The organism is Cryobacterium gelidum, assembly GCF_004403985.1.
In the GTDB taxonomy this organism is placed as follows: Bacteria; Actinomycetota; Actinomycetes; order Actinomycetales; family Microbacteriaceae; genus Cryobacterium; species Cryobacterium gelidum.
In genome coordinates, this window is the sequence record NZ_SOHL01000025.1 from 56,648 (window position 1) to 114,046 (window position 57,399).

52 protein-coding genes (2 of these 52 only partly in view) are annotated in these 57,399 nt (G+C 63.7%); 19 read left to right on the top strand and 33 right to left on the bottom strand.

From position 1 onward, the window contains the following. Both E3T50_RS12775 and E3T50_RS12780 read right to left on the bottom strand, forming a co-directional pair. On the bottom strand, positions 1–135 hold the 5' portion of the coding sequence (locus tag E3T50_RS12775; RefSeq protein WP_134552384.1) for a D-alanyl-D-alanine carboxypeptidase family protein. Its footprint begins 1,107 nt before the window's first position; only the first 135 of its 1,242 coding nucleotides appear in the window; the start codon lies at positions 133–135; its stop codon lies off the left edge, out of view. 44 nt (positions 136–179) lie between these two features. Then, the gene (locus E3T50_RS12780) at positions 180–989 is read right to left on the bottom strand and encodes a TrmH family RNA methyltransferase (RefSeq protein WP_134552386.1); all 810 of its coding nucleotides are present in this window, start codon (positions 987–989) and stop codon (positions 180–182) included. Between the two features lie 128 nt (positions 990–1,117). On the opposite strand from E3T50_RS12780, the gene E3T50_RS12785 reads away from it, so the two are divergent. Next, positions 1,118–2,041 carry a Sir2 family NAD-dependent protein deacetylase gene (locus tag E3T50_RS12785; RefSeq protein ID WP_134552388.1) on the top strand — a complete coding sequence of 308 codons (924 nt, stop codon included), beginning with the start codon at positions 1,118–1,120 and terminating at the stop codon, positions 2,039–2,041. A gap of 48 nt (positions 2,042–2,089) precedes the next feature. After that, positions 2,090–2,701, top strand: a complete 612-nt coding sequence (locus E3T50_RS12790; protein WP_134552390.1) for a histidine phosphatase family protein — start codon at positions 2,090–2,092, stop codon at positions 2,699–2,701. 70 nt (positions 2,702–2,771) lie between these two features. On the opposite strand, the gene E3T50_RS12795 is transcribed toward E3T50_RS12790, so the two are convergent. Continuing rightward, positions 2,772–3,842, bottom strand: coding sequence for a glycosyltransferase family 4 protein (locus E3T50_RS12795; RefSeq protein WP_134552392.1), 1,071 nt, complete (start codon positions 3,840–3,842; stop codon positions 2,772–2,774). After that, positions 3,839–4,774, bottom strand: coding sequence for an alpha/beta fold hydrolase (locus E3T50_RS12800; protein WP_134552394.1), 936 nt, complete (start codon positions 4,772–4,774; stop codon positions 3,839–3,841). The genes E3T50_RS12795 and E3T50_RS12800 overlap by 4 nt, the downstream gene beginning before the upstream one ends. A gap of 116 nt (positions 4,775–4,890) precedes the next feature. On the opposite strand from E3T50_RS12800, the gene treS reads away from it, so the two are divergent. The 3 genes from treS to E3T50_RS12815 all read left to right on the top strand — a co-directional run bounded on the left by treS (position 4,891) and on the right by E3T50_RS12815 (position 8,355). Continuing rightward, positions 4,891–6,588 (top strand): maltose alpha-D-glucosyltransferase, encoded by a 1,698-nt coding sequence (treS, locus tag E3T50_RS12805; RefSeq protein ID WP_134459310.1) that lies wholly within the window; start codon positions 4,891–4,893, stop codon positions 6,586–6,588. 176 nt (positions 6,589–6,764) lie between these two features. Further along, complete coding sequence (locus E3T50_RS12810) at positions 6,765–7,412, top strand: GAF and ANTAR domain-containing protein (protein ID WP_241990910.1); 648 nt, start codon at positions 6,765–6,767, stop codon at positions 7,410–7,412. Between the two features lie 256 nt (positions 7,413–7,668). Continuing rightward, positions 7,669–8,355 carry an exonuclease domain-containing protein gene (locus tag E3T50_RS12815; protein WP_134552398.1) on the top strand — a complete coding sequence of 229 codons (687 nt, stop codon included), beginning with the start codon at positions 7,669–7,671 and terminating at the stop codon, positions 8,353–8,355. Positions 8,356–8,423: 68 nt separating this feature from the next. Here E3T50_RS12815 and E3T50_RS12820 read toward each other — a convergent pair whose 3' ends face one another. The 3 genes from E3T50_RS12820 to glgA form a co-directional block, all read right to left on the bottom strand. Further along, complete coding sequence (locus tag E3T50_RS12820) at positions 8,424–8,675, bottom strand: type B 50S ribosomal protein L31 (RefSeq protein WP_134552400.1); 252 nt, start codon at positions 8,673–8,675, stop codon at positions 8,424–8,426. A gap of 149 nt (positions 8,676–8,824) precedes the next feature. After that, positions 8,825–9,607 carry an ABC transporter ATP-binding protein gene (locus E3T50_RS12825; RefSeq protein ID WP_134552402.1) on the bottom strand — a complete coding sequence of 261 codons (783 nt, stop codon included), beginning with the start codon at positions 9,605–9,607 and terminating at the stop codon, positions 8,825–8,827. Positions 9,608–9,716: 109 nt separating this feature from the next. Continuing rightward, complete coding sequence (gene glgA, locus E3T50_RS12830; protein WP_134552404.1) at positions 9,717–10,898, bottom strand: glycogen synthase; 1,182 nt, start codon at positions 10,896–10,898, stop codon at positions 9,717–9,719. A gap of 80 nt (positions 10,899–10,978) precedes the next feature. Between glgA and E3T50_RS12835 the strand changes: the two genes are divergently transcribed. Both E3T50_RS12835 and serB read left to right on the top strand, forming a co-directional pair. Next, a complete protein-coding gene (locus tag E3T50_RS12835; RefSeq protein ID WP_134459300.1) occupies positions 10,979–12,223 on the top strand; it encodes a glucose-1-phosphate adenylyltransferase in 1,245 nt (414 codons plus the stop codon). Next, positions 12,220–12,873, top strand: a complete 654-nt coding sequence (serB, locus tag E3T50_RS12840; protein WP_241990911.1) for a phosphoserine phosphatase SerB — start codon at positions 12,220–12,222, stop codon at positions 12,871–12,873. The genes E3T50_RS12835 and serB overlap by 4 nt, the downstream gene beginning before the upstream one ends. 35 nt (positions 12,874–12,908) lie before the next feature. Here serB and fabG read toward each other — a convergent pair whose 3' ends face one another. Then, positions 12,909–13,619 carry a 3-oxoacyl-ACP reductase FabG gene (gene fabG / locus E3T50_RS12845; protein ID WP_134552406.1) on the bottom strand — a complete coding sequence of 237 codons (711 nt, stop codon included), beginning with the start codon at positions 13,617–13,619 and terminating at the stop codon, positions 12,909–12,911. A 154-nt stretch (positions 13,620–13,773) separates the two neighbouring features. Here fabG and E3T50_RS12850 point away from each other — a divergent pair, with 154 nt between their 5' ends. From E3T50_RS12850 to E3T50_RS12860, 3 genes are read left to right on the top strand one after another with little or no spacing between them, the layout of a single operon-like run. Then, complete coding sequence (locus E3T50_RS12850; RefSeq protein WP_134552408.1) at positions 13,774–14,049, top strand: DUF3099 domain-containing protein; 276 nt, start codon at positions 13,774–13,776, stop codon at positions 14,047–14,049. A gap of 46 nt (positions 14,050–14,095) precedes the next feature. Further along, positions 14,096–14,314 (top strand): hypothetical protein, encoded by a 219-nt coding sequence (locus E3T50_RS12855; protein WP_241990912.1) that lies wholly within the window; start codon positions 14,096–14,098, stop codon positions 14,312–14,314. After that, complete coding sequence (locus tag E3T50_RS12860; protein ID WP_134459292.1) at positions 14,311–15,159, top strand: SURF1 family cytochrome oxidase biogenesis protein; 849 nt, start codon at positions 14,311–14,313, stop codon at positions 15,157–15,159. The genes E3T50_RS12855 and E3T50_RS12860 overlap by 4 nt, the downstream gene beginning before the upstream one ends. 47 nt (positions 15,160–15,206) lie before the next feature. On the opposite strand, the gene E3T50_RS12865 is transcribed toward E3T50_RS12860, so the two are convergent. From E3T50_RS12865 to sufB, 8 genes are all read right to left on the bottom strand, one after another. Further along, positions 15,207–16,454 carry a glycosyltransferase gene (locus E3T50_RS12865; RefSeq protein ID WP_241990913.1) on the bottom strand — a complete coding sequence of 416 codons (1,248 nt, stop codon included), beginning with the start codon at positions 16,452–16,454 and terminating at the stop codon, positions 15,207–15,209. 56 nt (positions 16,455–16,510) lie between these two features. Further along, entirely contained in the window at positions 16,511–18,109 is a 1,599-nt protein-coding gene (locus tag E3T50_RS12870) for an ABC-F family ATP-binding cassette domain-containing protein (protein WP_134459288.1), read from the bottom strand. A 117-nt stretch (positions 18,110–18,226) separates the two neighbouring features. Continuing rightward, the gene (locus tag E3T50_RS12875) at positions 18,227–18,874 is read right to left on the bottom strand and encodes a TetR/AcrR family transcriptional regulator (RefSeq protein ID WP_134552414.1); all 648 of its coding nucleotides are present in this window, start codon (positions 18,872–18,874) and stop codon (positions 18,227–18,229) included. Positions 18,875–18,995: 121 nt separating this feature from the next. Beyond that, entirely contained in the window at positions 18,996–19,325 is a 330-nt protein-coding gene (locus tag E3T50_RS12880) for a metal-sulfur cluster assembly factor (protein WP_134459284.1), read from the bottom strand. A gap of 4 nt (positions 19,326–19,329) precedes the next feature. Continuing rightward, the gene (sufC, locus tag E3T50_RS12885; protein WP_134459282.1) at positions 19,330–20,094 is read right to left on the bottom strand and encodes a Fe-S cluster assembly ATPase SufC; all 765 of its coding nucleotides are present in this window, start codon (positions 20,092–20,094) and stop codon (positions 19,330–19,332) included. Positions 20,095–20,160: 66 nt separating this feature from the next. Next, positions 20,161–20,487, bottom strand: coding sequence for a non-heme iron oxygenase ferredoxin subunit (locus tag E3T50_RS12890; RefSeq protein WP_104200731.1), 327 nt, complete (start codon positions 20,485–20,487; stop codon positions 20,161–20,163). A gap of 2 nt (positions 20,488–20,489) precedes the next feature. Continuing rightward, positions 20,490–21,737: a Fe-S cluster assembly protein SufD gene (gene sufD / locus E3T50_RS12895; protein WP_134552416.1), complete on the bottom strand. Its 1,248-nt coding sequence runs from the start codon at positions 21,735–21,737 to the stop codon at positions 20,490–20,492. After that, positions 21,738–23,156: a Fe-S cluster assembly protein SufB gene (sufB, locus tag E3T50_RS12900; RefSeq protein WP_134552418.1), complete on the bottom strand. Its 1,419-nt coding sequence runs from the start codon at positions 23,154–23,156 to the stop codon at positions 21,738–21,740. A 296-nt stretch (positions 23,157–23,452) separates the two neighbouring features. Here sufB and E3T50_RS12905 point away from each other — a divergent pair, with 296 nt between their 5' ends. Together E3T50_RS12905 and E3T50_RS12910 are read left to right on the top strand one after the other, a co-directional pair. After that, complete coding sequence (locus E3T50_RS12905; protein ID WP_241990914.1) at positions 23,453–24,433, top strand: COX15/CtaA family protein; 981 nt, start codon at positions 23,453–23,455, stop codon at positions 24,431–24,433. Between the two features lie 301 nt (positions 24,434–24,734). Continuing rightward, the gene (locus E3T50_RS12910) at positions 24,735–25,322 is read left to right on the top strand and encodes a hypothetical protein (protein WP_134552420.1); all 588 of its coding nucleotides are present in this window, start codon (positions 24,735–24,737) and stop codon (positions 25,320–25,322) included. A 68-nt stretch (positions 25,323–25,390) separates the two neighbouring features. Here the strand turns inward: E3T50_RS12910 and E3T50_RS12915 are convergent, their stop codons facing one another. Then, the gene (locus tag E3T50_RS12915; protein ID WP_134552422.1) at positions 25,391–26,311 is read right to left on the bottom strand and encodes a heme o synthase; all 921 of its coding nucleotides are present in this window, start codon (positions 26,309–26,311) and stop codon (positions 25,391–25,393) included. Between the two features lie 327 nt (positions 26,312–26,638). Here E3T50_RS12915 and tkt point away from each other — a divergent pair, with 327 nt between their 5' ends. From tkt to pgl, 6 genes are all read left to right on the top strand, one after another. Continuing rightward, positions 26,639–28,732, top strand: coding sequence for a transketolase (tkt, locus tag E3T50_RS12920; RefSeq protein ID WP_134552424.1), 2,094 nt, complete (start codon positions 26,639–26,641; stop codon positions 28,730–28,732). Positions 28,733–28,845: 113 nt separating this feature from the next. After that, complete coding sequence (gene tal, locus E3T50_RS12925; protein ID WP_134552425.1) at positions 28,846–29,973, top strand: transaldolase; 1,128 nt, start codon at positions 28,846–28,848, stop codon at positions 29,971–29,973. After that, positions 29,973–31,574 carry a glucose-6-phosphate isomerase gene (locus tag E3T50_RS12930; protein WP_134552427.1) on the top strand — a complete coding sequence of 534 codons (1,602 nt, stop codon included), beginning with the start codon at positions 29,973–29,975 and terminating at the stop codon, positions 31,572–31,574. Before tal ends, E3T50_RS12930 begins: the two co-directional genes overlap by 1 nt. A 123-nt stretch (positions 31,575–31,697) precedes the next feature. Continuing rightward, complete coding sequence (zwf, locus tag E3T50_RS12935) at positions 31,698–33,239, top strand: glucose-6-phosphate dehydrogenase (protein WP_134552429.1); 1,542 nt, start codon at positions 31,698–31,700, stop codon at positions 33,237–33,239. Continuing rightward, positions 33,236–34,198, top strand: coding sequence for a glucose-6-phosphate dehydrogenase assembly protein OpcA (locus E3T50_RS12940; RefSeq protein WP_134552431.1), 963 nt, complete (start codon positions 33,236–33,238; stop codon positions 34,196–34,198). The genes zwf and E3T50_RS12940 overlap by 4 nt, the downstream gene beginning before the upstream one ends. 2 nt (positions 34,199–34,200) lie before the next feature. Further along, positions 34,201–34,986: a 6-phosphogluconolactonase gene (gene pgl, locus E3T50_RS12945; RefSeq protein WP_134552483.1), complete on the top strand. Its 786-nt coding sequence runs from the start codon at positions 34,201–34,203 to the stop codon at positions 34,984–34,986. A gap of 76 nt (positions 34,987–35,062) precedes the next feature. On the opposite strand, the gene E3T50_RS12950 is transcribed toward pgl, so the two are convergent. The 10 genes from E3T50_RS12950 to uvrA form a co-directional block, all read right to left on the bottom strand. After that, positions 35,063–35,431, bottom strand: coding sequence for an RNA polymerase-binding protein RbpA (locus tag E3T50_RS12950; RefSeq protein ID WP_092107849.1), 369 nt, complete (start codon positions 35,429–35,431; stop codon positions 35,063–35,065). Positions 35,432–35,577: 146 nt separating this feature from the next. After that, positions 35,578–35,829, bottom strand: coding sequence for a preprotein translocase subunit SecG (gene secG / locus E3T50_RS12955; protein ID WP_092107845.1), 252 nt, complete (start codon positions 35,827–35,829; stop codon positions 35,578–35,580). Positions 35,830–35,960: 131 nt separating this feature from the next. After that, complete coding sequence (gene tpiA / locus E3T50_RS12960) at positions 35,961–36,761, bottom strand: triose-phosphate isomerase (protein WP_174844758.1); 801 nt, start codon at positions 36,759–36,761, stop codon at positions 35,961–35,963. Next, entirely contained in the window at positions 36,752–37,966 is a 1,215-nt protein-coding gene (locus tag E3T50_RS12965) for a phosphoglycerate kinase (RefSeq protein ID WP_134552433.1), read from the bottom strand. Before E3T50_RS12965 ends, tpiA begins: the two co-directional genes overlap by 10 nt. A gap of 10 nt (positions 37,967–37,976) precedes the next feature. Further along, positions 37,977–38,984, bottom strand: a complete 1,008-nt coding sequence (gap, locus tag E3T50_RS12970) for a type I glyceraldehyde-3-phosphate dehydrogenase (protein WP_134459258.1) — start codon at positions 38,982–38,984, stop codon at positions 37,977–37,979. Positions 38,985–39,080: 96 nt separating this feature from the next. Then, positions 39,081–39,707: a superoxide dismutase gene (locus E3T50_RS12975; protein ID WP_134552435.1), complete on the bottom strand. Its 627-nt coding sequence runs from the start codon at positions 39,705–39,707 to the stop codon at positions 39,081–39,083. A gap of 124 nt (positions 39,708–39,831) precedes the next feature. After that, the gene (gene whiA / locus E3T50_RS12980; protein WP_134459254.1) at positions 39,832–40,821 is read right to left on the bottom strand and encodes a DNA-binding protein WhiA; all 990 of its coding nucleotides are present in this window, start codon (positions 40,819–40,821) and stop codon (positions 39,832–39,834) included. Between the two features lie 84 nt (positions 40,822–40,905). After that, entirely contained in the window at positions 40,906–41,781 is an 876-nt protein-coding gene (rapZ, locus tag E3T50_RS12985) for an RNase adapter RapZ (RefSeq protein WP_134459252.1), read from the bottom strand. Positions 41,782–41,853: 72 nt separating this feature from the next. Continuing rightward, on the bottom strand, positions 41,854–43,758 hold the full coding sequence (gene uvrC / locus E3T50_RS12990) for an excinuclease ABC subunit UvrC (RefSeq protein WP_134552436.1): 1,905 nt from the start codon (positions 43,756–43,758) through the stop codon (positions 41,854–41,856). Positions 43,759–43,772: 14 nt separating this feature from the next. Continuing rightward, a complete protein-coding gene (gene uvrA / locus E3T50_RS12995) occupies positions 43,773–46,640 on the bottom strand; it encodes an excinuclease ABC subunit UvrA (RefSeq protein WP_134552438.1) in 2,868 nt (955 codons plus the stop codon). Positions 46,641–46,776: 136 nt separating this feature from the next. Here uvrA and E3T50_RS13000 point away from each other — a divergent pair, with 136 nt between their 5' ends. After that, complete coding sequence (locus E3T50_RS13000) at positions 46,777–47,382, top strand: PadR family transcriptional regulator (RefSeq protein WP_134552440.1); 606 nt, start codon at positions 46,777–46,779, stop codon at positions 47,380–47,382. A 393-nt stretch (positions 47,383–47,775) separates the two neighbouring features. On the opposite strand, the gene uvrB is transcribed toward E3T50_RS13000, so the two are convergent. The 6 genes from uvrB to polA all read right to left on the bottom strand — a co-directional run. After that, entirely contained in the window at positions 47,776–49,839 is a 2,064-nt protein-coding gene (gene uvrB / locus E3T50_RS13005) for an excinuclease ABC subunit UvrB (RefSeq protein ID WP_134459238.1), read from the bottom strand. A 45-nt stretch (positions 49,840–49,884) separates the two neighbouring features. Further along, a complete protein-coding gene (gene coaE, locus E3T50_RS13010) occupies positions 49,885–50,547 on the bottom strand; it encodes a dephospho-CoA kinase (protein ID WP_134552442.1) in 663 nt (220 codons plus the stop codon). Positions 50,548–50,628: 81 nt separating this feature from the next. Next, entirely contained in the window at positions 50,629–51,483 is an 855-nt protein-coding gene (locus E3T50_RS13015) for a response regulator (RefSeq protein WP_166784296.1), read from the bottom strand. A 348-nt stretch (positions 51,484–51,831) separates the two neighbouring features. Further along, entirely contained in the window at positions 51,832–53,286 is a 1,455-nt protein-coding gene (rpsA, locus tag E3T50_RS13020) for a 30S ribosomal protein S1 (RefSeq protein WP_092448535.1), read from the bottom strand. Between the two features lie 326 nt (positions 53,287–53,612). After that, complete coding sequence (locus E3T50_RS13025) at positions 53,613–55,286, bottom strand: DUF885 domain-containing protein (protein ID WP_134552446.1); 1,674 nt, start codon at positions 55,284–55,286, stop codon at positions 53,613–53,615. Between the two features lie 129 nt (positions 55,287–55,415). Continuing rightward, positions 55,416–57,399 carry the 3' portion of a DNA polymerase I gene (gene polA, locus E3T50_RS13030; RefSeq protein WP_134552448.1) on the bottom strand. It continues 698 nt past the right edge of the window, so the window shows 1,984 of its 2,682 coding nt (coding positions 699–2,682); its start codon lies beyond the right edge, outside the window; its stop codon occupies positions 55,416–55,418.

Below are 57,399 nucleotides of genomic sequence, written 5' to 3' on the forward strand. Positions count from 1 at the left end.
GATGGTCGCGGCGCTGGCGGGCACTGGAGCCAGAGTGGTCGCACCGATATAGCCGACTCCGCCCAGCACGACGAGGAGGATGCTGAAGACGGCGAGTCGCCTTCGTTGGAGGAGGACACGCCGGGAGGGAGACATCCGTTCAGCCTAACTTCTTCGTGGCGCGCAACCGGCAGCCATGTTCACGAACGGATGCGCAGGGCGTACAGCGCGACCGCACTCGCGGAGGCGACGTTGAGCGAGTCGACGCCGTGCAGCATCGGAATCGTCACGACCGTGTCGGCGACGGCCAGGGCGTTCTGGCTGAGCCCATCGCCCTCGGCGCCGAGGATGATGGCTAGCCGTTCGGGCGCCGCCTCGGCGAACACGTCGAGGGAGATCGCGTTGTCGGCCAGCGCCAGGGCGGCCAGGTGAAAGTCGGCGGCGTGCAGCAGCGGGGCGGCCACGCTCCACTCCGGCAGCCGAGTCCAGGGCACCTGCAGCACGGTCCCCATGCTCACGCGCACGCTGCGCCGGTAGAGCGGGTCGGCACAGCGTGGGGTAATCAGCACGGCGTCGGCGCCGAGCCCCGCAACGGAACGAAAAATGGCGCCGACGTTGGTGTGGTCGACGATGTCTTCGAGGATCACAATGCGGCGGGCATGCGTCAGCAGCGCCTCGACCGGTTCGAGCGCCGGGCGGTGCATGGCGGCGAGGGCGCCGCGGTGCAGGTTGTAGCCGGTGAGCTGTTCCAGAACCTGCGACTCACCGACGTAGACCGGTACATCGGGCCAGTCGGCCAGCAGACGCTCGGCGTCGGGTATCCACTGTTCCTGAATGAGCAGCGACCGGGGCCGATGCCCGGCGTTCAGCGCCCGTGCGATCACCTTGGGCGACTCGGCGATGTACAGGCCGCCGGCCGGTTCCAGGACTCGCCGGAGTGCGACATCGGTCAAACGCGAATAGTCGGCGAGACCCGCACTGGACAGGTCGGTAATGCGGGTGATCTGCACGAGAAGTGCCTTTCGAGACGAGTGATTGAGCCCAAGCCTGACAGGTGGGTAGTCAAACGGGAAAACAGACGAGTTTAGAATCAAGGGATGAGCATCTCGTTCTGCTCTCCCTGCCCGAAAGGAGCGCGATGACAGCCGACTCGGATTTGCCCAGTGACACGGTGTTGGTCGATGCGCTCGAGCCTGCTGACGGTCCGGAGGCTGCCGCCGCGCTCGCCTCGGCAGTCGCCCTCGATTCCGAGCGAGCAGTGGATGCTGTCGCCACGCTGCTGCGCGGCAAACGTGCCGCCGTGCTCACCGGCGCCGGTCTCAGCACCGATTCCGGCATTCCGGACTATCGCGGCGAGGGTGCTCCGACGCGCACCCCGATGACCTTTCAGACCTTCGTCGCCGACGAACGATCACGAAAACGCTATTGGGCTGGCAGCCACCTGGGCTGGCGAGTGTTCCGCCAGGCTGAGCCCAATCTCGGACATCGGTCGCTCGTTCAATTGGAAAGCGCCGGGGCGATTGCCGGAGTGATCACCCAGAACGTCGACGGACTGCACACGCGCGCTGGATCACGCCACGTGGTCGAGCTGCACGGTTCCCTCGACCGGGTCATCTGTCTGGCCTGTGGTCAGGCCTTCGGCCGCGACAGCATCGCGGCTCGCCTGGAAACCGACAACCCGGTACTGCGCGACCCGGAGAGTATCCAGATCGCTCCCGACGGCGACGCCGACGTGGGAAACATCGATGACTTCGTGGTTCCGGCGTGCACGGTCTGCCAAGGCATGCTCAAGCCGAACGTCGTGTTCTTCGGCGAGCTGGTACCGACGGAGACTTTTCTCGAAGCATCCGCCCTGGTCCAGGGTGCCGACGCCCTCATCGTGGCCGGATCGTCGCTCGCTGTGAATTCCGGCATCCGTCTGGTCGAACAGGCCCGCCGTCGCAAGCTGCCGATCATCGTCATCAATCGAGGCGTGACTAAAGGTGACGGGCGGGCGTTGCACAAACTGGAAGCGGGCACCTCTGAAACTTTCGCCGCCCTGGCCGAACGCCTGCTGGGCTGATCGCGCTTGGCCGCCCAGCGAATCACCGATGCACCCGGTGAAGCAGGCATGACGACGTTCTCCATCGTTCGTCATGGTCAGACGGATTGGAACCTGCACCACCGGATTCAGGGCAGCACGGATATCCCCCTCAACGCGACGGGCCGTGCCGAGGCCGTCGCCGCAGCAGAGCGTCTGCAGAGCCGCCGCTGGGATGCCATTGTGACCAGTCCACTGCTTCGCGCCGCGGAATCCGCGCGCATCATCGCGGCCGAGCTTGGTCTGAACGAACCGCAGATCGTTCCTGCGTTGACCGAACGCCACCATGGCGCTATAGAAGGACTTACCTTCGCCGAGCGCCGGCAGCGCTTTCCCGACGGTGTCATTGTCCCCGGGCTCGAAACGCGGCGTGATGTTGTCGATCGGGTGCTGGACGCTCTGGCGGCGCTCGCGGCCGGGCGAGCGGGCCAGTGCGTGCTCGTACTCAGCCACGGCGGCGTCATTGGCACGCTGCTACGCCATCTGACCGAGGGCGAGCTGCCCCGGCACGGTGATTTCATCGCCAATGGTTCGGTGCACGATTTCCAGTGGGAGAACAATCAGCTGCTTCTGACCCATTTCGACGCGACGACCCGGTTGCCCGGCGATCGTGGCGACGCCGCGGCGACCCCTGTGCTCTGACCCGGGAGCCCCCGGGCCGCGCAGGCCGTCATGTCCCCGGGGTGGCTCGGGTTCGAGGGCGCCCACCGGGCTATTCGCCGGGCGCGGTTCCCTCGAGCACCCCGAGCAGCGTGCGGGCCGACCCTGCCCAGGTGAATCGGGCAGCCTGGTCGATCGATTGCGCCGACCTTGCCGCCCACTCCCCCGGGACCGCAAGCCGACGCACTGCCGCAGCGATGGCATCGGCTTTGCGCGGGTCGAAATACAGCGCCGCATCTCCACCGATTTCACGAAAAATCGGGATATCACTGACCACGACGGGGATGCCGAGGCTCATCGCCTCAACCAGGGGTATTCCGAAGCCCTCATCGAGCGAGGCGGTCACGAGTGCAGTCGCCGAGCGCACCAGGAGGTGGTACTCCTCGTCGGTAACCCCGTCGTGGAAGACGAGTCTGGCCTGCGGTGCAAGACGGGTCAGCCGGCCCCGTTCGGTCTCTGACACCCGGCTGAGCAAGTGCAGATCGTAGTCCGGCAAATCGGCCAGGGCCAGCACCAGCGTGTCGAGGTTCTTGTAGGGCATGAAGGAACCCATGTAAATCAGGCGGGTAGTTTCTGGAATACTCCGGTGACTGGGTATGCCACGTACGGAGTCAGCGGCGTTCGGCACCACGGTGATCGGGCGCCGGGTGAGGTGGTGCTCGATAATCAGCGAACGCGTGGTCTCGGAAACGGTCACGACGCCGTCGGCTCCGTTCAGCAGCAGGCGCTGTGGCCACCAAGATAGGTGGTAGACACGCCAGAGCAGCCGGATAAACGTGGGGAGATCCCGTGGCGGTGTGCGGTTGCGATAGTAGATGAGGTCGTGCACGGTCAGATACAGCCGATATTTGCGGCCCCAGGATCCCATCGTCTGCATCGGGCTGAACACGACGTCGGGCTTGAGCCGGTTGACGGACAGGGCGACGAGCGGTTCGAGCATACTCGTCGGTGCGCTCACGAGCTGCCACGGCAGGGCGGGTAGCAACGCGAGTTGGCGATGGTCGCTGATGAGCATGGTGAGCGGATGCAGGCGGCCCAGTGCGGTGACCAGCCCCGCGGTATAGCGGCTGATGCCGTCGTGCTGATCGAGGCGCACGTAGCGGCAGTCGACAACAATTCTCATACCGGTCGCTCCCTTCCGAGAAATTCTCGAATAAGTAGGGCCGCCGGTTTCGGCTTTTCGTAGTGGATAAGGTGACCGACTTCCTCGATGACCCGTAACGTGGCGTTTGGAAACAGCGCCTGCAACCGATACTGCGCGGCGAGCGGCGTGATGTCGTCCTTGTCCGCCGCGATCAGAAGCGTAGGCTGCCGGATGCGCGCAGCGAATTCGCTCACGTCGTGACTGACCGAGGCGGTGAACGCCTCCATCACGACCCGACGGTTGGCGAAGCCGCTAAAGTAGCGGTCGTGTTGATCGTGGATCCAGCGCCGTAACGCCGGGTCGCGAGTCTTGGCCATGCTCACGCTCATGATGCGCACGATGGCACGGTTCTGCAGCAGCGCATAGCCCAAGCGCTCCGGCAGGGTCGCAGCAGCCCAGTAGTAGAACACGGCGAGCCGAGTCAGGATACCGCGCGGCCCGAACAGTGCCGGCGCGGCGATCGGATTGACCAGGATGACGTCATCGGCCGTGATCCCGTCTGCTACAGCCGCGGCGACGACGATCGACCCGAAGGAGTGCCCGAGCAGAACCAGGCGTCCGGTTGGAGCAAGCACGCGCAGAAACTCCCCCAGCCAATGGGCGTACCCGGCCAGGGAATGCGCACCGTCTGGGAGGGGATCCGACTCACCGAAACCGGGCAGGTCGGGTGCCACGATGCGGAGGTCGGGCGGGATCACGTCGCCGTCGAGCATCTCGGCCACGACCAGTTGCAGACCGTGGTGATCACCACGAAATCCGTGCACCAGCACGAGGGTCGTCGTCGCGGATGGCGCACCGTACTCCCAGTACCGGCTACCGCTGCTGTGGCCGTCGACGCTGCGGACGGATACGGTGCCTTGGCGCACCGGGAGGCGCTCGAGAATTTTGTCGTAGGGCGAAGAAACGATCATCGGACCTAGTTTAGGCGCGAGACTTACGCAAGGCTGGACGTGCACCGGGGTGGTCGACCTAGACTCGAGCCAACATATGCACCGAGAGAGCCCTTTGCCGGGACGGAAGGAAAGCCGTGAGCTTTACCGCACCCATTCAGCTGCCCGGTTTGGCCCTCGATCCGCGGTGGTATCGCCGCGCCGTCTTCTACGAAGTCATGGTCCGCTCTTTCGTTGACAGCAATGCTGACGGTTCCGGCGATCTGGCCGGTTTGGTTTCCAAGCTCGACTACCTGCAATGGCTGGGTATCGACGCCCTGTGGATTCCGCCGTTCTTCAATTCTCCCCTCAAAGACGGCGGTTACGACGTCGCCGACTACCGCACGATTCTGCCGGAATTCGGCACTCTGGAGGAGTTCAAGGACCTGGTGACGAAAGCGCACGAACGCAACATGCGCATTGTCATCGACTTTCCGCTCAACCACACCTCGGACCAGCACGAATGGTTCCAGCAGTCCCGGGAAGACCCAGACGGGCCCTACGGGGACTTCTATGTCTGGAGCGACACGGACGAGCGCTACCCCAACATTCGCATCATCTTCACCGACACCGAGGAGTCGAACTGGGCCTTCGACCCGGTTCGTCGGCAGTTCTTTTTTCACCGGTTCTTCTCACACCAGCCCGACCTCAACTTCGAGAACTTCGCCGTGCAGGAAGCCATCTTCGATGTCGTGCGTTTCTGGCTCGACCTCGGAGTCGACGGGTTTCGGTTGGACGCGATCCCCTACCTGTTCGAGTCGGAAGAGGGCAACGGCGAGGGCGAGCCACCCACTCACGAGTTCGTCAAGCGGTTGCGTGCCATGGTCGACCGGGAATATCCGGGACGAGTCATGATCGCCGAAGCGAACCAATGGCCGCGCGAAGTCGCCGCGTTCTTCGGCTCCGAAGAAGAACCGGAATGCCATATGGCGTTCGATTTTCCGGTCATGCCGCGAATCTTCTACTCCCTGCGTTCCCAGCAGGCCAACGAGCTGGTGCGGGTGCTCTCCGAAACGACCGACATTCCCGAAGGCGCCGGCTGGGGGGTGTTCCTGCGCAATCACGACGAGCTCACTCTGGAAATGGTCAGCGAGGAGTACCGTCAGGCCATGTACGGCTGGTACGCCTACGACCCACGAATGCGCGCCAATATTGGAATTCGCAGACGGCTGGCCCCGTTGCTCGACAATTCCCGGGCCGAGTTGGAGCTCGCCCACGCCCTGCTCTTCGCCCTTCCCGGTAGTCCATTTCTCTATTACGGCGACGAGATCGGCATGGGCGACAATATCTGGTTGCCCGACCGCGACAGTTCCCGTACACCGATGCAGTGGACCCCCGACCGCAACGCCGGCTTCTCCGATGCCGACCCCGGCAAGCTGTTCCTGCCGATCGTACAATCCCTTGTCTACAATTTCACGCAAACCAACGTGGAATCGCAACTGGCTCAATCCGGCTCCCTCCTGCACTGGATTCGCAATGTAATTCATGTGCGCAAGGCACATCCCACCTTTGGGCTCGGCACGATCCGCGTGCTGAAAACCAACCATGAATCGGTGCTGGTGTTCACCCGCAGTTATGCCGGCTCCGGATCCATGTACGGCGACCAGCCCGAAACGGTGATGTGCGTGTTCAGCTTTTCGCACAACCCGGTCGCGTTCACCATTGACGATCTCGACATGGCCGGAACCCGCCTGTACGACCTGTTCGGCGGCGCCGTCTTTCCCAGTTTCACCGACGAAGGCTCCCTCACCCTCACGCTGGGCGCACAGAGCTTCTACTGGCTGCACTGTGGATAAACCGTCAGCGATCAACAGCCGGCCGTGGCGACGACGATTGGGGAATCTGCAAGAACTCTTCTGTGCGGCCGCCCACCGCACGTATTCTTGAGCTAGGCAAGCTATCGCCAGGGTCTGGAGGACGGTCGATCGTGGCTAGATGTTCGAGTTCAGACGTTGGAGTCGAAGACACGGCCGTGTGCGCCCGTTTTCTCGATGAACTACCGGTGACCGGTGCCGCGGTATCAGTTTTCGGCGGGGCCGTCACCGAAACGGTCGTCTGCGCCACCGACGAGCTCGCCGCTCGCCTCGATGAATTGCAGTTCGATCTCGGCGAGGGCCCCCGTTGGCAAGCGGCCCGCACCCGCCTTCCCGTTCTGGAAGCGCATGTTCGCGAGGTCGCGCATCCGCTCTGGCCGATCTTCCACACGGCATTGATGGACACCGAGGTCGCAGCGCTCTACGTTTTTCCACTCACGCTCGGCGCGATCGATGTCGGAATGGTCGAACTGTACAGCACGACCCCGGGGGTGCTCGATCACACAGATCGGGCGCAGGCACTGGTGTTGGCCAACCAGGCCGCGTGGAAACTACTGGATCGATTGCTCCGGGTGCAGGAATCCGCCGTCAATGGATCAGCAGAGACAGAGACGACAGCGTCGGCATCTCCGCTCTCGCGGCGAGAAATTCACCAGGCAACAGGAATGGTGCTGGTGCAGATGAACGTCACACCGACGGAGGCTCTGCTGCTCCTGCGCGCGCACGCGTTCTCGCACGGAAAATCGGTGCGCGCCATCGCGGGTGACGTGGTCGCGCGGCGACTGCAATTCACCCCGGACACCTGAACGGGCACAGGGCAGCAGCGCCCAAGTGAGCGCGGTCGACATGGACGAAGCGTTGACACGACCGCGAGCGATGCCCGGGTGCACCACCACACCGTGCGCGAGAGTGCTGAAAACGACATCGGCCCATCACGCTCTGATGCTGCCCGGCATGGCTGCTGCCCGGCATGGCTGCTGCCGGGCATGGCTGCTGTCCGGCATGGCTGCTGTCGGGCCGATGCAGCGGATGCGTGTCGGTGGTCGCCCCTAGGCTGGAAGTATGAGCACCTGGAGCGATCACCTCGCCGTATTCGACCTTGAAACTACCGGTATTGACGTGGAGACCTGCCGCATCGTGTCAGCCACTGTCGCCGTTCTTGACCACAACGGCACTGCCGTCGAGCGCATCGATTGGCTGGTCGATCCGGGCGTCGACATTCCGGCCGGTGCTACCAGCGTGCACGGCATCACGACCGAGCATGCCGTGGAGCACGGCCGGGTCGCGGCTGAGGCGGTGGCCGAGATCGTCACGGCGCTACGCGGGCACCTGAGCAACGGGCTGCCTATCGTGGCCTACAACGCCCCCTATGACCTCACCCTGCTGGACCGTGAAGCCCTGCGCTACGGCATCGCCCCGTTGATCTCCCCGAGTCCGGTCGTCGATCCCCTGGTCATCGACAAGGCCGTCGACAAGTATCGCAAGGGCAAGCGCACCCTCGAGGTCACGAGTGCCTACTATGGAGTCGCCCTCGATGATGCCCACGATGCCGGAGCCGACGCGATCGCGGCCGGTCGAGTCGCGCAGGCGATCCACCGGGCGCACGAAGACGCTCTGCCAGCTACTCTCGACGAGATGCATGCCCTTCAGGTCACCTGGTATCGCCAGCAAGCCGAAAGCTTCCAGGAATATATGCGGCGCGGTCGCGATCCCGAATTTCTGGCCGACACCGCCTGGCCGCAGCGCTGACGATCCACCTCCTTGTGACAAAAAAAGCGACCAGCCGGAGCTGGTCGCTTTTTCGTGTGAACCTAGTGCTATTTGCCGAAGCCCTTGTAGCGCGAGTTGAACTTTTCAACGCGGCCGGCGGAGTCCATGATGCGCTGCTTGCCCGTGTAGAACGGGTGCGATTCGGAGGAGATTTCCACATCGATGACCGGGTACGTGGTTCCGTCTTCCCACTCGATGGTCTTTTTGCTCGAGACGGTGGACCGAGTCAGGAAGGTCGCACCGGAGGCCAGGTCGCGAAACACGACGGCAGTGTACTCGGGGTGAATGTCAGACTTCATGTGGATTTCCTTATGCACTTCTGGTGAACAGACTTGTAACTGGTCACAGTGCTGTTCGATTATTGGGCCCGCCGTCTACGACGACACGCGAATGGCCTATTGGCCAGTCCCTCACTTTAGCAGAGAACCGCGTTGTGGGAACGCCCGGCTCAGAGCGCGCGTGCTGAGTAGCGGCCGTCGGTCTCGGTGACTTCCACGTTCAGACCAAAAGTTTCGCTGAGGGCTTCGGCGGTCAGTGCCTCACCGATCGGGCCAGCCGCGACGACCTTGCCGCCTGACAGCAACAGAACGTGGGTGAACCCGATCGGAATCTCTTCAACGTGGTGGGTGACCATGATGATGGCCGGCGAGTTGGGTTCTTGCGCGTAACCGCTGAGCAGCTGCAGCAGGGACTCCCTGGCGCCGAGATCGAGGCTCGCAGCGGGCTCGTCGAGCAGCAGAATCTCCGGGTCGGTCATGACCGAGCGGGCGATCTGCACCCGCTTCTGCTCGCCGTCGCTCAGGGTGCCGAACTTGCGGTCGGCGAGGTGGTCGAGCTTCCATTCCTGCAGCACACGCTGGGCTCGGCGCTCATCAATGGTCTCGTATTCTTCGTTCCACCGGCCGGTGACCGAATACGCCGCGGTCATGACCACGTCAAGGACCTTCTCCTGGCCGGGAACCTTGCGGGCCATGGCGGTCGAGGCGAACCCGATTCGGGGTCGCAGTTCGAAGACATCCGTTCCGCCGAGCGTCTCCTCGAGAACGTCAGCCAGACCGGTCGACGGGTGCATGAAGGCCGCGGCGATCTGCAGCAGGGTGGTCTTGCCGGCACCGTTCGGGCCGAGGATAACCCACCGTTGGTCGCCGGCGACGCTCCAATTCACTGAGTCGAGGATGGTGCTACCACCCCGAACGACGGAGACGTCGGTGAAATGCAAAACGTTGGCCATACCCCCATGTTATCGGGCGGGGCCAGTGGCGAAGGACGTCGGGCTCGTCGCGGCGACGGGCCCGACGCACTCACTGGACGGTCAGAGCCCCGACGAACTCACTCGACGATCAGAGCAGGGACGCGTAGATCTCTCGCGTGCGGGTGGCAACCTGGCTCCAGCCGAACTCATGCTCGGCGCGCACTCGACCAGCACGCCCCATTTCGGCGGCGCGGGTCGGATCGCTCACCACCTCGGTGAGAATGCGGGCCAGGTCGGCGACGAACTGATCTGGATGCAACGGGGTACCCGTGCCGTCGGTGAGTTGCTCAATCGGCACCAGGCGCCCCGTCTCGCCATCGGCGACGACCTCGGGTATGCCGCCGGTGGCGGTCCCGACGACGGCCAGGCCACAGGCCATGGCTTCGAGGTTGACGATGCCGAGGGGTTCGTAAATGGACGGGCAGACGAAGACAGTGCCGTGGGTGAGCACCGCGGCAAGCTCGGGCTGAGCGAGTAGCCGGTTGATCCAGACCACTCCGGAGCGTTCTCGTTGCAGCGCCTCGACTCCGGCCGTCACTTCCGCCATGATGCCGGGAGTGTCGGGAGCGCCCGCGCACAGCACGAGTTGCACCTCGGGCGGCAGCAAGGCGGCGGCGCGCAGCAGATACGGCAACCCCTTCTGCCGCGTGATGCGGCCGACGAAGACGACGGACGGCCGGTCGGGGTCGATTCCCAGCCCACGCACGAAGTCGCCGTCGAGACGGGGCTTCCAGCGGTCGAGGTCGATGCCGTTGTACACCGTGTGCACCCGACTATCGTCGAGCTCGGGGTAGCTGCGCAGGATGTCGCGGCGCATTCCGTCGCTGACGGCGATCACGGCATCCGCTGCCTCGAAAGCCGTTCTCTCGATCCAGCTGGACACGCGATAGCCGCCGCCCAGCTGCTCGGCCTTCCACGGCCGCAAGGGTTCGAGGCTGTGTGCCGTGACGACGTGCGGAATTCCGTGCAGCATCTTCGCCAGGTGCCCGGCCGCGTTGGCGTACCAGGTGTGTGAGTGCACCAGATCGGCACCAGCGGCGTCCTGCGCCATCTGCAGGTCAACACCGAGAGTGCTCAGAGTCGCGTTGGCGTCGGCCAATTGCGCGGGCACCTCGTAGGCGAAAGTGTCGGCATCCGGGCGGGGCGCGCCGAAGCACCGCACTGACACGTCAATGTGTTCGCGAAGCGCACGCACGAGCTCCGTGACGTGCACGCCCGCTCCCCCGTAAACCTCCGGTGGGTATTCCTTGGTCATCAGATCCACTCGCATGGAGCAAAGGTAGCGCAGCGCAGGACGACGCACACTCCGTCGTGTTCGTTGACCTGCCCGCTTGGCCCTACTCTGTACACATGAAGGCCAAGAAGATCTTTGGAATCGTCCTCGCCGGTGGTGAGGGAAAACGGCTCATGCCACTGACCGAGGACCGGGCTAAGCCCGCCGTCCCCTTTGGCGGGCATTACCGCCTGGTGGATTTCGCCCTGTCCAACCTGATCAATTCGGGCGTCACCCAGGTCGTGGTGTTGACTCAGTACAAGTCACACAGCCTCGACCGTCACGTCTCTCAGACCTGGCATGTCTCCGGTGGATTGTTCAATTCGTACATCGCCTCGGTGCCGGCCCAGCAGCGGCTTGGCAAGCGCTGGTTCAGCGGGTCGGCCGACGCCATTCTGCAGAGCCTCAACCTCATCCACGACGAGAAACCTGACATTGTTGTCGTCGTTGGCGCTGACCACGTCTACCGCATGGATTTCAGTCAGATGATTGATGCCCACATCGCGTCCGGTCTGTCTGCGACGATCGCGGCGATTCGGCAGCCCATCGGTCTGGCCGACCAGTTCGGCGTCATCGAAGTGGATGCCGCCACACCGGATCGGATCTCCGACTTTCGGGAGAAGCCCAAGGATGCCGTTGGACTTGCCGACGCCCCGCACGAGGTGTTCGCCTCGATGGGTAACTATGTTTTCAACACCGACGCCTTGATCGAGGCGGTGCTGCGCGATGGTGAGCGTACCGACTCGAGCCACGACATGGGGGGCGATATCATTCCCGATTTCGTCTCCCGAGGTGACGCGGGCGTCTATGACCTGCAGCGCAATGAGGTGCCAGGGTCGACCGATCGCGACCGGTATTACTGGCGCGACGTGGGAACGATTGATTCGTTCTTCGAGGCGCACCAGGATCTCATCTCAGCGCTGCCGGTGTTCAACCTGTACAACCACCAATGGCCGATCTTCAGCATGCAGCTGAACTCTCCGCCGGCGAAGTTCGTGCGCGACGCTCAAGGCGCGCTCGGCACCATGATCGACTCGATCGTCTCCCTGGGCTGCGTCATCTCCGGCGCGCACATCGAGCGCAGTGTACTCGGGCCATGGACGTCGATCGGGTCAGCCTGCGAGGTCGTTGACTCGATCGTGTTCGACCGGGTGCAGATTTGCGCGGGAGCCGTCGTGCGTCGTGCCATCCTCGACAAGGAAGTGGTCGTCGAGGCTGGTGCCACTGTCGGTGTGGACCGCGATCGCGACCTCGCTCGCGGCTTTAGTGTCACCGAATCCGGCATCACCGTCGTCGGTAAGGGCGTGCGCGTTACTCCGTGATCCGTACCACTACACCACGCTTTCTCGTCGTGCTCGACGCGGACTCCACGCTGATCCAAGACGAGGTGATCGATCTTCTGGCGGATGCCGCCGGCTCACGCGACCTCGTCGCCGAGGTGACCGAACGTGCCATGCGCGGTGAGCTCGATTTTGCCGACAGCCTGCGCGCGCGGGTGTCGACCCTGGCGGGACTGCCGGACAGCGTCTTCGCCGAGGTGGGGCGACGGATCCGCCCGACCGAGGGGGTCCACGAGCTGATCGCCGGTATCCACGCCGGCGGGGGCATCGTGGGCGTTGTGTCCGGCGGCTTCCACGAGTTGCTCGACCCCCTCGCGGCCCAGCTCGGTGTGGACCACTGGCGGGCCAACCGACTCGAAGTTGAAGCCGGCTACCTGACCGGTCGCGTACTCGGACCAATTATCGACGCCGAAGCGAAAGCTGTCGCGCTGCGCGAATGGGCGGCGCTCGAACACATCCCCGACGCTCAGACGATCGCAGTCGGCGACGGTGCGAACGACCTGCGGATGATGGATGCGGCCGCGCTTTCCGTGGCGTTCAATGCCAAACTACGGGTGAAGCGTGAGGCCGACCTCGTCATCGATCACTGCGACCTGAGCCAGGTTCTGCCGCTCATCGGCCTCCGCGGCTGAACGGCAGCCCAACCGGCCCCATTTCGGGAGACGCTCTAATGCCCCATGCCCAGACCGCCGTCGACGGGGATGACCGCGCCAGAGATGTATGCCGCGTCGTCGCCGGCCAGCCAGGTCACCACGCGTGCAACCTCTGAGGAAGTCGCGAAGCGCCCGGCCGGGATGCTGCGTTTATAGTCAGCTTGTTGGGTTTCAGGCAAGGCCGCGGTCATGTCCGTTTCAATGAAGCCTGGGGCGACGACGTTCGCGGTGATGCCCCGCGCGCCGAGTTCGCGAGTGACAGAACGCGCCAGGCCGACCAGGCCGCTCTTCGAGGCCGAGTAGTTCACCTGACCGGCAGATCCGTAGAGCCCGACGACGCTCGAGATGAGCACGATGCGCCCGAATCTGGCCTTGAGCATTCCCTTGCTGGCACGTTTGACTACGCGAAACGCGCCGCTCAGGTTGGTATCGATGACCGAGGTGAAATCGTCGTCCGACATGCGCATCAACAGCATGTCGCGGGTAATGCCAGCGTTCGCAACGACGACTTCCACCGGGCCGTACGTCGCTTCGATCTCGGTGAATGCGGCGTCGATGGATGCCGCGTCGGTCACATCGGCGCGCACGGTGAGACTTCCAGACGGCCCGTGCCCGGAGCGGGAGGTCACGGCGACGCGGTGTCCCTGGGCGAGGAATTCCTCCGCGATGGCGAAACCGATCCCGCGATTGCCGCCGGTGATGAGCACTGTTCGAGCCGTAGTCATGGATTTCCTGTTCTGCTGCTTATTCGGGTCTGGAGACTGCGGCCGGGGCCATAAAACACCCGGCAGATTCAAGTTTAAGGCGTGCAAGAATGCCGCCATGCCAGCGTAGGCTTGGTGAGACGGATTTTCCGCCGCTGACGAATCCGTTGGACCTATGAAGAAACAGTCGATCACTTCGCTCCCCGTCTCGGACGAGATCGAGCGACGCAACCGGATGATCAAGTATTCGATCGCGATGGCCGTGCGTATCGTCTGCATCGTGCTCTTGCTGTTCGTGCAGGGATGGTGGCTCGTGCTCTGCGCCATTGGTGCAATCGTGCTGCCGTACTTCGCCGTAGTGGTAGCAAACGTGAAGATTGCGCCGCGCGGAGGCGAGGTTCTGCGACCGGGCGGCCTGGAGATTTATCAGAACGACGACGGAGCCAAGTGAGGGCTCAAGCGCTGGGGCGAGTTCGTTGATCGGACTGGGACGTGCCTTGGAAGAAACAACCTGCTCGCGGGCGGACTGCCGGAATACGGGGAGCTGGCGGCTGGACTGGCGCAACCCGCGCATCCACTCGATCGATCGCGTGAAAACCTGGCTGGCCTGCGACGAACACGTTGATTACCTGCGGGACTTTCTGGCCGCGCGTGATTTTCCCCTAGTGGTACGTGCGCTGGATTCCGCGCCGGAGCCGAAAGGGGACGCGCGATGATGGGCTGGAATTTTGCCGTTAGCCGCCGCTGGGCGGGATATCTGGCGCTCACCATTCTCTTCGCCGCGGTGTGTTCCGGACTCGGCGTTTGGCAGCTGGCTCGGCGCGATGAGGCCCTGACCGAGTTGTTCAAGATTGATTCTAATTTCGATTCGAACCCGGTTCCCGTCACCGAGGCGCTCCCGGAGCTGACCGACTTCGACGAATCCCAGAAGTGGATGCCGGTTGAACTGACCGGCACCTACCTCGTCGGTGACGAAATGCTCGCCAGAAACCGCCCGCTCAACGTCAATCCGGGCTTCGAAGTGTTGACCCCGTTCCTGCTCACCGACGGAACGATCTTCATCGTCGACCGCGGTTGGCTGCCCACCGGGCAGGAACAGGACGCTCCGGACACGGTGCCGGCACCGCCCACCGGCACCGTAACCGTGGTGGCCCGGCTCAAAGCCAGCGAACCCGACCTGCCCGGCCGCACGGCGAGTGGAAATCAGGTCGCGACGATCAACCTTTCGACCATAGCCGAACGGCTGAACGAGCCCACCTATACCGGTGCGTACGGCCTCATGGCCAAGGAAAGTCCCGCCGCAACCGAGGCACGACCAACCGCCGTGCTCAAACCGATTCGCGACGAGGGCCCCCACCTATCGTACGCCTTTCAGTGGTTTGTGTTCGGCCTGCTCGCCTTCATCGGTCTCGGCTGGGCACTCCGGGAAGAATATCGCAGTGTGAATGCTCACGACCCTGAGGAACGCGAGCGAGCAGATGAACGTGCCCGAAAGCGCGCAGCGAAACCACTCAACGACGCGGAGATTGAAGACCAGCTGCTCGACCGGCAACTGCACTAGCCGAAGGCCCGCTTCAGGCGACCGCGCGGTGGTACTCGTGCATGCGGTCAGGGCACTTCCGTGGGTACCCCGCCGGTTGTCCGAACAAGCAGCCCCTGGTAGACGGCAAGCAAAGATGCGGCCGACCGGGCCCAGTCGAGGCGGAGGGCGTGCTCCCGCGCCGCCGCGGCCAGGTCCCGCGCGCGCTGCGGATCCGTCAGGACAGACGCGATCGTGTCAGCCCACACCAGCGGTTCACGCGACTCCAGTACCAGGCCGGTCATCCCGTCAATGACGGCTTCGCGTAGTCCACCGGATGCTGCGGCGATGACGGGCACGCCGCTCGCCGCAGCTTCGAGCGCAACGAGACCATAGGTTTCCGAGTGCGACGGTACCAGCACGAGACGGGCACCACGAAACAGGGCTGCCAGATCGACCCGGGATTGGGGACCAAGCAGCCGCAGCTGATCGGTCACCCCAACCCGCTCGGCGAGTGCCCGCAGCTCGTCAACGTAGCCGTCGTAGTCGGCAGAGGCAGCGCCGGCAATGACCAGGTCCGGGCGGATGCCGGCCGGCACGGCTGCAACGGCGGCAATGGCCAGGTCGAGGCCTTTGAGGGGTTGCAGGCGGGCTGCAACGAGAACGCAACCGCGGCCGTCGGCCGGTACCGCCCGATCGCCCAGAAACGCAGGTACGGCAGGCGAGAACATGGCATTGTCGACGCCGGGCAGCACGACGGACGTGCGTTGCACTGCCCCACCCAATCTCCCCGTGATCGTTGTCGCCTCGGCAGCACTAATCGCGACGAGCGCATCCGATTCGCGCGCCAACCAGGCCTCCCCGGGCATCCGTCCCGCTGATTCAGCGCGTTCACCCGCTGAGAGCGGCGTCGAATCGTCGGCTGCGATGCTGTGAAAGCTCTGCACGTGCGGAATGCCCCACCGCCTGGCCACCGGCAGAGCGGCCATACCGGAAAACCAGTGGTGCGAGTGGATGATGTCCCAGGCCGGTCGCGCGGCCAGCTGAGCCGAGAACTCCGCGATCCACTGCTCGTGCTCGCCCTTTGCCAAGGCGACCGCCGGACCCGCGTCGAGAAACTCCAGGGTCACGCCGGGTGCGAGCTGCATCGACGCGGGCTGATGGTCCGCAGAACGGCGGGTCAGGATGCTCACGTCATGACCGAGGGCTGCCAGAGCTTCCGCCTGATGGCGAACCACAACGTTCATGCCCCCGGCGTCACCGGCACCGGGATCTGCACCGGGCGAGGTGTGCAGGCACACCAGCGCGATGCGAAGTGACTTTTCGGGCGGCAGCACGCACGGTTCCTTTAAATCGGACGATCCGGCGAGGCTACGCCGCATCAGCGAATCGGTTAGGACAGCTCGATGAGGTCGAGGTAATCCTTGTTCCAGTGGTCTTCCGTACCCTCGGGCATGATCAGCACCCGTTCCGGGTTGAGGGCCTGCACGGCGCCCTCATCGTGGCTCACGAGCACAACGGCGCCGGCATAGTGCGCGAGAGCATCGAGGATCTCCTCGCGACTGGCCGGGTCGAGGTTGTTGGTGGGCTCGTCCAGCAGCAGCACGTTGGCGCCGGAGACGACGATCATGGCCAGGGCAAGACGGGTCTTCTCGCCGCCGGAGAGCACACCGGCCGGCTTGGTGGAGTCGTCGCCGGTGAACAGGAACGAGCCGAGTACCCGGCGGGCTTCCATCTCGGTGATGCTCGGCGAAGCGGACACCATGTTCTCGAGCACGCTGCGGTTGACGTCGATCGTCTCGTGCTCCTGAGCGTAGTAGCCGATCCGCAGGCCGTGTCCGGGTTCGATCGAGCCGGTGTCGGATTCGTCGACACCCGCCAGCATGCGCAGCAGGGTGGTTTTTCCTGCCCCGTTGAGTCCGAGGATGACGACCTTGGATCCGCGGTCGATCGCGAGGTCGACGGCGGTGAAGATCTCCAGGGAACCGTAGCTCTTCGACAGGTCCTTGGCCATGAGCGGAGTGCGTCCGCACGGCGCCGGCTCGGGGAAGCGCAACTTGGCGACACGTTCCACGGCTCGCACGGCGTCGAGCCCGGAGAGGAGCTTCTCGGCGCGAGCCACCATCTGGTGGGCAGCCGCGGCCTTGCTCGCCTTGGCGCCGAACTTCGCAGCCTGCAGCTGCAGGGTGGACGCCTTTTTCTCCGCGTTGGAGCGCTCCTTCTTGCGGCGGTCGGCATCGGCGGTCCGCTGCAGCAGGTAGTTCTTCCAGTTCATGTTGTAGATGTCGATCATCATGCGGTTCGCATCGAGGTAGAACACCCGGTTGACCGTTTCGCCGACGAGTTCGATGTCGTGGCTGATGATGATGACACCGCCCTTGTAGTTCTTGACGAATTCGCGCAGCCAGGCCACCGAGTCGGCGTCGAGGTGGTTGGTCGGCTCGTCAAGGATCATCATCTCGGCGGCCGAAAACAGGATGCGGGCGAGTTCGATGCGGCGACGCTGACCGCCGGACAGGGTACTCAGGGCCTGGTCAAGGATGTGATCGGGCAGTTTCAAGTTGCTGGCGATCGAGGCGGCTTCGGCCTCAGCGGAGTAGCCGCCCAGGCCGTTGAACTCGTCGGTCAGGCGACCGTACTTCTTCATGGCGGCGGCGCTGATCTTGGGATCGGGGTCGGCCATGGCCAGGCTGGACTCGTGCATGCCGAGCGCGATGGTGCCGAGGCCGCGGGCATCGAGGATGCGGGTGCGGGCCAGCATGGTCGGGTCGCCGGCGCGCGGATCCTGGGGCAGGTAGCCGATCTCGCCGGAATGACTGATTGACCCCTTGGTCGGGTTGGTCTCCCCCGCGAGCGTCTTCGTCAGGGTCGTCTTGCCGGCGCCGTTTCGACCGACCAGGCCGATCTTGTCGCCGCTCGCGACGCGGAAGTTGACGCCCTCCATGAGCACACGGGCTCCAACGCGGATTTCGAGATCTTGCACGTTGAGCACAGCAATAGTCCATTCGAAGTGTTTTGTACGGGTGTGAAGTGTGGGTGGACCAGAGCGGTCCAACTCACTAGTATATTTGCCCTGAGCCTTGTTTGGCGCACGCACGCCCACGCTGGGCTAGAGCAGGGCGGCCAGCAACGATTTTTCCAGCCAGTTGAGGTACGCCTCGGTCGACCAGCCGAGCGACAAGACCAGCGTCCTGAAGGTATGCGGGTGGGCCAGCGCCCACATCGTCGCCGCGGCCTCATGGTCGCTGGGGCCCCCGCTATAGATCTGGCTCCCGCGCAGACCGCGCTTCTCCCGGAGCGCCGCGGCGACCTCACCAAAGCCATGAAGCCGGGCCGCGTCGCGCTTCTGCTCGAACTCCCCCACGTCGGGATCGACCACGGCCGCTTCGCTGACGATACGGAGGATTCCCGCGGTGCGCTCATTCACGAGAGCGCTCGACCGGGCCAGAATGCGAATGACCTCTGTCGCCGTGCGCGCCTCGGCGATTCGTTCGCGCGTAGCGCCGGACAGCAGCGCCGGGGCATCCGGCTCTTCGGCGACCCGGTCAAGCACCGCCGCCAGCAGTTCGGCCTTCGAGCCCACCGAGTTGTAGATCGTCTGCACGACGACGCCGGCCTCTTCCGCAATCGCCGCTACCGATGTGCCCACGTAGCCGCGCTCGAGCATGAGTCGGCCGGCCGCCATGACAATCTCCGCCCGCGTGCTTGCCGCCTGCGCCGCGCGCCGCCTCAGTGCCCCGTGTTCCCCGAAATCCATAGCATTAGCATAGCGTTCTACTGAGTAGAGCGTATTACGAGTGGGGGCGGGCAGCGTTGACAGACAGAGAGAAGGCCCCTCCTGCGGCTGCAGATGGGGCCTTCGACTACCGAAGGTGGAGCTACATGGCGAAGCCGAGGGCTCGCATCATGTCGCGGCCGTCGTCGGTGATCTTGTCAGGTCCCCACGGCGGCATCCAGACCCAGTTGATGCGGAATTGGTCGACGACACCGTCAAGCGCCTCCGCCGTCTGCTCCTCGAGCACATCGGTCAGCGGACAGCCGGCGGAGGTGAGGGTCATGTGGATGATGAGCGCGTTGTTCTCATCGTCCCAGCCGAGGTCATAGATGAGCCCGAGGTCGACGACGTTGATGCCGAGCTCCGGGTCCATGACGTCTTTCAGGGCCTCTTCGATTTCGTCGAAGCGAGCCGGACTGAGTGTTGAAGCCATGCGATCAGCCTACGTTCGACGGGACGAGAAAGCGATCGTAGCCTTCGTCCTCGAGGCGGTCTGCGAGCTCAGGCCCGCCCTGTTCGGCAATGCGACCATTGACGAAGACGTGCACGAAGTCAGGGTGGATGTAGCGCAGGATGCGCGTGTAGTGCGTGATCAGGAGCAGGCCGAGGCCAGTGTTGGTCTTGGCGCGGTTGACGCCCTCCGAAACGATCTTGAGTGCGTCCACGTCGAGGCCGGAATCGGTCTCGTCGAGCACGGCGAACTTCGGCTTGAGCAGTTCAAGCTGGAGAATCTCGTTGCGCTTCTTCTCGCCACCGGAAAAGCCCTCGTTGACGTTGCGCTCGGCGAATGTCTTGTCCATGCGCAGGTCCGTCATCGCCTGGCGCACATCCTTGATCCACGTGCGAATCGCCGGGGCCTCCCCCTCGATGGCCGTCTTAGCGGTGCGGAGGAAGTTGGTGACGGTCACTCCCGGAATCTCCACCGGGTACTGCATGGCAAGGAACAACCCCGCGCGGGCCCGGGCATCCACTGTCATTGTGAGCACTTCGGCGCCGTCAAGAAGGATGGAGCCGCTCTCGACGTGATACTTGGGGTGGCCGGCGATCGTGTAGGCGAGGGTGGACTTGCCCGAGCCGTTCGGGCCCATGATGGCGTGGATCTCGCCCTCGTTGATGGACAGGTCGACGCCGCGCAGGATCTGCTTGGTGCCCTGGTCGGTCTCGACGCTGACGTGCAGGTCTTTGATTTCAAGAACAGACATGAATGTCTTATTCCCTTCTGAATTTGGCTTGAATGGCTGGTGGGGCGGTCGGTGCGTGAGACAGACTCAGACCGCGACGGTGACGGAAGGATCGACGAAGATGAAACCGTCGATGAGTTCAACGTTGTAAACCGGGACCGGATCGTAGGCCGGCAAGGACAGCGGCTTTCCAGTAGTGAGGGAGAACATCGAACCGTGGGCCCAGCACTCGAGAGTCTGGCCCTCCACGAATCCCTCGGACAGGGAGATATCGCCGTGCGTGCACGTGTCTCCGATGGCGAAGACATCGCCGGCGGCATCGCGCACGAGGGCGATGGCGACCCCGTCGATTTCGACCTTGACGGCCTGGTTCACTTCGAGCTCATCGAGAGCGCAGATCTTCGTTGCAGTCATGCTTACTTGTCGTCCGTTCCAATAAGTTCCGCTTCGATTGCGAGCTGCAATCGAGCTTCGAGTTCGGGGGAACCAATCTGCTGCACGACCTCGGTGAGGAATCCGCGCACGACGAGTCGCCGCGCTTCCTCCTCGGTGATGCCGCGAGCCTGCAGGTAGAACAGCTGCTCGTCGTCGAACCGTCCCGTGGCGCTGGCGTGACCGGCCCCGACGATGTCGCCGGTTTCGATCTCCAGGTTGGGGATGGAATCAGCGCGGGTACCCTCGCTGAGTACTAGGTTGCGGTTCTGCTCATAGCTGTCGGTGCCGGCAGCCTTGTTGCCGATCAGTACATCGCCGATCCAGACCGTTCGTGCGTCCTGGCCTTGCAGGGCCCCCTTGTAATTGACCCGGCTGCGGCTCTTCGGCGCGTCGTGGAAGACGTAAACCTGCTGTTCCAGGTGCTGCCCGGCATCCGCGAAGTACAGCCCGAGGAGCAGCGTATCGGAGCCGGGTCCGGCTAGACGCACCGAGGGGTTGACCCGAACGATGCTGCCGCCCAGGGAGACGACGACATGCTTGAGGCGGGCGTCACGGCCGACGGATGCGAAATGGTTGGCCAGGTGCACCGCCGAGTCATCCCATTCCTGAAGCGAGACGACCGTGAGATTCGCGGACTCGCCGAGGATGATCTCGACGTTTTCGCTGAGCCGAGCCTCGCCCGTATTTTGCAGGATCACCGTGGCCTGGCTGAACGGTTTGGCCTCGATGATCGTGTGGGCGCCGCGGGCGGAGTTGCCGAGAACCGATCGCGTGACCGTGATCTCCTTGGCTTCCTCGCCGCTCACCGTGATGGCGAGAGCCTCGTCGAACGCCGACCAGGCGTTCGCGGCTGCACGTTCTTCCGGCAAACCAGCGGTGCCGATGCGGGCATCCGTTCGGGGTACCCACTCGACGGAGATATCCGCTGCCGGGGTGGACTCGACCTCGTAGCGGGAGCCATCGAGGTCACCGGCCGTGAGGTCGCTGAATTTTCCGACGGGCGAGTGCTTCCAGACGGCTTCGCGGCCGGTGACGGCCTCGAAATCGGTCACGTTCACGCTCTTGAAACGGTCCGAGCGGGTTTGCACCGGCACGTAGCCGAAACGACCGTCGGAATGTTCCTTGATCCCGTGCTGGCCGGGCGACAGGGTGGACGAACCGGCAACGGGTGTAGATGGTGCGGGCACAGTTTTTGAAGCGCTCTTCGAAAGCGCTGAAGCGGCGGACATTTAGCCGACGGATCCTTCCATGCCCATTTCAATGAGCTTGTTGAGTTCGAGGGCGTACTCCATCGGGAGCTCCCGGGCGATCGGTTCGATGAATCCACGAACGATCATGGCCATGGCTTCGTCTTCGGGCATGCCGCGACTCATCAGGTAGAACAACTGCTCTTCGCTGACTCGGGAGACGGTGGCCTCGTGGCCGAGCTGTACGTCGTCCACACGGATGTCAATGGACGGGTAGGTGTCAGAGCGCGACTGAGTGTCGACCAAGAGAGCGTCGCAGCGCACGGTGTTGGCGGAGTGGTGTGCGGAGGCGTCTACCCGGACTTCACCACGGTACCCGCTACGCCCGCCACCGCGAGCGATGGACTTGGAGACGATCGACGACTGCGTGTACGGCGCCATGTGGATCATCTTGGCGCCGGCGTCCTGGTGTTGGCCCGGCCCAGCGAATGCCACCGAGAGGGTCTCGCCCTTGGCGTGCTCACCCATCAGGTAGATGGACGGGTACTTCATGGTGACCTTGGAACCGATGTTGCCGTCGATCCATTCCATCGTGGCACCTTCGCCGGCCGTGGCCCGCTTGGTGACAAGGTTGTAGACGTTGTTCGACCAGTTCTGGATGGTCGTGTAGCGAACGCGGGCGTTCTTCTTCACGACGATCTCGACGACGGCGGAGTGCAGCGAGTCGGACTTATAGATCGGGGCGGTGCAGCCCTCGATGTAATGCACGTAGCTGCCCTCGTCGGCGATGATGAGCGTGCGCTCGAACTGGCCCATGTTCTCCGTGTTGATGCGGAAATACGCCTGCAGGGGAATCTCCACGTGCACGCCGGGCGGCACGTAGACGAACGATCCACCGGACCAGACGGCCGTGTTGAGCGCGGCGAACTTGTTGTCACCGGAGGGGATGATGGTGCCGAAGTACTCTTCGAAGAACTCCGGGTGCTCTTTGAGCGCCGTGTCGGTGTCCATGAAGATAACGCCCTGGGCTTCGAGTTCTTCGTTGATCTGGTGGTAGACCACTTCGGACTCGTACTGGGCTGCGACACCGGAGACGAGGCGCTGGCGCTCTGCTTCGGGGATGCCGAGCTTCTCGTAGGTGTTCTTGATGTCGTCGGGTAGGTCGTCCCAGGTCTGGGCCTGCTTCTCTGTGGAACGGACAAAGTACTTGATGTTGTCGAAGTCGATCTCGGACAGGTCGGCGCCCCAGGTCGGCATGGGCTTGCGTTCGAACAGCTGCAGGGCCTTCAGGCGACGCTGCAGCATCCAGTCCGGCTCGGATTTCAGGTTCGAAATGTCCGTGACGACTTCGGGGGAAATGCCACGGCGCGCAGATGCGCCGGCCTTGTCAGAATCGGCCCACCCGAATTCGTAGGTGCCAATCCCCTCAAGGTCGGGACGGTCTAGCAGGACATCCGACATATTTACCTCTTCTCTACCCAGCACAACCCGGATATTAGTCCGGTGATTCCCGGGCGACCTCAGTGGAGACCACGGGGAACGGGTTGTGTGGACAGCTACGTTGCGTACCTAGAATGTTCATAGAGACAAAATGAACCCGAGCCGGTCAGTGCCCTTTCGGGTTCCGTCCGGTTCCGGTCGACATCGTGCAGTCACCATGACCGTACGAAAGATCTCCATGGAAGTTCCGATTCTACAGGTTGATCAGCAAGATACGCGTGCTTGCCGGTTGATTCACATTTGCACAAGGAACAATCATGAAATACGCGATCATGAGTAAGACAGTGGGAGCAGAACCGGTGAATTCCATATACCAATGGTTACCCAGCGCTATTGACACACGTATTCGGGTGGTTGCCTGGCTGTCCCTGGTGAGCGAGATAGTGATCGTCGGCACCGGTGGCGCAGTACGCCTCACCGGCTCCGGACTCGGCTGCCCGACCTGGCCGAACTGCGTCGCAGGTTCGCTCGTGCCGTCGCAGGAGATGGGCCTGCACGGTGTCATCGAGTTCGCCAACCGTTTGATGACCGGACTGATCGGAATCATTGCGATCGCGGCTGTCGTTCTGCTCTGGCGTATGCGCAAGGAGCGCAAGGACCTGTTCGTCCTCGCCGTGATTCTCGGCGGTGGCGTTCTCGCCCAGGCACTCGTCGGCGGCGTCACCGTGTTGACCGGACTGAACCCCTTCATCGTTGGCTTCCACTTCACGGTGTCACTCATCATGGTTTGCCTGGCGACCGTGCTCGTGCACCGGGTCTATCTCGCACCGGGGCCACGTGCCCTGGTCGTTCCGGTCGGCTTCGCCGGGCTGGCCCACGCCACCAGCTTCGTCGTCGCGCTGACCGTGATGATGGGCGTGCTGACGACCGCCTCCGGACCGCACTCTGGTGATGCCGCCGCGGGACGCACGGGCTTCAACGCTGAATTGCTGCAGCACCTGCATGCCTGGCCGGGCTACGCGACGCTGGTCTTGACGATCGTGCTGCTCGCGGCATCCGTTCGTTCCAAGCTGCCGGTTCGTCCGTTCATCGTCACGCTGTTGCTGATCGAACTCGCGCAGATCGCGATCGGACTGCTGCAGGCAAACCTCGGCTTGCCGCCGGTGCTTGTGGGCCTGCACATGGTGCTGGCCTGCGTCCTCGCCGCAGCGATGACCGCCGTCGTGCTGAACCTCAAGGCCCCGGCCGGCGTTACAGCCGACCTGCCTGCGGCCGAGCACGAGCGCATGCTCGGCTGACTGGAGCAGCCGTGGCCCGGTGATCAACCGGGTGTACAGGTTGCCCATCATGACGACCCGGGCACCAGAGTTGGAAGCGGCGGAAATCGTCGCATCGAAAATCGGCGTCCAACGGGCGGCCCAGTCGGTATGGGGCGGATTCGTGCACAGAAAGATGTTCGACACACCCACGGCTGCTCGGATAAACGCGGCCGGATCACTCGCATCGAGCACCTGGACGGTAGCGCCGACAGCTGCACGGCCGCTGTCGAATTGCCGCGCCGCTCTCCCCCCACAGACATCGCCGGTGTACTCTCCCTACATGCATCTCGCTCCGGGAGCCAAATGGAAGCCGTCAGACGATGCGGCGCGCCTCGTCCTGTTCGGTCCGCCGGTGTTTGGCTTCGTGCCGCAACCGCGTATTCAGGAACGTGGCTGGAGCTGGTACGGCAATCACGGACGCACGTTGGAAGCACAGGCGCACTACTGGCTCGCCGACCCAGCGGGCAATTTCTGGTTCGAGGACTCCCCGGCCGGTCCGGTCGGAATCGCCGAACTGCGCGGATTCGTTTTCACGGATGTGCCCGGCTCCACCAATCGCGGTGGCGACCCGACCAGGGACGCGCTCAATCAGCACCTGCAGTACATCGTGATGAACTACGCCAAGAACCCCTACGAGTTCGGGTCGGAATTGTGGGCTAACCGGCACACGCAGCAGCAGTCCGAGATCGAGCTCGCCATGGCACACCGGTCGAACCTTATCGTCGACGACACGCTCCTGCCTGCCATCACCGTCACGGCGTGCGATTTCACGGCCACCGGGATGAGCCTTTCCGGGCGCGTGGTCACGGTCGTGATTCATTCGGCCGACATCGGCAAGATCGACACCCGACTCATCCGACGGGTGTAGCTGCGGTGCTCAGGAGGCCAGCACACTCAGAGCGACGCGAGCAGAACGGCGCGTGCAGAGCGGCCCGCTCAGAACGGCAGAAGCGGATCGACTCCGACGGCCACGAAGAGCAGGGTCAGGTAGGCGATCGAGCCGTGGAAGACGCGCATCGGTGACACATGCTCGTGCCGAATCGCCAGGCTGTACAGCCGGTGCGTCTCGTAAATGAACCAGCCGCCGGTGACCAGGGCGGTAAAGCTGTACAGCAAGCCCATGTCTGCGATCGGGATCAATAGCAGCGAGCAGGCGACGGTGGCCCAGGCATAGAGGATGACCTGCAGCCCGACCTGAGCACGACCTCGAACGACGGCAAGCATGGGCACTCCGGCGGCCTGGTAGTCGCTGCGGTATTTCATCGACAGTGGCCAGTAGTGCGGCGGCGTCCACAGGAAGATGATCATGAACAGGATGACCGGGGGCCAGGACAGGTCGCCGGTTACCGCGGCCCACCCGATGAGGACCGGCATACAACCCGCCACACCGCCCCAGACGATGTTCTGCGGGGTGCGACGTTTGAGGATGATCGTGTAAAACACGACGTAGAGCAAAATTGCACCGAACGACAGCGCGGCGGCGAGCCAGTTTGTCAGCAACCCCAGCCACAGAATGGATGCTGCGCCCAACGCCCAGGCAAAGATCAAGGCTTCACGGTCGCTGAGTTCTCCGGTAACCAGCGGACGATTCTTGGTGCGCTTCATGAGACGGTCGATATCGCGATCGAGGTAACAGTTGAACGCACCTGCGGAACCCGCACTGAGCGATCCGCCGACAAGCGTCGCCAGGATCAGCCAGAGGCTGGGGATCCCCCGTTCGGCGAGCAGCATTGTGGGAGCGGTAACTACCAGAAGTAGTTCGACGACTCGCGGTTTCGTCAGGGAAACGTAGGCCTTAAGGGTGCGCTTCAGTGTGCGCGGTCCGCTCCGGACCGGGGTCTTCAGGGCGACGTCCATTAATCCTCTAACGCTAGGCAAGTCTTCCCATTCTAGGACACCCCCCGACAGATCCACCGACGCCAAATGACGAGCGTGCTTCCATGTAACGTCATACGACTCGTGCGTTCGTACAGGGTTCTCTATACTTGGACTGTTCCCCATCCTTTTTTTGGTACTTCAGCGCGCACCTCTTGGTGGCCCGGTATCAAAAAGTTGAGGGCGCCATCCAGTGGCGGCTCGTGGAAACGAAAAAACCAGCAGGTTTCGATTTCTATACGTGTGACGATAACTAATGGGCGGTTGACGACAACTCGCCCTCTTCGTTTTATAGAAGGGCCAATAGACGTGGCAGCATTGCAGTGGGATTCCATCGACAACAAAGCGGTCGACACCGCGCGTATTTTGGCGGCTGACGCCGTCGAGAAGGTTGGGAATGGGCATCCGGGCACCGCGATGAGCCTCGCACCTGCCGCTTATCTTCTGTTTCAGAAGATCATGCGCCGTGACCCGTCTGACAATGAATGGATCGGTCGCGACCGTTTCATCCTCTCGGTCGGCCACAGCTCACTGACCCAGTACGTTCAGTTGTATCTCGGCGGCTACGGCCTCGAGCTCGAAGACCTCAAGGCTCTCCGCACCTGGGGATCCAAGACCCCCGGCCACCCGGAATACGGCCATACCGATGGCGTCGAAATCACCACCGGCCCGCTCGGCCAGGGACTCGCCTCGGCGGTGGGGTTCGCCTATGCGTCACGCTTCGAGCGTGGCCTGTTCGACCCGGATGCCGCCTCCGGCTCGAGCCCCTTCGACCACTTCGTATACGTCATCGCCGGCGATGGTGACCTGCAGGAAGGCCTGACGAGCGAGGCATCCTCCCTCGCCGGCCACCAGCAGCTCGGCAACCTGATTGCGATCTACGACAGCAACCAGATCTCGATCGAGGACGACACCAACATCGCCTTCACCGAGGACGTCGCCGCTCGCTATGCCGCCTACGACTGGCACGTGCAGACGGTCAACTGGAAGAAGACCGGCTCCTACGTGGAAGACGTCGCCGAGTTGAACGCGGCCATCGAGGCCGCTCAGAACGAAACCGGCAAGCCCAGCCTGATCATTCTGAAGACGATCATCGGCTGGCCGAGCCCGAAGAAGCAGAACACCGGCAAGATCCACGGCTCAGCCCTCGGCGCGGAGGAACTCGCCGGCGTCAAGACCGTTCTGGGCTTCGACCCGGAGAAAACTTTCGACGTTGCCCCCGAGGTCATCGCACACACCCGCCTGGCCCTCGAGCGTGGCGCGACACAGCACGCCGAATGGACCGTGCAGTTCGATGCCTGGGCTACGGCTAACCCCGAACGCAAGGTTCTGCTCGACCGGGTGCTCTCCGGCGACCTGCCCGACGGCGTCGACGAGGCCCTCCCGGTTTTCCCCGCCGACACCGCGGTTTCGACCCGTGCCGCGTCCGGTAAAGTGCTCACCGCCCTCGGCGCTGTCATCCCCGAACTGTGGGGCGGCTCGGCCGACCTCGCCGAATCGAACAACACCACTATCGGCGGCGCAGCTTCGTTCATCCCGAGCGAACACTCCACCGGCGAATGGACCGGCAACTCGTATGGCCGGGTGCTGCACTTCGGCATTCGAGAGCACGCCATGGCCGCCATCCTCAACGGAATCGTGCTGCACGGCAACACGCGTCCGTTCGGCGGCACCTTTCTCATCTTCAGCGACTACATGCGCCCCGCGGTGCGTCTGGCCGCGCTCATGAAGGCGCCGTCGATCTTCGTCTGGACCCACGACTCCGTCGCACTCGGCGAAGACGGCCCCACGCACCAGCCGATCGAACAGCTGGCGACCCTGCGAGCCATCCCCGGGCTCGATGTGGTTCGTCCCGGCGACGCCAACGAAACGGCCTGGGCCTGGAAGACCATTTTGGAACGCCGGGGCGGTCCGGCCGGCATCGCCCTCACCCGCCAGAACATTCCGGTGTACGAGCGCGGCGAAGGCGCAGCATCCGCTGAAACCTTTGCCTCAGCGAAGAACGTGGCCCGCGGCGCGTACGTGCTGGCCGAAGCCGCAGGCGGAACGCCGGACGTCATTCTGATCGGTACCGGCTCCGAGGTGCAGCTCGCCGTTGACGCCCGCGCCCAGCTCGCCCTCGAGGGCATCCATGCCCGCGTGGTGAGCGCGCCGTGCCTGGAGTGGTTCGAAGAGCAGAGCAGCGAATACCGCGAATCGGTGCTCCCAGCCGCGATCACCGCCCGCGTGTCGGTCGAGGCTGGCCTCGCGCTGACCTGGCGTGGCTACGTCGGCGATGCGGGGCGCAGCATTTCAATCGAGCACTTCGGGGCATCCGCTGACTATCAGACGCTGTTCCGCGAATTTGGGATCACCACCGAGGCCGTTGTGGCCGCCGCCAGGGAATCAATCAACGCTTCCTGACGTTGCCCCAAGTACGGGGTCAGAGCCACGTCTCACAACATCACCCAACTTTTCCTCTCCACACATCGCATCAGCCAGCTGCCTGACAGCAGCACTACCAGGAGATTTCCACCATGACAAACCCCACGCCCCTCGCCGAGCTCTCCGCAGCCGGCGTTAGCATCTGGCTCGACGACCTCTCCCGTGAACGCATCAATTCCGGCGGACTGCAGGACTTGATCAAGAACAGCAACGTCGTCGGCGTAACCACCAACCCGACGATCTTCGCCGGCGCCCTCGCCAAAGGTGAGGCGTACACCGAGCAGGTCGCGACCCTGGCCGCCACCGGAACGAACGTGATCGATGCCGTCTTCGCCATCACGACCGACGACGTCGCCGCCGCCTGTGACATCTTTCGCCCGGTCTACGACGCGACCAACGGTCAGGACGGGCGCGTCTCGATCGAGGTCGAGCCGGGCCTGGCCCGCAACGCCGCCGGAACGGTCGCCGAGGCTCAGAAGCTGTGGACCAAGGTCAATCGTCCCAACGCCATGATCAAGATCCCCGCAACGGTCGAGGGCCTCGAAGCCATCACGGCGACTATCGCCCTCGGCATCAGCGTCAACGTCACGTTGATCTTCAGCCTGGAGCGTCACCGTCAGGTCATCAACGCGTACCTTGCCGGACTCGAGAAGGCCAAGGCTGGCGGCATCGATCTCTCCACAATTCATTCGGTTGCCTCATTCTTCGTCTCGCGCGTCGACTCCGAGATCAACGCCCGCCTCGAAGCGATCGGCACCCCGGAAGCCCTCGCGCTCAAAAGCAAGGCCGGCGTCGCCAACGCGCAGCTCGCCTACCAGGTGTACGAGCAGGCGTTCGGCAGTGAGCGTGCGCTTGGCCTGATCAAAGCCGGCGCCACCAAGCAACGCCCGCTCTGGGCCTCGACCGGCGTCAAGGATGCCAGCCTGCCTGACACCCTCTACGTGACGGAACTGGTCGCCCCCGAGGTCGTCAACACGATGCCCGAGAAGACCATGCAGGCCGCCGCCGACCACGGCGTCATCCCGGCCGACTCGGTCACCGGATCCTACGCCGCGGCAAACGCAGTGCTCGACGCGTTGGCAGCCCAGGGTGTCTCCTATGACGACGTGACCCGCCTGCTCGAAGAAGAAGGCCTGTCGAAGTTCGAGGTGTCCTGGAACGAACTGCTCGACACCGTGCAGACGGCCCTCACAGCCGCGTCGACTACGTCGGCTGTCTGATGAGCTTCCGCATCTCGGTTAGTGGCGCCGCGGCCGACGCCGTTCGCGCTACGGTGCCCACCCTGGTCACGGATCTCGTCGCTTCCGGAATCACGGCCCAGGACCCCGCTCTGTGGGGGCCGGAGGTCGAAGCTGAAGCCGCGTTGCGCCTCGGCTGGACCGAATCCGTCGCCGTGTCACGCCCGCTCGTGGCCGAGATCGTCGAGCTGCGAGCCACCTTGCAGGCCCGCGGTGTCACCCAGATCGCGCTGGCCGGAATGGGCGGATCGTCGCTGGCCCCCGAGGTCATCACCCGCACCGCCCACGTGAGTCTGACGGTGCTCGACGCAACCGACCCCGGCCAGGTGCTCTCCGCGCTCAACGACAACCTGGCCGGTACGGCCCTCGTCGTCTCCTCCAAGAGCGGCTCCACCGTCGAAACCGACAGCCAGCGCCGTGTGTTCGAACGTGCGTTCCGAGCGATCGGTATTGATCCGGCCGAACGCATCATCGTCGTGACCGACCCGGGGTCGCCGCTCGAGGCATCCGCACGAGAAGCCGGCTACCGCGTCTTCAACGCCGACCCCACCGTTGGCGGACGCTACTCCGCGTTGACCGCGTTCGGTCTCGTGCCGTCGGGACTGGCCGGTGTGGATATCGGTGCGCTGCTCGACGAAGCCGACGCCATCGCGCTCGCGCTAGCCGTGGACTCCCCCGAGAACCCTGGACTCGTGCTGGGTGCGGCAATCGCCGCCACCAGCCCCCGCCGCGATAAGCTCGCCATCGTCTCGGACGGTACCCACATTGTGGGCTTCGCGGACTGGGTCGAGCAACTCATCGCCGAATCTACCGGCAAGCTCGGCACCGGCATTCTGCCAGTGGTGCTGGAACTGGACGCTCCCGAACTGACCGAGGCGCTGCCGGATGTGCAGGTCGTGCGGGTCGTCGCCGACGCCGGCACGGACGTGTTCAGTGAAACTGGCGGCGAAATTCATGTGAGCGGAACCCTGGGCGCACAATTCTTGGTCTGGGAATACGCGACCGTTGTCGCCGGGCGTCTGCTCGGCATCAACCCGTTCGACCAGCCCGATGTGGAGTCCGCCAAGATCGCCACTCGCGGTCTGCTCGATGCCCGCCCCGCGCCGGAGCCGGCCGCGTTCATCACGGATGGTATCGAAGTGCGTGGCACCCCGCACGTCATCGGTGCAGCAAGTGATCTGGGCTCGGCAATCGATGCGCTGCTCGAAGAGCTCGGTACCGACGGATACGTTGCCGTTCAGGCTTACGTGGACCGCCTCGCCCTCCCGGAACTGGCCGATATTCGAAATAAGCTCGCCGCGCTGTCGAAGCGTCCGGTGACGTTCGGCTGGGGACCGCGCTTTCTGCACTCCACTGGGCAATTCCACAAGGGTGGACCGGCGAACGCCGTATACCTGCAGATTCTGGCTACCCCGGCGGAGGATCTCGATATTCCCGAGCGCCCCTTCACCTTCGGTGAGCTCATCCAAGCGCAGGCCAGCGGCGATGCGAGCGTGCTCGCCGAGCACGGGCGCCCCGTGCTGACGTTGACTCTGACGCAGCCCAAGCAGAACATCTCCGCTCTTTTCCACGCTCTGGCTTAGCTGGATTTAGTTCCTCGCCGGTGCTGCCCACGAGGAACTTTCCAGCTGAACGTACTAACCTCTTCGCAGCATTCCCGTGTTGTGTCTTCCAATCTTTCTGCACAATCCCGTTGAAGGAGCTGCATGTCCCCGGTGGAAATTACTCCGGATTTTAATCCGCTCAGGTCCCCCTCCGACTACCGTCTGAATCGCATTGCCGGGCCCTCAAGTTTGGTCATCTTCGGCGTCACCGGTGATCTTGCGCGCAAGAAACTTATGCCCGCGGTCTATGACCTCGCCAACCGGGGGCTGTTGCCTCCCGGTTTCGCCCTCGTTGGCTTTGCCCGCCGGGACTGGGATAACCAAGACTTCATGCAGGTTGTGCATGACGCCGTAAAGGAATACGCCCGTACCGAGTTTCACGAGGACGTCTGGGCTCAGCTGGCCGAGGGAGTTCGTTTTGTTTCGGGCACCTTTGACGACGATGAGGCCTTTACGCGCCTCAGCGAAACGATAGCCGAACTCGACCGGGAGCGGGGAACGATGGGCAACCATGCCTTCTACCTTGCCATTCCGCCAAAAGCATTCCCCCAAGTCACCGAACAGCTGCGCCGTTCAGGCCTGGCCGAGCAGGAGAATGGCCAGTGGCGCCGCGTCGTCATTGAGAAGCCGTTCGGCAGTGACCTCAAGACGGCACGAGAGCTCAATGACGTCGTCGAGTCGGTCTTTCCGCCGGACTCCGTCTTTCGGATCGACCACTACCTCGGTAAGGAGACGGTGCAGAACATTTTGGCGCTCCGCTTCGCCAACGAAATGTTCGAACCGCTGTGGAACGCCAACCACGTCGAACACGTGCAGATCACCATGGCCGAGGACATCGGTGTGGGTGGCCGTGCCGGATACTATGACGGCATCGGCGCCGCGCGCGATGTGATTCAGAACCATCTACTGCAGCTGCTCGCTTTGACGGCGATGGAAGAACCGATCTCATTCGACGCCGCCGATCTGCGTGCCGAAAAGGAAAAGGTGCTTGCCTCGGTGCGGCTGCCCGCCGACCTGGGCACCGGCACCGCGCGGGGCCAGTACGCCGGCGGGTGGCAGGGCGGCGAAAAGGTCGTTGGTTTTCTTGACGAAGACGGCATGAACCCGGAATCAGTCACCGAGACTTACGCCGCCATGCGTTTGACGATCGACACGCGCCGCTGGGCTGGAGTGCCGTTCTACCTGCGCGCCGGTAAACGCCTCGGGCGTCGCGTCACCGAAATCGCCGTGGTCTTCAAACGCGCCCCGCAGTACCTGTTCGCGCCCGGGCAGACGGCGGAACTCGGCCACAACGCCCTGGTTATTCGGGTACAGCCCGATGAGGGCGTCACGATCCGGTTCGGATCGAAGGTGCCGGGGGTGGGCATGCAGGTTCGCGACGTCACCATGGACTTTGGTTACGGCCACGCCTTCACCGAGGCGAGCCCTGAAGCCTACGAGAGGCTTATCCTCGACGTACTCCTCGGCGACCCTCCCCTGTTCCCCCGTCACGAAGAGGTCGAGCTGTCCTGGAAAATTCTTGACCCGATCGAAGAATACTGGGCCACGCAGGGGCAGCCAGAGCAGTACCGCCCCGGAACATGGGGCCCCACATCCGCTGATGACCTACTGGCCCGCGACGGCCGCACCTGGAGGCGACCATGATCGTCGATCTGCCCAACACGACAACCGCGAAGATCTCGAAAGCACTCGTGCGCATTCGGGAGGAGGGCGGAGCTGTCGCTCTCGGTCGGGTGCTGACTCTCATCATTGCTTCGAATCTTGGACGCGAGGAGGAGGCCATCGAGGCCGCTAATGATGCTTCGCGTGAGCATCCGATGCGCGTTATCGTCGTCTCAACCCGGGAAGAGATGTCGTCTTCGGCGACTCCCGAAGCACGCGTCGACGCAGAAATCAGGGTCGGTGGCGACGCCGGAGCAAGTGAGGTCATCGTTTTGCGTGTTTACGGTGATGCCGCGAACGATCCGGAAAGCCTGGTGACCGGGCTGCTGCTCTCAGATGCTCCCGTCGTGGCCTGGTGGCCGGGGACAGCGCCGGCCGTTCCGAGCGATTCCCCGCTCGGACGCATCGCCTATCGCCGGATCACTGATGCGTCCGCGCAGGCCGATCCGCAAGCGGCTCTGCACCACCTTTCCGGAAGTTATCAACCCGGTGATACCGATTTCGCGTGGACCCGCCTGACGCTGTGGCGCGCTCAACTTGCCGCGGTGCTGGACCAACCGCCGTATGAGTCGATCACCGGGATCAGGGTCACCGGTGCTGCGGCATCTCCATCGACGACACTCTTGGCTGCGTGGCTGCAAATGCAACTCCAGGTGCCGGTGGAGTGCGAGCTCACCGCTGGCCCGCAGACCAACGGTGTGCACGGTGTGCACCTCACACGGACGTCGGGCATAATTTCACTCGAACGCGAAGTACCCGACATCGCGACGCTCAGCCAGCCGAATCAGCCAACACAGGATCTCACCCTGAAACGTCGCAGCCTGCGCGACTGCCTGGCCGACGAACTGCGTCATCTTGATTCCGATGAGCTGTATGGTGAAGTCATCACGCGCGGCCTGCCGCAACTTCTTGGCGTGGTGACCCAAGGGACCGGAGTATGACCGTGACGAACGAACGACGTGTGCTGGTGCATCAGAACAGGCAGGCACTGGCCGGGTCGGTCGCAGCACGCTTCCTGACCAATATGGTGGATGTGCTCCACGAGCAAGACATAGCCCATGTCGTGCTCACCGGAGGGTCGGTCGGAATCGCGGTTCTGGAGGCTATCAACGAGTCGGCTGCACGGGACACCATTGACTGGTCGCGGGTAAATTTCTGGTGGGGCGATGAGCGGTGGGTTCCGCGCGCGGACCGTGAACGCAATGAGTTACAGGCACGTGAAGCGCTCCTCGACCACGTGGACGTTCCCCAGAAGAACATTCACGCGTTCGGCGCCTCGGATGACCACATCGATGCCGACGCCGATGCGTTGGATGCAGCAGCCGCTCGTTACACGGCGGAGCTGCTCGCTCATGCCCCGAAAGGCGAGCAGTACCCGCGTTTTGACGTGACTTTTCTCGGGGTCGGACCGGACGGACATGTTGCGTCGCTCTTCCCGCACCGATCGGGTATTCGTGAGCGCGCAGCCAGTGTGGTTACCGTGCGCGACTCCCCCAAACCGCCGGTCGATCGTTTGTCGCTGACGCGACCCGTCATCAACTCGTCCAACCGCGTGTGGCTGGTTCTTGCGGGATCGGATAAGGCGTCGGCACTCGGTCTGGCCCTCGCCGGTGCGAGCCGAGACGAGGTTCCTGCCGCGGGAATCAAAGGTCGCTACCGTACGGTATTCTTCGTGGACAACGACGCGGCCGCCCAGGTACCGGAAAGCCTTATCGCGCCGGCCTACTAAGCGCACCCCGCGCGGACTGACGCCCCAAAAAAACACCGGCTCTCGAATCGAGAGCCGGTGTTTCTCAATCAACGCCTCAGTTCGTGGGCGACAGCTTACCGCGACGAACTCGCAACTGATTGAGCGCTTCTTCAAGGAGCGACTCTGCTTCTTCTTCGGTACGACGCTCTTTGACGTACGCCAGGTGCGTCTTGTAGGGCTCAAGCTTCACCACAGACGGCGGATTCTCTTTGTCGCGGCCGGCCGGAAGCCCAGACGATGGGCAATCGATGGTGACGGGGATCTCCTCGTCGGGGAGGCTCGCGGCAAAGTACCTGACGGTCTCATTGCCGAGTGCATCCCAGTAGGAGACCTTGATGCGGTCCGCGTGAAATCCGCGGTCCTGCTCGCCCATGGGGCCCGCGCCTACACGTGAGCCACGAATTGCGCTGCCGCCTGATGCCATCTTGTTCCTCCGTTGACTCGTGCAGTTCTGCGCTGCAGATTCGAGCAATTGTTGGTGCTGCTGTTAGGGGTGCTGCTGTTGACGGGGTGTGCGGGTGGAAAACTCTGCCCCGAGAAACTCAGGGTAACTCCGCACGGTGTGAAAAGTTAAGCCCCGGTGTCAAACTTGGTGATCAATCCGAGCACGACGATGCACGAGATCCACAGCAGGCCCAGAATAATGGTGATGCGGTTGAGGTTGCGCTCCGCAACCCCCGACGCTCCGAGGTTAGAGGTTACGCCGCCGCCGAACATGTCGGACAACCCACCACCCCTCCCCTTGTGCAACAAAATGAGCATGGTGAGCAGGAGGCTTGTTATACCAACGAGCACCTGCATGACGACCTGGAGAATCTCCACACGAAACCTTTCAAAACACGGTGGGCGCGACTCTAGCGCCCAGACCATCGTAATTATACCCTCCATGCACGAGCGAGGCGATTGCCGCGGGGCAACCACCTCACTGTACGCAATGGGAGGAACGCGTCGGTTTAGAGGCCGACGTGCTTGTGATAGCGAATAATGCTGGAGAACTCCGGAATATCCAGGCTAGCCCCGCCGACCAGGGCACCGTCAACGTTGGGCTCCCGCATGAATGCGGCAATGTTGCCGCTCTTCACCGAGCCACCGTAGAGGATGCGCGTCTTATCGGCTACGTCCTGACCGAGCGTGTCAGCGAGAACGCCGCGGAGCGCGGCGGCAACCTGCTCGGCCTGCTCCGGCGTGGCGGCCTGACCCGAGCCGATGGCCCATACCGGCTCGTAGGCCACGACGATGTCGGCCGCGTGGGTGACACCGGCGAGGGCGGCACGGAGCTGAGCGACCGGAACAGCGCTCGGACCGGCTATGGCGAGATCTTCCGCGCTTTCCCCGACACAGATCAACGGCACGAGGTTGTGCTTGAGCGCGGCGGTCACCTTGGCGCCGACCTGCTCATCCGTCTCATTGTGCAGGGTTCTCCGCTCGGAGTGCCCGATGATGACGTACTGGCATTCCAGCTGGGCCAGGAAAGCACCCGAGATCTCGCCCGTGTAGGCTCCAGAATCCGCAGCCGACAGGTCTTGCGCGCCGAACGCCAGCGGCAGCTTGTCGGCCGAAACCAGCGTCTGCACGCTGCGCAGATCGGTGAACGGCGGGAAGACCGCGACCTCGACGGCGGTGAAATCGTGCCCGGCGTCCTTCAGATTCCAGGCCAGCTTCTGCACGAACGCGATCGCCTGGAGGTGGTCCAGGTTCATCTTCCAGTTGCCCGCAATCAGCGGTGTACGCCGAGGGTTGATGTTCACTGCCATCCGAGGACCTCCAGTCCTGGCAGGCGCTTGCCTTCGAGAAATTCGAGGCTCGCGCCACCGCCGGTAGAAATATGACCGAATTGGTCATCGGTGAAACCGAGAATGCGCACGGCCGCGGCGGAGTCTCCGCCACCGACCACGCTGAGGCCGGTGACCTCGGTGAGAGCAGCGGCCACCGTGCGGGTGCCCTCCGCAAAGGGAGCGAGTTCGAAGACACCCATTGGACCGTTCCAGAACACTGTCTTGGACGCTCGAATAGTCTCAGCGAACGCTTGCGCTGTGTCCGGTCCGATGTCCAAGCCGAGTCCGGCCGCACCGAACGGGGTGTTCTCGATGCCGTCGGCCGGTGTGATCACGTGTTCAGCATCTGCACCGAACTTCGACGCCACGACGACATCGGTCGGCAGCACGATCTTGACACCGAGACGTTCCGCGTCGGCCAGGTAGCCACGGACCGTGTCGATCTGATCGCTCTCCAACAGGCTGGCGCCGACCTTGTGCCCCTGGGCGGCCAGGAAGGTGAAGAGCATACCGCCGCCGATGAGCAGGGAGTTCACCCGGGGAAGCAGATGTCCGATCACGCCGAGCTTGTCGCTGACTTTCGAGCCACCGAGGATGACCGTGTAGGGCGCCTCGGGCTTTTCGGTGAGGCGATCGAGCACGTCGAGTTCGGCCGCGATCAGCAGACCGGCAGCGCTGGGTAAAAGGGACGCGAGATCGAACACGCTCGCCTGCTTGCGGTGCGCGACTCCGAATCCGTCGGACACGAGCGCGTCGCCGAGCCGGGCGAGCTGCTGGGCGAACGCGAGCCGCTCGGCATCCGCCTTGCTGGTTTCACCGGCGCTGAAGCGCAGGTTCTCCAGAACGACGATGTCGCCGTCCTGCAGGGCCGCGACCGCTTGGGTAGCGGACTCACCGACGGTGTCGGTGGCAAACGCCACTGGGTGATCCACCAGTTCGCTCAAGCGAACGGCAACCGGCTTCAGGCTGTATCGGGTATCAACGACCCCGTCAGGGCGCCCGAGGTGAGAGATGATCACCACGCGGGCGCCCTGAGCCACGAGGGCGTTGAGGGTGGGCAGTGACGCCCGCACTCGTCCGTCGTCGGTGATCTGACCGTTCTTCAACGGCACATTCAGGTCGAAGCGGACAATAACCCGCTTGCCGCCAAGCGGTCCGAGCGAGTCAATCGTGCGTAACGTCACCGCGCGGCCGTTAGAGTCGCTCGGCGACGAACTCGGTGAGGTCGACGAGGCGGTTGGAGTAACCCCACTCGTTGTCGTACCAGGAAGCGACCTTGACCTGGTCACCGATCACCTTGGTGAGTCCGGCGTCAAAGATCGAGGAGTGTGGGTCGCCGACGATATCGCTTGAGACAATCGGGTCTTCGGTGTAGCTGAGGATGCCCTTGAGGGGGCCATCCGCTGCAGCCTTGTACGCGGCGTTGACTTCTTCGACCGTTACCGGGCGGGAGGCCGTGAGGGTCAAGTCGGTGATCGAGCCGGTCGGAACCGGAACGCGCAGGGCGTAACCATCGAGCTTGCCGACACTCTCCGGGATGACGAGGCCCAGGGCCTTGGCGGCGCCGGTCGACGTGGGAATGATGTTGAGCGCGGCGGCGCGGGCTCGACGCAGATCGCTGTGCGGGCCGTCCTGCAGATTCTGGTCAGCAGTGTACGCGTGGATGGTCGTCATGAGGCCACGCTCGATGCCGAAGTTGTCGAGGAACACCTTGACGAGCGGCGCGAGGCAGTTCGTCGTGCAGGACGCGTTCGAGATGATGTCGTGGATCGCCGTGTCGTAGGTGTCTTCGTTCACACCGAGCACGAGCGTCGCGACGTCAGCACCCGTTGCGGGAGCCGAGACGATGACCTTCTTGGCGCCGGCCTGGATGTGCTTCTGGGCGTCGACGGCCTTCGTGAAGCGGCCGGTCGATTCGATGACGATTTCCACGCCCAGCGCGCCCCAGGGCAGGTTGGCCGGGTCGCGCTCGGCGAGTACCTTGATGGGCTTGCCGTTGACGACGATGCTGTCCCCGTCGACCTCGACGGTGGCGTTCAGTCGGCCGCCGACGGAGTCGTACTTGAGAAGGTGCGCGAGCGACGCGGGGTCGCTGAGGTCGTTGACGGCGACAATTTCGATGTCGCTGCCCTTGGCGAGGGCCGCTCGGAAGTAGTTACGACCAATGCGGCCGAATCCGTTGATGCCGATCTTTACGGACACAAATAGCTCCTGTTGCTGAAAAGGCGCCGGAAGGCGCGATGAAAAGAATGCGGAAGGACAACGGCGGTGCCCCGTATCGCTCGGGGCACCAACCGGCTACGAGAGTAGCAGCAGTCCGTTCGTCTTCTCGCGAGCGACGGTGAAACGCTCCTGGACGTTTGCCCAGTTGACGATGTTCCAGAAGGCCTTGACGTAGTCGGCGCGCACGTTGCGGTAGTCGAGGTAGTAGGCGTGTTCCCAGACATCGAGCATGAGAACCGGAACGGTTCCGGCAGCGAAGTTGGACTGCTGGTCGAAGAACTGCTGGATGATCAGGCGCTGCCCGATGGAATCCCAGGCGAGGACTGCCCAGCCGGAACCCTGCACGCCGAGTGCGGCCGCAGTGAAGTGTGCCTGGAACTTGTCAAAGGAACCGAAGTTGTCATCGATTGCCGCAGCGAGCTCGCCGACGGGCTTGTCGCCGCCGTTCGGGGACAGGTTGGTCCAGAAGATGGAGTGGTTGACGTGGCCGCCGAGGTTGAAGGCGAGATCTTTTTCCAACTTGTTCACGTTGGCGAGGCTTCCGCTGTCGCGGGCCTCCGCGAGCTGAGCCAGTGCTGTGTTGGCCCCGGTGACGTAGGCCTGATGGTGCTTGCCATGGTGGAGTTCCATGATGGTGCCGCTGATGCTGGGCTCGAGAGCCGCGTAGTCGTAATCAAGGGTGGGGAGGGTGTATTCAGCCATTACTTATCTCCTTGTGAGTTGTGCCGCCGCATCGAGTGCGGCGGCGTTGTAAGCGACGATTTAGTCTACTCGCGGGCGTTGCGAGCCACAGAATTCGTGTCGGCGCGCGTCTGCGGGTGCGACGTCAGAGGGGTGCAAGGTCATCGGGGTGGACCGGGTACTCAACGTCGGTTCCTTCGATGCCGAGCTCGACCGCTTTCTTGTCGGCCATGGCGAGCAGGCGTCGAATTCGGCCGGCGACCGCGTCTTTGGTCATCGGCGGCTCGGCGTGGTGGCCGAGCTCGTCGAGGCTGGAGTCGCGAAAATTAAGACGCAGGTCTCCCGCATAGCGCAGATGTGTGGGGATGTCCTCGCCGAGGATGTCCATGGCCCGCTGCACCCGGGCACAGGCGGCGACAGCCGCCTCGGCGGAACGACGCAGGTTCGCGTCGTCGAAGTTGACCAGGCGGTTTGCCGTGGCGCGCACCTCGCGGCGCTGACGCAGAGTTTCCCAGTTGAGCACCGTGTTGGTGGCGCCCATATGCACCAGCATCGCGCCGATAGCGTCGCCGTCACGGATAACGACGCGGTGTACCCCGCGGACTTCGCGCGCCTTGGCCGCAACACCGAGGCGTCCGGCCGCTCCGACAAGCGCCAACGCAGCCTCGTTGCCGGGGCAGACCACCTCCAGCGCCGCCGAGCGGCCCGGATCGGTCAGGGTGCCGTGAGCGAGGAACGCGCCGCGCCAGACGGCGGCGATCTCTTCCTTCGAGCCCGTGGTCAGACGGTTGGGCAGACCACGGATCGGTCGACGACGGGCATCCAGCAGGCCGGTCTGACGCGCCAGCGTCTCGCCGCCTTCGATGACCTGTACGAGGTAATGGCTGGACTGACGAATGCCGGTGGCGGCGATGACCTGCAGGGCGCTGCGCACCCCGTAGAGTTCGGCGAGGTCTTTGCGCACCCGTCGCGCCAGGATGGCGGTGTCCAGTTCTGATTCAATCGCGATTCGGCTGCTGATCATGTGCAATCCGCCCGAGAACCGGAGAATTGTGGCCAGTTCGGCCGCGCGCACGGTGGTCTTGGAGACCTCCACGCGCGAAAGTTCATCTTTAACGTCGGCGGTGAGTGCCAATCGCTTTTCCATTCTCTTGATCAGTTGCGTGAGGTCTAAGTGGTAGAAGCCCGGCGAAGTAGCGGAGGCTGCTCCCGGGCTCGCTTATTCGCGTCCGAGGTCGCGGTGCTTGATATTGACCACAACACCGGGAAGCTTTTCCAAGCGGGATGCCAGCTCTTTGGCCATGGCGACGGAGCGGTGCTTGCCTCCGGTACACCCGATGCCGATGGTGGCATGGCGTTTGTTTTCCCGCTGGTAGCCAGCCAACACGGGAGCCAGGGCGGCGGCGTAGTGGTCGATGAAATCGAGGGCACCAGTTTGGGCAAGTACAAAGTCTCTCACCTCCGGGTCGACGCCGGTGTGTGCGCGCAACTCGGGGATCCAGAACGGATTCGGCAGGAAGCGGGCATCCGCGACCAGATCGACGTCGGTCGGCAGGCCATATTTGAAGCCGAAGCTCATGATGGTCAGCTGCACACCCGCGCTGCCCTCGGCCGCAAACCGCTCGGTGATCGTCGTCGCCAGCTGGTGCACGTTCAGGTCGGACGTGTCGATGACGAGGTCGCTGGACTCCCGCACGGCGAGCAGTCGGGACCGCTCCGCCGCGATGCCGTCAAGAAGGGTGCCGTCGCCCTGCAGCGGATGCGGGCGGCGCACGGATTCGAAACGACGTACGAGCGCGTCATCGCGCGCTTCGAGAAAGATGACCTGCACCTGGGTGCCGCCGCGCAGCTGCTGCACGGTCTCCAAAAAGTCACCGAACAGGTCGCGCCCCCGAATATCGACGACCGCTGCGATTCTGGGCAGGTTGGTGCCGGCCCGTTCGACCAGATCGACCAGGGGCCGCAGCATTTGCGGCGGCAGATTATCGACGACATACCAGTCGAGGTCTTCCAGCGCATTGGCTACGGTGGAGCGTCCCGCCCCGGACATTCCCGTGACGATCAGCACTTCCTGCTTGTCGGGGTCCGTAGTCATTCTTGGAAATCGCCTTAATGAGAAGTTGGTGGATGCTCAAGCCTACCCAGCGCCGGGGGGTTCAGATTTCGTTCAGGCGCGCAGGTGGGCGTGGACCGACTCGGCCAGCACCGGGCCGATGCCGCGAACATCCGCTATTTCGGCGGCCGAGGCGACCTTGAGCCGCGCAACCGACCCGAAATATTGTAGCAATACTTTAACCCGGGCCGGGCCGAGTCCGGCGATTTCACCCAGAATCGAGGAAATATCCTTCTTGCGTCGAATCCGCTGATGTGTGATCGCGAACCGGTGTGCTTCATCGCGGATGCGCTGGATGAGAAATAGCGCGTCGCTGTTGCGGGGCAGGATCACCGGATAGTCGGAGTCGGGCAGCCAGATCTCTTCGAGCCGCTTAGCGATTCCACAGAGTTGGATGCCGGTGACGCCCGACTCGGCGAGTGCGCGTCTAGCGGCGGCGACCTGCGGTTGGCCACCATCAACGATGAGCAGGTTCGGCTGGTACTTGAACTTGGCGCGCTTCTGCTCTCCCGGTGCGATGTCGGTCAGGTCGGTCTCGGCCGCCACATTTTCGGAGGCCGCATCCGCGTGGACGGACTCGGGTTTCAGGTAGGCGAGCCGTCGGGTAAGGATCTGATAGATCGAGTCGGTGTCGTCGGTTGATTCGGGGATGTTGAACCGCCGGTATTCGTCTTTGCGGGGCAACCCGTCTTCGAAGACCACCATGGAGGCGACGATATTGGTGCCGCTCAGGTGCGACACGTCGTAGCACTCCATGCGCAGCGGCGCGGCCGGCATTTCGAGGGCTTCCTGGATGTCTTCAAGGGCTTTGGAGCGTGCCACGAAGTCCGAGCTCCGCCGGGTCTTGTAGAGCATGAGCGCCTGCTTGGCGTTGTTGGTAGCCGTCACGAGCAGCGCCGCCTTCTCGCCGCGCTGCGCCGCCACGAGCCGCACCTTGCGCCCCGCCACGTCGGCCAGCCAGGTTTCCAGGGCTTCGGCATCATCGGGCAGTTCGGGCAGCACGATCTCGCGCGGCGGTTTGCTGTCATGGTTGTAGGCCGTTTGCATCATGGAGTCGATGAGCTCACTCATAGTGACATCGAGCTCCTTGTCGACCATCCAACCGCGCACGCCGCGGATGCGCCCGCCCCGGACGATAAACAACTGCACAGCCGCGGCGAGTTCGTCTTGCTCGATGGCGAACAGGTCGATGTCGACGTTGTCGCGCAGCACGACGGCGCTCTTCTCGAGCACGGCGTTGAGCGCGCGCACCTGGTCGCGCCGTTTGGCGGCGATTTCGTACTGTTGGGCGACAGCGGCGTCTTTCATCTCCTGGGTGAGTTCGTTGATGAGCTTCTTATCGTGGCTGCCCATGAAGCTCACGAACTCGTTGACGATTGTGCGGTGATCCTCGATGGACACCAGACCGGAGCAGGGGCCGAAGCAGCGCCCGATCTGGCCGGCGAAGCACGGCTTGCCACTCTGCATCGCCCGCTTGTAGTTGGCGTTGTTGCAGGTACGGATGGGGAATGCCTTGAGCATGAGTTCGATGGTTTCGTACACGGCCCACACCTTGGGATACGGTCCGAAATAACGGGCGCCCTTGATGCCCTCGGTGCGCGTAACAAGGGCGCGCGGAGCCTCATCGGCGAGGGTGACCGCGAGATACGGGTAGGACTTGTCGTCCTTGAACTGAACATTGAACGGCGGATCGAACTCGTTGATCCACATCCACTCGAGTTGCAGGGCCTCGACCTCGGTGCCGACAACCGTCCACTCCACACCCGTTGCGGTGGTCACCATTCGTCTGGTGCGCTCGTGCAGGCTGTGCAGCGGCGCGAAGTAGTTGCTCAGCCGCGCGCGCAGGTTCTTGGCCTTACCGACGTAGAGGATACGCCCGGTCTCGTCCCGGAACCGGTAGACGCCGGGGGTCGTAGGAATCTCGCCCGTTTTCGGGCGATAGCTCAGGGCATCAGACATGGCCGTCCGGTTGCCTAGCCGGCAGCCAGGACCTCCTTGAGGAAGGAACCGGTGAAGCTCTTCTTGACCGTGGCGAGGTGTTCGGGGGTGCCGGTGGCGAGCACTTTTCCGCCGCCGGAACCGCCCTCCGGACCGAGGTCGATCACCCAGTCAGCCGACTTGATGACGTCGAGGTTGTGCTCGATCACGATGACGGTGTTGCCCTTATCGACGAGGCTATTTAGCACGAGCAGCAATTTACGCACGTCTTCGAAGTGCAGGCCCGTGGTGGGCTCGTCGAGTACGTACACGCTGCGGCCGTTGGAACGGCGCTGCAACTCGGTAGCGAGCTTGACCCGCTGGGCCTCGCCGCCGGACAGGGTCGTGGCGCTCTGACCGAGGCGAACGTAGCCGAGGCCGACCTCGACGAGCGTCTTCAAAAAGCGGTGGATCGATGAGATCGGTTCGAAGAATTCGGCCGCTTCGCTGATCGGCATGTTGAGCACCTCGGCAATGTTCTTGCCTTTGTAGTGCACGGTCAGTGTGTCGCGGTTGTAGCGGTCTCCCCCGCATACCTCGCAGGCCACGTACACGTCGGGGAGAAAGTTCATCTCGATCTTGATGGTGCCATCGCCCGAGCAGGCTTCGCAGCGGCCACCCTTGACGTTGAAACTGAACCGGCCGGGCAGGTAGCCGCGGGTCTTCGATTCGATGGTTTCGGAGAACAGTGTGCGGATCTTGTCGAACACTCCGGTGTAGGTGGCCGGGTTGGAGCGCGGGGTGCGCCCAATGGGCGCCTGGTCGACGTGGATGACCTTGTCCAGCTGCTCCAGACCGGTGACCCTGGCGTGTTTGCCAGGTAGTTTGCGGGCACCGTTGAGCCGGTTGGCGAGCACCCGGTAGAGGATATCGTTGACCAGCGATGATTTGCCGGAGCCGCTGACCCCGGTGACGGCGGTGAAGGTGCCAAGCGGAAAAGTCACCGACACCTTCTGCAGGTTGTTGGCCTCGGCACCGGTCACGCCGATGAGACGTTCTGGGTCGATCGGGCGCCGTGTCGTGGGAGTAGCAATGGACTTGCGCCCGGCCAGATAGTCACCGGTGAGGGATTTCGTATTGGCCAGCAGGTCTGAATAGGAGCCGGAGTGCACAACGTGCCCGCCGTTGACGCCGGCGCCCGGGCCGATGTCAACGATCCAGTCCGCGGTCTTGATGGTGTCTTCGTCGTGTTCGACCACGATGAGGGTATTGCCGAGGTCGCGCAGGGTGACGAGCGTCTCGATCAGGCGCCGATTGTCGCGCTGGTGCAGGCCGATGCTCGGTTCGTCGAGCACGTAGAGCACCCCGGTGAGACCGGAACCGATTTGGGTGGCCAAACGGATGCGCTGCGCCTCACCGCCCGAAAGCGTCGCCGCCGCGCGGGACAGGTTCAGGTAGTTCAGCCCGACCCGGATGAGGAAGTCGAGGCGCGCGCGAATCTCGCGCAGAACCTGGGCGGCGATGGCCGCCTCCCGATCGGTCAGGGTGAGCTCGTCCATGAACTCGCGGGCGTCGCTCAAGCTGAGCGCGCAGACATCCGCAATGCTCGCGTCGTGCACGAGCACGGCGAGTACCTCGGGCTTGAGCCGGGTGCCACCGCACACGTGGCAGTCAACCTCGCGCAGGTATTCGGACCAGCGCTGACGCTGCGTGTCGCTCTCGGCCTGCAGGTACTGGCGTTCGATGTAGGGCACAACCCCCTCGAAACCGGACGTGTAGCTCATCTCGCGGCCGTAGCGGTTCTTCCACTTGACGCGCACCTCGAAGTTGTCGCCGCGCATGACGGCGTTCTGCACCTCACTGGTCAAATCGCCCCACGGCGTGTCGAGCGAGAAGTCCAGGTCGCGGGCAAGGCCGTCGAGCAGTTTCTCGTAGTACTGGAACAGCCCCTTGCCCTGCGTGGTCCAGGGCAGTACGACGCCCTCGGCGATGCTCAGGTCTGGGTCACCGAGCAGCAGGTCTTCGTCGACGGACATGCGGGTGCCGAGGCCGGAGCACTCCGGGCAGGCGCCGAACGGGGCGTTGAACGAGAAGGTGCGCGGTTCGATTTCGGTCAGCTGCACCGGGTGGTTGTTCGGGCAGGACAACTTCTCGGAGTAGTTCTGCCAGGCCTTGTCGCCTTCTTCATCGAGAAAGTTGATCTGCACCAGGCCGTCGGTGAGTTTGAGAGCCGTTTCGAGCGAGTCGGTGAGGCGACTGAGCAGCTCGGGGCCGGCGACCAGGCGGTCAACAATGACGGCGATGTCGTGCTTCTGCTGCTTCTTGAGCGTGGGTGGTTCGCTCAGCTGAATCTGCGTGCCGTCGACGATCGCGCGAGAATATCCCCCGCCGGCGAGTTCCTGGAACAGGTCGACGAACTCGCCCTTCTTCTGCGAGACGACCGGACTGACCACCTGGTAGCGGATGCCCGCCTTCAGCTCCATCAGCTGGTCGGCGATTTGCTGCACGGTCTGGGACCGGATGACCTCGCCACAGATAGCGCAGTGCGGCACGCCGATACGGGCCCAGAGCAGCCGCATGTAGTCGTAAATCTCGGTGATGGTGCCGACCGTGGACCGCGGGTTGCGGTTGGTTGACTTCTGGTCGATCGAGACGGCCGGGCTCAGGCCCTCGATGAAGTCGACGTCGGGGCGATCGACCTGGCCGAGGAACTGCCGGGCATAGGCTGAGAGCGACTCGACGTAGCGGCGCTGCCCCTCGGCGAAGATCGTGTCGAAGGCCAACGATGACTTGCCCGAACCCGAAAGCCCGGTGAAAACCACGAGGGAATCGCGGGGAATCTCCAGATCAACGTTGTGGAGGTTGTGCACGCGGGCTCCGCGCACACTGAGTTTCGGACCTGCTGCTACCTGCGTAATCGACACCTAATAAGTCTATGCAACGCCACCGACACCGCCGTACAACGACCGCCGCCGAGAGCGAACACACGGCTGCCCACATATTGTTACGGTGTATGTATATACACGGTAGTTATTAGCCGTCTGAATCGCCGGAGGTCGTATGTCTGTTCGCCAGAGCCTGCTCGCCATCCTCAACCAGGGGCCGTGCTATGGCTACCAGTTGCGGGCCGAGTTCGACCGTCGCACCGGGTCGACCTGGCCGCTCAACGTGGGTCAGATCTACAACACCCTCGACCGACTCGAGCGGGACGGCCTGGTGCAGAAGGCAGACATCGACGCCGATGGCCAGAACTACGTCGAGATCACGACTGCCGGCAGCGCGGAGGTCGCCGACTGGCTCGGCTCCCCCGTGCTGCGCACCATGGCCACCCGCGACGAGCTCGCCATCAAGCTCGCCATCGCCGTGACGCTGCCGGGCGTCGACATCGCCCAGGTGATCCAGGTGCAGCGCACCGCAACAATGCGCACCCTGCAGGAGTTGATGCGCACCAAGAACGCTACCGCCGACCCGGAATCCTCCGAACAGTTGGCCTGGTTGCTCGTGATCGACTCACTCATCTTCGCCGCCGAGGCCGAGGCCCGCTGGCTCGACCACTCGGAGAACCGGCTCGCCCAAGCGCGAACCGCCGGCCTGGCCGCTCCCCTGCCGCTGAACACCCACGTGCCCAAGCGCGGTCGCCCGGCCAAGGTGCACGCCGGCGCCTGACCGAGGGACAGCGGCTTAGCCCGATCGCGGCCAGGGAACTCGCGACACTGCGCCGACGTAGCCTCGGCTTCGTGATTCAGGATTTCACCCTGTCAATGGCAAGCACCACCCCCGACGCGGTACCAACCCAGACAGAGCCAGACCACCTGCCGACGCTCGTTGCCGTCGGCGGTGCCCTCAGGGCCGGCGCGACATCCGGGCTGGGCCGACAGCATCCGCTCTCGCGGCACTCGTTAGGGACGACGGCACTCATCAGGGATGACGGCACTCGTTGCTACGAGTGCCTTGACACCTAATGAGTGCCGCGAGACCCGACGAGTGCCGCCACGTGAGGGAACGAACAACCGGTGACCCTGTGGGACCGATGCCGGCTCGCGAGGTTCTCCAGCGCGGTTACTGCAGGTGGCCGGCCTTCTCCATCTGCCGCAGTTCGCGCTTGAGCTCGGAGAGCTCATCGCGCAGGCGCGCGGCAAGCTCGAACTTGAGCTCCCCGGCGGCCTCGAGCATCTGCGAATTGAGGTCGGCGATGATCGATTCGAGGTCGTTGGCGCCGTTCGCGGCCAGGCCGACCCGGCGGTTCGGCGCCCCGGTCTTGCGGCGGGCATCGCGACCGGCGAGCAGCTCGGCCGTGTCGGCCTCCTCACGGGCGAGGGCCTCGGTGATGTCGCCGATGCGTTTGCGCAGCGGGGTCGGGTCGATGCCGTGCAGGGTGTTGTATGCGACCTGCTTCTCTCGGCGCCGGTCGGTCTCATCAATGGCTTTCTCCATCGACGCGGTGAGGCGGTCGGCATACATGTGCACCTCTCCCGACACGTTGCGGGCGGCGCGGCCGATGGTCTGAATGAGTGACGTGGCGGAACGCAGGAACCCTTCCTTGTCGGCGTCGAGGATGGCGACAAGTGACACCTCGGGCAGGTCGAGGCCCTCACGCAGCAGGTTGATGCCGACAAGTACGTCGTAGATGCCGGCTCGCAGCTCGGTGAGCAGTTCCACCCGGCGCAACGTGTCGACGTCGGAGTGCAGGTAGCGCACTCGCACCCCGGCTTCGGTGAGGAAGTCGGTGAGGTTCTCGGCCATCTTCTTGGTGAGGGTCGTGACGAGCACGCGTTCGTTGCGTTCGGTGCGCTTCTTGATTTCTTCGAGCAGGTCGTCAATCTGCCCGGCGCTCGGCTTGATGACGATTTGCGGGTCGATCAGGCCGGTCGGGCGAATGATCTGCTCGACGATGCCGTCGGCGATACCCATCTCGTACTTGCCCGGCGTCGCCGACAGGTAGACGGTCTGGCCGACCCGGTTCTTGAACTCGTTGAATTTGAGGGGTCGGTTGTCCAGCGCGCTCGGCAGCCGGAAGCCGTGGTCGACGAGGGTGCGCTTCCGCGAGGAGTCCCCCTCGTACATGGCGCCGATCTGCGGGACGGTCACGTGCGATTCATCGATGACCATCAGAAAGTCGTCGGGAAAATAGTCGAGCAGGCAGTGCGGGGCCTCGCCGGGTTCGCGCGCGTCGATGTGGCGGGAATAGTTCTCGATGCCGGAGCAGAAGCCGATCTGCTCCATCATCTCGAGGTCGAAGGTGGTGCGCATGCGCAGCCGCTGGGCCTCGAGCAACTTGCCCTCGCGTTCGAGCACCTCCAGGCGTTCAGCCAGTTCGACTTCGATGGTGCCGATGGCGCGACGCATGACGTCGTCGCTCGCGACGTAGTGTGACCCGGGAAAAACGGAGACCGAATCGAGTTTCTTGACGATGTCGCCGGTGAGCGGATGCAGGCTGTAGAGCCCCTCGATCTCATCACCGAACATCTCGATACGAATGGCGAGCTCTTCGTACATGGGGATGATCTCGATCGTGTCGCCGCGCACCCGAAAATTGCCTCGGGAGAAGTCGACGTCGTTGCGCTTGTACTGCATCGCCACAAATTTGCGCACCAGCCAGTCGCGACTGACTTTTTGACCCACCTGCAGCGCGATCATGGCATCAAGGTAGCCTTGCGGGGTGCCGAGCCCGTAGATGCACGATACGGTCGACACCACGATGACGTCGCGGCGGCTCAGCAGCGAATTGGTGGTGGAGTGCCGCAGCCGTTCCACCTCTTCATTGATCGAGGAGTCTTTCTCGATGAACGTGTCCGTCTGCGGAACGTAGGCCTCTGGCTGGTAATAGTCGTAGTAGGAGACGAAGTATTCCACCGCGTTGTTGGGCATAAGGTCGCGAAATTCGTTGACCAGCTGGGCTGCGAGAGTCTTGTTGTGGGCCAATACGAGCGTGGGGCGCTGCACCTGCTCGATCAGCCAGGCGGTTGTGGCCGATTTTCCGGTTCCGGTGGCGCCGAGCAGAACGATGTCGGTTTCGCCGGCATTGATGCGGGCGGTCAAGTCGGCAATGGCGGATGGCTGGTCACCGCTCGGCGTGTACTCACTGACCACTTCAAACGGGTTCACAGAGCGCGTGGGTTCCATGTTCCTATTCTACAAACGGGGTCTGACAGTCAGCCTCCGGGCGCGTTACGGCGCGCGGGTGCCGTCGGTCGCTTCGACCCCGCGAGCCTCGGCCACGCGAGCCTCGGCCGCGCACGCGCGCGTCCACACCGCGTCGACCTGGGCCATAGTCGCGTCGAAGGTGCCGTTGTTGTCGATCACGACATCGGCCAGGGCGAGGCGGTCCGCATCACTCGCCTGCGCGGCAATGCGGTGGGTAGCTTCCTCGCGGGTGAGTCCACGCAACTCCACCATGCGCTCGATTCGGACCTCAGCATCTGCGTGCACGACAACGATCAGATCAAACGTGACCAGACCGCCAGCGATGGCTTCGGCCAGCAGCGGAACGTCGTACACAACGATGGCGTGCGGGTCGGCGGCACCCGCTGCAGCGACCCGGTCGCGGGTGAGTCGTCGTACCGCCGGATGCGTGATGGCATTCAGCCGCTCCCTCCGGTTCGGGTCGCTGAAAATGATCGCACCCAGCGCTGGTCGATTCAGCGTGCCGTCGGCCAGCAAGATAGCGTCACCGAACTCGGTGGCAATCGCGGCGAGGCCGGGCGTGCCGGGTTCGACCACTTCACGGGCCAGCTGGTCGGCGTCGATCCCGACGGCGCCCAAGGACGCCAGCCGCTTCGCAACGGTGCTCTTGCCCGACGCGATCCCGCCGGTCAGCCCAATCAGATACATTCCGCCATGCTATCCGCTGCGCCGCCGCGCGTGACGAGCGGATGCGACCGGCTGCACCGAAAACGAACTGCGGACATCGGCCTACTCGAGGGCGCGCTGGATCTTGGCCAGGAGGGTCTCAACGTTGACGTCAGGCTCGTTCATCGCGACCACGGGCTGTTCCGGGTCGCTGTCAATTTTGTCCTGTTCCTCGTTCGTGAGAGCAACCGGGGCGAGGACCAGCACGGGAATGTGCTGCGTACTGGCATGATCCTGAAGCGCGCGAAGCATCTTGAGGCCACCCAGTTGTTCCATCATAGGGTTGACCAGAATCAGGTCAGGGGCCAAGGCCACAGCGTCGGCAATGCCAGCCGCCCCGGTGGCCGCGGATTCGACGTGAAAGGCCGATTCGTGCAAGTAAGCGGTGACCTGGTTGACGGTTTCGTCGTCCTCGTCGACGATGAGGATGGTGCGCGTGCGCGGCCGATCCGGGCGGAGACCCAGCAGTATGAGAGAACTCTGCAACTCGGCTTGCTGGAGCGGTTTCTCCAGAACGGCAGCAGCACCCCGCCTCAGCGCCATGCCCATGTCAGTCAGGCCCGCAATAACAATGACCGGTATGGATGTCAGCCCGAGCGAATCTTGCAGCTGCAGCAGGAATTTCCAGCCGTCCATTCCGGGAAGGTGCACATCTAGGGTGATCAGGCTCAGCGGAACACGCCGAGCAATGTCGAGAGCCTCCTCGCCGCTGGCAACCGTGAGCACCCGAAACCCCTCCGTCTCCAGGAACAGGCGCAGGAGCGCGGCCGATGCGGGATCCTCCTCGACGACGAGCGCCGTCGCGTGGCTGTCCGCAGTGTTGCTGCTGACGGCTGCTTCGGCGACGCTGGGCGGCGCGTCGGCGAAGGCGGCGTCGCCCCCCGTGCCGCCGTTGTCTGAGGGACAAAAACTGTTCATGCAATTCTCCGATGGGGCTGTGGTTCGTGAAACTGGTGTGCACGGGCGCATTCATCCAGAAAACAGGGTTTCGTGGGGAAATTGGACGTGCGCGGCAATCCTGAAGATATCGGGACGCGCTGAAAGGAGGAAATATCCTCACCATTAGGTATAGCACGAAGTGTCCCGAGACCCACAGTCAAGCTGAATACGAATACGAAGACGAATACGACGGATGCTCAGTGGACTCCGGCATCCGGCTCAGCCGCAGTCGGTACGGAAACCGTCCTTGTCAGATCCATCCGTTGCACAACGAAGCGGGCCGCACCCCGAAGGATGCGGCCCGCTGCTGAGCGTCGTGCGGTGGTGCTAGTTGCCGCCGGAGAGCTTCTCACGGAGAGCCGCGAGTGCTTCGTCGTCGGCGAGCGTGCCGGCGCCAGCCGACTCGCTCGAGAAGGCCGAGCCGGCCGGTGCGACGTCGCTGGGGGCAGCGATCTCGTCGTTCGCGGTCGAAACCTGCTTCTTGTGGGCTTCCCAGCGAGCCTGGGCAGCAGCGTAGTCCTGCTCCCACTTTTCGCGTTGCTCGTCAAAGCCTTCGCGCCACTCGTTGGTCTCGGAGTCGAAGCCTTCGGGGTACTTGTACTGGCCCTTGTCGTCGTACTCGGTGAGCATTCCGTAGAGCGCCGGGTCGAACTCGGTGCCGTCGGGGTCGACGCCATCGTTGGCCTGCTTGAGGCTCAACGAGATGCGGCGACGCTCGAGGTCGATGTCGATGACCTTGACGAAGACCTCGTCGCCGACCGAGACAACCTGCTCGGCGAGCTCGACGTGCTTGCCGGAGAGCTCGCTGATGTGCACGAGGCCCTCGATGCCCTCGGCCACGCGAACGAACGCGCCGAACGGAACGAGCTTGGTGACCTTACCCGGTGCAACCTGGCCGATGGCGTGGGTGCGGGCGAAGACCTGCCACGGGTCTTCCTGCGTTGCCTTGAGCGACAGTGAGACGCGCTCGCGCTCGAGGTCAACTTCGAGGATCTCGACGGTGACTTCCTGGCCGACTTCAACGACCTCGCTGGCGTGCTCAATGTGCTTCCAGCTGAGCTCGGAAACGTGAACCAGGCCATCGACGCCGCCGAGGTCGACGAACGCGCCGAAGTTGACGATCGAGGAGACGACGCCCTTGCGGACCTGTCCCTTCTGGAGGTTGTTGAGGAACGTGGTGCGGCTCTCGCTCTGCGTCTGCTCGAGCAGGGCGCGGCGCGACAGCACAACATTGTTGCGGTTCTTGTCGAGTTCGAGGATCTTGGCTTCGATCTCCTGGCCCAGGTACGGGGTCAGGTCGCGAACGCGGCGCAACTCGATGAGCGATGCGGGCAGGAAGCCACGCAGGCCGATGTCGACGATGAGCCCACCCTTGACGACCTCGATGACCGAACCGGTGACAACACCGTCGGACTCCTTGATCTTCTCAACGTCTCCCCATGCACGCTCGTACTGAGCGCGCTTCTTGGAGAGGATGAGGCGGCCTTCTTTGTCTTCTTTCTGAAGAACGAGAGCCTCGACCAGGTCGCCGACCTTGACAACCTCGGAGGGGTCAACGTCATGCTTGATGGAAAGTTCGCGGGAGGGAATGACGCCCTCGGTCTTGTACCCAACGTCGAGGAGAACCTCGTCGCGGTCGATCTTCACGACGGTGCCCTCGATGAGGTCTCCGTCGTTGAAGAATTTCAGAGTCTTTTCGACCGCGGCAAGAAAGTCTTCAGCAGATCCAATGTCGTTGATGGCGACCTGCTTGGGTGCCCGTTCGGTCGTTGCGATTGTCATGTAGTAGTTGCTCCAGGATGGACATAATCGGGCCACACGCGAACAGTTATTCAGGTGTTGTGGATGCTCCGCGGTACAGAACGACCGGGCAGCACTCCGCGCATGGCAGCGGATAGGGCATCACAAATGTGACACTCCATACTAACTACCCGCGGAGACAAGGGGCAACTCGACATCCGGCGCGGCTCCGGGCTGCCCACCGCCGGTCAGCGATGATGGGCCGACAACGATGTGGGTCGGATCGGACGGAGACGACTCGAGGCGACGCACTCTTTGAGTTCACCGAGCCGAGTAGGCCCGCTGGGGACTGCGTCGCCGACGCCGGGTCAGGCCAGTGCCGACCGCAGGGTGTCGAGGCCAACGCCGCCGAGGTCGAGGGCACGCCGGTGAAAGTTTTTGATCGAGAAGTTTGCGCCCTCGCGGGCGGCGCACTCGTCGCGGAGTTGCTCCCAGATGCGCTGCCCCACCTTGTACGACGGAGCCTGGCCGGGCCAGCCGAGGTACCGGTTGACCTCGAACTTGACGAAGCTCGCGTTCATGTTGACGTTCCGGCCGAGAAAGTCGAAGGCGTACTCCGCGGTCCACGGGCCCGCACCGTCCGGCAGGGTCTTGCCCAGGTGCACGCCAATGTCGAGAACGACGCGCGCCGCGCGCATCCGCTGCCCGTCGAGCATGCCGAGACGGTTCGCCGGGTCGTCGAGATAACCGAGTTGCTCCATCAGGCGTTCGGCGTAGAGCGCCCAGCCCTCGGCGTGCCCCGACGTACCGGCTAGTTGGCGGCGCCAGGTGTTGAGCTTGGCCCGGTTGTACACGGCCTGGCCGATCTGCAGGTGATGGCCGGGCACACCCTCGTGGTAGACGGTGGTCAGTTCTCGCCAGGTGTCGAATTCGGTCACGCCGACGGGCACCGACCACCACATGCGGCCGGGCCTGGTGAAATCATCGGTCGGGCCGGTGTAGTAGATGCCGCCCTCCTGCGTGGGGGCGATCATGCACTCGATCGTCTTGATCGCGTCGGGGATGTCGAACTGCGTTTCGGCCAGGTCTGCCACGGCCTTATCGCTGGTCTTCTGCATCCATTCCTGCAAAGCCTGGGTGCCGTGCAGCTTGCGGCTCGGATCCGTGTCCAGATACGCGATCGCCTCGAGCACGCTCGCGCCCGGCTTGATCTGGTCGGCCACCTTCTCCTGCTCCCGGGTCATGCGGGCGAGCTCTTCGATGCCCCACTCGTAGGTTTCGTCGAGGTCGATCGTCGCCCCGAGGAAACGTCGGGAGGCGAGGGTATACAGATCGCGACCGATAGCGTCCTCGGACGTGGCTTTGCCCTCGAGTTCGGTTCTGAAAAAGGTCGCGAGTGTGTCGTAGGCGGCGGCTGAACGGCGGGCGCCGAGGCCCACGTCGTGCGCGAGAGAGATGGGCAGGGAGCCGTCGTCCAGGGCCGCGCTAGCAGCGAACTCAGCGAAGAACCCGTCCTGTGCGGCGTGGCGCTCGGCCTGGGCGAGTACCTCCCGCACCTGGCGGCGAGCCGGCGTCACTCCGCGTTCGATGCCGAGTCGGAGGGTCGCGATGTACCCGTCGATGGCGGCCGGAAGATTACCCAACCGGGAGGAGATGTTGGCCCAGTCATCGACGGTCTTGGTGGGCATGAGGTCGAAGATCTCGCGAATCTCCTGCGCCGGCGACGCGATCACGTTGAGGTCGCGGAGCTGCAGCTGAGCGTCAGAGCTTTCAACGCTGAGTGACAACTCGTTGCGGAGGTCGGTCTGCGTGACGTCATCGACGCTGTCGACTGGCCGAGCGGCATCCAGCTGTGCGATCGTTTTTTTCGCCTCGTCGACGAAACGTTCGTGGCCGGCGGGCGAGTAATCACCGTAGCGGCCGTCACCCCCTGCGCGGCCGATGTACGTGCCCACCGTGGGGTCAAGCTCGACGAGGGTGTCAACCCACTCTTCGGCGATCTGGTCGATGGCCGTTGGAGTGCGCTGGGTGTCGTTTGTCATGCTCCCGAGCCTAAAACACGACAACTCGATGCGAGCCCCCCACTTGGGGAAATCGCCGGTCACCCGCCGATGATGCTCGCACCGCGATCAACGGAGCCTGATCAACGGCTCGCGATCAACGGCTCGCGATCAGTGCGCCGCGACGTCCCAGTTCGGTCCTCGACCGATCTGTACCTCCAGGGGTACGAGCAGGTCGGCGGCCGATTCCATGTTGTGGGTAACCACCTGACGCAAACCATCCCATTCGCCCGGGGCGACATCGAAGATCAATTCGTCGTGCACCTGCAGCAGCATGCGAGAGTCCATCGAGGCATCCGTCAGGTCGGCGGCGATACCGTTCATCGCGATCTTCATGATGTCGGCCGCTGAACCCTGGATCGGCGCGTTGAGGGCCGCTCGTTCGGCGTTGTCGCGCAGCACCCGCTTGGGGCTGGCCAGGTCGGGGAATGGCCGGCGCCGGCCGAAGATGGTTTCGGTGTACCCGTCGACCTTGGCCTGCTCCACGACGTTGCGCAGGTAGTCGCGCACCGCGCCGAACCGCTCGAAGTAGTCGGTCATCAGCTGCTTGGCTTCCTTGGTGTCGATTCGCAGCTGGCGGGACAGCCCGAAGGCGCTGAGGCCGTAGGCCAGGCCGTAGCTCATGGCCTTGACCTTGCTGCGCATTTCACCGGTGACCTCGGCCGGATCGACACCGAAGATGCGCGAACCGACGAAACGGTGCAGGTCTTCGCCGGCGTTGAACGCCTCGATCAGGCCGGCATCTTCGGAGAGGTGCGCCATGATGCGCATCTCGATCTGCGAATAGTCGGCGGTGAGGAGGCCCTCACTCTGCGCGCCGGCTTGGAACGCCGCCCGGATGCGTCGGCCTTCCTCGGTGCGCACCGGGATGTTCTGCAGGTTCGGGTCGTTCGACGAGATGCGGCCGGTCGTGGTACCGATCTGCACGTAGGTCGTGTGGATGCGCCCGGTGGTATCAATGGCCTTGTCGAGGGTCTCCACGATCTGGCGCAGCTTGGTGGCATCGCGGTGTTTGAGGAGCAGATCGAGAAACGGATGGGGGTTGCTGGCCTGCAAGTCGGCGAGAGCACCGGCATCCGTTGAAAAACCGGTCTTGTTCGCGCGGGTCTTGGGCATTTCCAGCTGGTCGAAGAGCACGTTTTGCAGCTGCTTGGGTGAGCCGAGGTTGACCTCGCGGCCGATCTCGGCGTAGGCAGCGGCGGCGAGGCTCGCTGTGCTGGCGCCAAGCTCGGCGGACAGCTCGGCGAGTTGCTCGTGCGAGACGCTGACGCCGGCGAGCTCCATATCGGCGAGGGCCAGCAGGGTCGGCATCTCGATGTCGATGAGCAATTTGAGGGAGCCGGGGTCGAGGGTGGTTTCGACGGCGGCGAACACGCGCAGGGTGTACCAGGCCTGCGCGGGCGCGCCGGCCTGCTTGGATTCATCGGGCACGAGCTGGTTGGGGTCGGCGACCGGCAGGGCTTCATCGAGGTAGCGCGACACGAGGTCGGCCAGGGATTTGTCTGGGCCGCCAGGGCGAATGAGCCAGGCACCGACCAGAGTGTCGAAGGCGAGGCCGTTGAAGGGCAGACCACTGCGCCGCAGCGCCTTCACCTGATGCTTGGCGTCGTTCAAAATCTTGGGGGCATCACCGGCGAGCCAGGCCTCGAACGGGGCGTAGTCCATGCGGCCGGGCTGCCAGGACAGGTTGATCGTCTCGGTCGGGCTGGCCAGGCCGAAGCCGATCGCCCGTCCGTCTTGCACCTCGACGGTGAGACCGAGCCCGGCCGGGTTCGCCGCGATGGCGCGATCCAGCCAGGACTGGAGTTCTTCGTCGAGCAGATCCTGCGCGATGGGCGCCTGCACGGCCGGTACTTCGTAGATGACTGCAGCGGCAATGGCAGATGCCGCAGCTGCGGGTTCTTCACCGGCTAGTTTGAGCACCCGGTCGAGCAGGGTTTTGAACTCAAGGCGGGTGAAAATGTCTCGCACAGCCGCGGTGTTCATCGGCCCGCGTTCCAGCGCAGCGACCGCGACGGGAAGCTCGAGGTCGGTGACGAGACGGTTGAGCCGGCGGTTGCGAATCGCGTTCTCTTTCTGCTCGCGGAGGTTGTTG

What these genes read in the sequence shown, in the direction of transcription:
- E3T50_RS12785 (WP_134552388.1), top strand. Translation starts at nt 1,118, where the DNA reads ATGACAGCCGACTCGGATTTGCCCAGTGACACGGTGTTGGTCGATGCG.
- E3T50_RS12790 (WP_134552390.1), top strand. Translation starts at nt 2,090, where the DNA reads ATGACGACGTTCTCCATCGTTCGTCATGGTCAGACGGATTGGAACCTG.
- E3T50_RS12795 (WP_134552392.1), bottom strand. Translation starts at nt 3,842, where the DNA reads ATGAGAATTGTTGTCGACTGCCGCTACGTGCGCCTCGATCAGCACGAC.
- E3T50_RS12800 (WP_134552394.1), bottom strand. Translation starts at nt 4,774, where the DNA reads ATGATCGTTTCTTCGCCCTACGACAAAATTCTCGAGCGCCTCCCGGTG.
- E3T50_RS12815 (WP_134552398.1), top strand. Translation starts at nt 7,669, where the DNA reads ATGAGCACCTGGAGCGATCACCTCGCCGTATTCGACCTTGAAACTACC.
- E3T50_RS12820 (WP_134552400.1), bottom strand. Translation starts at nt 8,675, where the DNA reads ATGAAGTCTGACATTCACCCCGAGTACACTGCCGTCGTGTTTCGCGAC.
- E3T50_RS12825 (WP_134552402.1), bottom strand. Translation starts at nt 9,607, where the DNA reads ATGGCCAACGTTTTGCATTTCACCGACGTCTCCGTCGTTCGGGGTGGT.
- glgA (WP_134552404.1), bottom strand. Translation starts at nt 10,898, where the DNA reads ATGCGAGTGGATCTGATGACCAAGGAATACCCACCGGAGGTTTACGGG.
- E3T50_RS12835 (WP_134459300.1), top strand. Translation starts at nt 10,979, where the DNA reads ATGAAGGCCAAGAAGATCTTTGGAATCGTCCTCGCCGGTGGTGAGGGA.
- fabG (WP_134552406.1), bottom strand. Translation starts at nt 13,619, where the DNA reads ATGACTACGGCTCGAACAGTGCTCATCACCGGCGGCAATCGCGGGATC.
- E3T50_RS12850 (WP_134552408.1), top strand. Translation starts at nt 13,774, where the DNA reads ATGAAGAAACAGTCGATCACTTCGCTCCCCGTCTCGGACGAGATCGAG.
- E3T50_RS12860 (WP_134459292.1), top strand. Translation starts at nt 14,311, where the DNA reads ATGATGGGCTGGAATTTTGCCGTTAGCCGCCGCTGGGCGGGATATCTG.
- E3T50_RS12875 (WP_134552414.1), bottom strand. Translation starts at nt 18,874, where the DNA reads ATGGATTTCGGGGAACACGGGGCACTGAGGCGGCGCGCGGCGCAGGCG.
- E3T50_RS12880 (WP_134459284.1), bottom strand. Translation starts at nt 19,325, where the DNA reads ATGGCTTCAACACTCAGTCCGGCTCGCTTCGACGAAATCGAAGAGGCC.
- sufC (WP_134459282.1), bottom strand. Translation starts at nt 20,094, where the DNA reads ATGTCTGTTCTTGAAATCAAAGACCTGCACGTCAGCGTCGAGACCGAC.
- E3T50_RS12890 (WP_104200731.1), bottom strand. Translation starts at nt 20,487, where the DNA reads ATGACTGCAACGAAGATCTGCGCTCTCGATGAGCTCGAAGTGAACCAG.
- sufD (WP_134552416.1), bottom strand. Translation starts at nt 21,737, where the DNA reads ATGTCCGCCGCTTCAGCGCTTTCGAAGAGCGCTTCAAAAACTGTGCCC.
- sufB (WP_134552418.1), bottom strand. Translation starts at nt 23,156, where the DNA reads ATGTCGGATGTCCTGCTAGACCGTCCCGACCTTGAGGGGATTGGCACC.
- E3T50_RS12905 (WP_241990914.1), top strand. Translation starts at nt 23,453, where the DNA reads ATGAAATACGCGATCATGAGTAAGACAGTGGGAGCAGAACCGGTGAAT.
- E3T50_RS12910 (WP_134552420.1), top strand. Translation starts at nt 24,735, where the DNA reads ATGCATCTCGCTCCGGGAGCCAAATGGAAGCCGTCAGACGATGCGGCG.
- E3T50_RS12915 (WP_134552422.1), bottom strand. Translation starts at nt 26,311, where the DNA reads ATGGACGTCGCCCTGAAGACCCCGGTCCGGAGCGGACCGCGCACACTG.
- tal (WP_134552425.1), top strand. Translation starts at nt 28,846, where the DNA reads ATGACAAACCCCACGCCCCTCGCCGAGCTCTCCGCAGCCGGCGTTAGC.
- E3T50_RS12930 (WP_134552427.1), top strand. Translation starts at nt 29,973, where the DNA reads ATGAGCTTCCGCATCTCGGTTAGTGGCGCCGCGGCCGACGCCGTTCGC.
- zwf (WP_134552429.1), top strand. Translation starts at nt 31,698, where the DNA reads ATGTCCCCGGTGGAAATTACTCCGGATTTTAATCCGCTCAGGTCCCCC.
- E3T50_RS12940 (WP_134552431.1), top strand. Translation starts at nt 33,236, where the DNA reads ATGATCGTCGATCTGCCCAACACGACAACCGCGAAGATCTCGAAAGCA.
- E3T50_RS12950 (WP_092107849.1), bottom strand. Translation starts at nt 35,431, where the DNA reads ATGGCATCAGGCGGCAGCGCAATTCGTGGCTCACGTGTAGGCGCGGGC.
- tpiA (WP_174844758.1), bottom strand. Translation starts at nt 36,761, where the DNA reads ATGGCAGTGAACATCAACCCTCGGCGTACACCGCTGATTGCGGGCAAC.
- E3T50_RS12975 (WP_134552435.1), bottom strand. Translation starts at nt 39,707, where the DNA reads ATGGCTGAATACACCCTCCCCACCCTTGATTACGACTACGCGGCTCTC.
- rapZ (WP_134459252.1), bottom strand. Translation starts at nt 41,781, where the DNA reads ATGACTACGGACCCCGACAAGCAGGAAGTGCTGATCGTCACGGGAATG.
- uvrC (WP_134552436.1), bottom strand. Translation starts at nt 43,758, where the DNA reads ATGTCTGATGCCCTGAGCTATCGCCCGAAAACGGGCGAGATTCCTACG.
- E3T50_RS13000 (WP_134552440.1), top strand. Translation starts at nt 46,777, where the DNA reads ATGTCTGTTCGCCAGAGCCTGCTCGCCATCCTCAACCAGGGGCCGTGC.
- uvrB (WP_134459238.1), bottom strand. Translation starts at nt 49,839, where the DNA reads ATGGAACCCACGCGCTCTGTGAACCCGTTTGAAGTGGTCAGTGAGTAC.
- coaE (WP_134552442.1), bottom strand. Translation starts at nt 50,547, where the DNA reads ATGTATCTGATTGGGCTGACCGGCGGGATCGCGTCGGGCAAGAGCACC.
- E3T50_RS13015 (WP_166784296.1), bottom strand. Translation starts at nt 51,483, where the DNA reads ATGAACAGTTTTTGTCCCTCAGACAACGGCGGCACGGGGGGCGACGCC.
- rpsA (WP_092448535.1), bottom strand. Translation starts at nt 53,286, where the DNA reads ATGACAATCGCAACGACCGAACGGGCACCCAAGCAGGTCGCCATCAAC.
- E3T50_RS13025 (WP_134552446.1), bottom strand. Translation starts at nt 55,286, where the DNA reads ATGACAAACGACACCCAGCGCACTCCAACGGCCATCGACCAGATCGCC.